At 40.7% G+C, this 55521-nt stretch carries 64 protein-coding genes, 2 tRNA genes, 1 other RNA gene and 1 pseudogene (2 of these 68 running past the window's edge); 38 read left to right on the top strand and 30 right to left on the bottom strand.

The window, feature by feature from the left end; translation table 11 throughout:
• Nucleotides 1–446, bottom strand: the 5' end (the start) of a protein-coding gene (argG, locus tag JWQ54_RS28530; RefSeq protein ID WP_299591424.1) for an argininosuccinate synthase. It extends 769 nt beyond the left edge of the window; 446 of the gene's 1215 nt are visible here — the first part of the coding sequence; it begins with the start codon at nt 444–446; its stop codon lies beyond the left edge, outside the window.
• A 99-nt stretch (nt 447–545) separates the two neighbouring features.
• Nucleotides 546–1190, bottom strand: coding sequence for a GNAT family N-acetyltransferase (locus tag JWQ54_RS28525; protein WP_299591422.1), 645 nt, complete (start codon nt 1188–1190; stop codon nt 546–548).
• 77 nt (nt 1191–1267) lie between these two features.
• Here JWQ54_RS28525 and JWQ54_RS28520 point away from each other — a divergent pair, with 77 nt between their 5' ends.
• On the top strand, nt 1268–1423 hold the full coding sequence (locus tag JWQ54_RS28520) for a hypothetical protein (RefSeq protein ID WP_299591420.1): 156 nt from the start codon (nt 1268–1270) through the stop codon (nt 1421–1423).
• A 160-nt stretch (nt 1424–1583) separates the two neighbouring features.
• On the opposite strand, the gene JWQ54_RS28515 is transcribed toward JWQ54_RS28520, so the two are convergent.
• The 5 genes from JWQ54_RS28515 to JWQ54_RS28495 all read right to left on the bottom strand — a co-directional run bounded on the left by JWQ54_RS28515 (nt 1584) and on the right by JWQ54_RS28495 (nt 4939).
• Entirely contained in the window at nt 1584–1958 is a 375-nt protein-coding gene (locus JWQ54_RS28515; RefSeq protein WP_299591418.1) for a VOC family protein, read from the bottom strand.
• Between the two features lie 50 nt (nt 1959–2008).
• Nucleotides 2009–2965, bottom strand: coding sequence for a YpdA family putative bacillithiol disulfide reductase (locus JWQ54_RS28510; protein ID WP_299591416.1), 957 nt, complete (start codon nt 2963–2965; stop codon nt 2009–2011).
• 352 nt (nt 2966–3317) lie between these two features.
• An RNA gene (gene ffs / locus JWQ54_RS28505) (signal recognition particle sRNA small type) lies at nt 3318–3416 on the bottom strand.
• Nucleotides 3417–3576: 160 nt separating this feature from the next.
• On the bottom strand, nt 3577–4203 hold the full coding sequence (locus JWQ54_RS28500) for a 2'-5' RNA ligase family protein (RefSeq protein ID WP_299591414.1): 627 nt from the start codon (nt 4201–4203) through the stop codon (nt 3577–3579).
• A 175-nt stretch (nt 4204–4378) separates the two neighbouring features.
• Nucleotides 4379–4939: a 2'-5' RNA ligase family protein gene (locus JWQ54_RS28495; RefSeq protein ID WP_299591412.1), complete on the bottom strand. Its 561-nt coding sequence runs from the start codon at nt 4937–4939 to the stop codon at nt 4379–4381.
• A 497-nt stretch (nt 4940–5436) separates the two neighbouring features.
• Between JWQ54_RS28495 and JWQ54_RS28490 the strand changes: the two genes are divergently transcribed.
• Nucleotides 5437–6321 (top strand): hypothetical protein, encoded by an 885-nt coding sequence (locus JWQ54_RS28490; protein ID WP_299591410.1) that lies wholly within the window; start codon nt 5437–5439, stop codon nt 6319–6321.
• A gap of 226 nt (nt 6322–6547) precedes the next feature.
• On the opposite strand, the gene JWQ54_RS28485 is transcribed toward JWQ54_RS28490, so the two are convergent.
• The gene (locus JWQ54_RS28485) at nt 6548–6922 is read right to left on the bottom strand and encodes a hypothetical protein (protein WP_299591408.1); all 375 of its coding nucleotides are present in this window, start codon (nt 6920–6922) and stop codon (nt 6548–6550) included.
• Between the two features lie 520 nt (nt 6923–7442).
• Between JWQ54_RS28485 and dinB the strand changes: the two genes are divergently transcribed.
• The 3 genes from dinB to JWQ54_RS28470 all read left to right on the top strand — a co-directional run bounded on the left by dinB (nt 7443) and on the right by JWQ54_RS28470 (nt 10339).
• A complete protein-coding gene (gene dinB, locus JWQ54_RS28480; protein ID WP_299591406.1) occupies nt 7443–8627 on the top strand; it encodes a DNA polymerase IV in 1185 nt (394 codons plus the stop codon).
• A 66-nt stretch (nt 8628–8693) separates the two neighbouring features.
• Complete coding sequence (locus JWQ54_RS28475) at nt 8694–9866, top strand: XRE family transcriptional regulator (RefSeq protein WP_299591404.1); 1173 nt, start codon at nt 8694–8696, stop codon at nt 9864–9866.
• Complete coding sequence (locus tag JWQ54_RS28470; protein ID WP_299591402.1) at nt 9863–10339, top strand: DUF4411 family protein; 477 nt, start codon at nt 9863–9865, stop codon at nt 10337–10339. The genes JWQ54_RS28475 and JWQ54_RS28470 overlap by 4 nt, the downstream gene beginning before the upstream one ends.
• Nucleotides 10340–10355: 16 nt before the next feature.
• On the opposite strand, the gene JWQ54_RS28465 is transcribed toward JWQ54_RS28470, so the two are convergent.
• From JWQ54_RS28465 to JWQ54_RS28450, 4 genes are all read right to left on the bottom strand, one after another.
• Nucleotides 10356–10880: a GNAT family N-acetyltransferase gene (locus JWQ54_RS28465; RefSeq protein WP_299591400.1), complete on the bottom strand. Its 525-nt coding sequence runs from the start codon at nt 10878–10880 to the stop codon at nt 10356–10358.
• Between the two features lie 122 nt (nt 10881–11002).
• Nucleotides 11003–11593 (bottom strand): hypothetical protein, encoded by a 591-nt coding sequence (locus JWQ54_RS28460; RefSeq protein WP_299591398.1) that lies wholly within the window; start codon nt 11591–11593, stop codon nt 11003–11005.
• Nucleotides 11580–12077: an RNA polymerase sigma factor gene (locus JWQ54_RS28455; RefSeq protein WP_299591396.1), complete on the bottom strand. Its 498-nt coding sequence runs from the start codon at nt 12075–12077 to the stop codon at nt 11580–11582. Before JWQ54_RS28455 ends, JWQ54_RS28460 begins: the two co-directional genes overlap by 14 nt.
• A 43-nt stretch (nt 12078–12120) precedes the next feature.
• Nucleotides 12121–12648: a hypothetical protein gene (locus tag JWQ54_RS28450; RefSeq protein WP_299591394.1), complete on the bottom strand. Its 528-nt coding sequence runs from the start codon at nt 12646–12648 to the stop codon at nt 12121–12123.
• A 196-nt stretch (nt 12649–12844) separates the two neighbouring features.
• On the opposite strand from JWQ54_RS28450, the gene JWQ54_RS28445 reads away from it, so the two are divergent.
• From JWQ54_RS28445 to JWQ54_RS28425, 5 genes are all read left to right on the top strand, one after another.
• Nucleotides 12845–13564, top strand: coding sequence for a ThuA domain-containing protein (locus JWQ54_RS28445; RefSeq protein WP_299591392.1), 720 nt, complete (start codon nt 12845–12847; stop codon nt 13562–13564).
• A gap of 54 nt (nt 13565–13618) precedes the next feature.
• Entirely contained in the window at nt 13619–14614 is a 996-nt protein-coding gene (locus JWQ54_RS28440; RefSeq protein WP_299591390.1) for a phosphotransferase, read from the top strand.
• A gap of 16 nt (nt 14615–14630) precedes the next feature.
• Nucleotides 14631–14975: a winged helix-turn-helix domain-containing protein gene (locus JWQ54_RS28435; RefSeq protein ID WP_299591388.1), complete on the top strand. Its 345-nt coding sequence runs from the start codon at nt 14631–14633 to the stop codon at nt 14973–14975.
• A gap of 93 nt (nt 14976–15068) precedes the next feature.
• Complete coding sequence (locus JWQ54_RS28430; RefSeq protein ID WP_299591386.1) at nt 15069–15575, top strand: molybdopterin-dependent oxidoreductase; 507 nt, start codon at nt 15069–15071, stop codon at nt 15573–15575.
• Between the two features lie 12 nt (nt 15576–15587).
• Complete coding sequence (locus JWQ54_RS28425; RefSeq protein ID WP_299591384.1) at nt 15588–16016, top strand: VOC family protein; 429 nt, start codon at nt 15588–15590, stop codon at nt 16014–16016.
• 200 nt (nt 16017–16216) lie between these two features.
• On the opposite strand, the gene JWQ54_RS28420 is transcribed toward JWQ54_RS28425, so the two are convergent.
• A complete protein-coding gene (locus JWQ54_RS28420; RefSeq protein ID WP_299591382.1) occupies nt 16217–16996 on the bottom strand; it encodes a sensor histidine kinase KdpD in 780 nt (259 codons plus the stop codon).
• A 415-nt stretch (nt 16997–17411) separates the two neighbouring features.
• Here JWQ54_RS28420 and JWQ54_RS28415 point away from each other — a divergent pair.
• Nucleotides 17412–18407, top strand: a pseudogene (locus tag JWQ54_RS28415) (glycosyl hydrolase family 18 protein).
• Between the two features lie 224 nt (nt 18408–18631).
• Nucleotides 18632–19828 carry a DUF3179 domain-containing (seleno)protein gene (locus tag JWQ54_RS28410; protein WP_299591355.1) on the top strand — a complete coding sequence of 399 codons (1197 nt, stop codon included), beginning with the start codon at nt 18632–18634 and terminating at the stop codon, nt 19826–19828.
• An 88-nt stretch (nt 19829–19916) separates the two neighbouring features.
• Here the strand turns inward: JWQ54_RS28410 and JWQ54_RS28405 are convergent, their stop codons facing one another.
• Nucleotides 19917–20258 carry a helix-turn-helix domain-containing protein gene (locus tag JWQ54_RS28405; RefSeq protein WP_299591354.1) on the bottom strand — a complete coding sequence of 114 codons (342 nt, stop codon included), beginning with the start codon at nt 20256–20258 and terminating at the stop codon, nt 19917–19919.
• 97 nt (nt 20259–20355) lie between these two features.
• Here JWQ54_RS28405 and JWQ54_RS28400 point away from each other — a divergent pair, with 97 nt between their 5' ends.
• The 4 genes from JWQ54_RS28400 (at nt 20356) to JWQ54_RS28385 (ending at nt 23945) form a co-directional block, all read left to right on the top strand.
• Entirely contained in the window at nt 20356–21099 is a 744-nt protein-coding gene (locus JWQ54_RS28400) for an SDR family oxidoreductase (protein WP_299591352.1), read from the top strand.
• Between the two features lie 175 nt (nt 21100–21274).
• Nucleotides 21275–21850, top strand: a complete 576-nt coding sequence (locus JWQ54_RS28395) for a dihydrofolate reductase family protein (RefSeq protein ID WP_299591350.1) — start codon at nt 21275–21277, stop codon at nt 21848–21850.
• Nucleotides 21851–22052: 202 nt separating this feature from the next.
• Nucleotides 22053–22961, top strand: a complete 909-nt coding sequence (locus tag JWQ54_RS28390; protein ID WP_299591348.1) for an AraC family transcriptional regulator — start codon at nt 22053–22055, stop codon at nt 22959–22961.
• A 78-nt stretch (nt 22962–23039) separates the two neighbouring features.
• Nucleotides 23040–23945 (top strand): oxidoreductase, encoded by a 906-nt coding sequence (locus tag JWQ54_RS28385; protein WP_299591346.1) that lies wholly within the window; start codon nt 23040–23042, stop codon nt 23943–23945.
• A gap of 79 nt (nt 23946–24024) precedes the next feature.
• Here JWQ54_RS28385 and JWQ54_RS28380 read toward each other — a convergent pair whose 3' ends face one another.
• Complete coding sequence (locus JWQ54_RS28380; protein WP_299591344.1) at nt 24025–24810, bottom strand: DUF1080 domain-containing protein; 786 nt, start codon at nt 24808–24810, stop codon at nt 24025–24027.
• A 244-nt stretch (nt 24811–25054) separates the two neighbouring features.
• Here JWQ54_RS28380 and JWQ54_RS28375 point away from each other — a divergent pair, with 244 nt between their 5' ends.
• Complete coding sequence (locus tag JWQ54_RS28375) at nt 25055–25456, top strand: DoxX family protein (protein ID WP_299591342.1); 402 nt, start codon at nt 25055–25057, stop codon at nt 25454–25456.
• A 162-nt stretch (nt 25457–25618) separates the two neighbouring features.
• Entirely contained in the window at nt 25619–26605 is a 987-nt protein-coding gene (locus tag JWQ54_RS28370; protein WP_299591341.1) for a DUF1080 domain-containing protein, read from the top strand.
• Between the two features lie 64 nt (nt 26606–26669).
• Here the strand turns inward: JWQ54_RS28370 and JWQ54_RS28365 are convergent, their stop codons facing one another.
• Complete coding sequence (locus JWQ54_RS28365) at nt 26670–27047, bottom strand: response regulator (protein WP_299591339.1); 378 nt, start codon at nt 27045–27047, stop codon at nt 26670–26672.
• Nucleotides 27048–27620: 573 nt separating this feature from the next.
• Between JWQ54_RS28365 and JWQ54_RS28360 the strand changes: the two genes are divergently transcribed.
• The 3 genes from JWQ54_RS28360 (at nt 27621) to JWQ54_RS29280 (ending at nt 30295) form a co-directional block, all read left to right on the top strand.
• Nucleotides 27621–29135 carry a hypothetical protein gene (locus tag JWQ54_RS28360; RefSeq protein ID WP_299591338.1) on the top strand — a complete coding sequence of 505 codons (1515 nt, stop codon included), beginning with the start codon at nt 27621–27623 and terminating at the stop codon, nt 29133–29135.
• Nucleotides 29136–29542: 407 nt separating this feature from the next.
• Nucleotides 29543–29908 (top strand): glyoxalase, encoded by a 366-nt coding sequence (locus tag JWQ54_RS28355; protein ID WP_299591336.1) that lies wholly within the window; start codon nt 29543–29545, stop codon nt 29906–29908.
• 84 nt (nt 29909–29992) lie between these two features.
• Entirely contained in the window at nt 29993–30295 is a 303-nt protein-coding gene (locus tag JWQ54_RS29280; protein ID WP_367187152.1) for a MarC family protein, read from the top strand.
• Here the strand turns inward: JWQ54_RS29280 and JWQ54_RS28350 are convergent.
• On the bottom strand, nt 30251–30499 hold the full coding sequence (locus tag JWQ54_RS28350; RefSeq protein WP_299591335.1) for a hypothetical protein: 249 nt from the start codon (nt 30497–30499) through the stop codon (nt 30251–30253). The two genes, JWQ54_RS29280 and JWQ54_RS28350, sit on opposite strands and share 45 nt — an antisense overlap.
• A 175-nt stretch (nt 30500–30674) precedes the next feature.
• Here JWQ54_RS28350 and JWQ54_RS28345 point away from each other — a divergent pair, with 175 nt between their 5' ends.
• From JWQ54_RS28345 to JWQ54_RS28315, 7 genes are all read left to right on the top strand, one after another.
• Nucleotides 30675–31946, top strand: a complete 1272-nt coding sequence (locus JWQ54_RS28345; RefSeq protein ID WP_299591334.1) for an MFS transporter — start codon at nt 30675–30677, stop codon at nt 31944–31946.
• Between the two features lie 16 nt (nt 31947–31962).
• Nucleotides 31963–32952 (top strand): 2-dehydro-3-deoxygalactonokinase, encoded by a 990-nt coding sequence (locus JWQ54_RS28340; RefSeq protein ID WP_299591332.1) that lies wholly within the window; start codon nt 31963–31965, stop codon nt 32950–32952.
• Nucleotides 32945–33589 carry a bifunctional 4-hydroxy-2-oxoglutarate aldolase/2-dehydro-3-deoxy-phosphogluconate aldolase gene (locus JWQ54_RS28335; protein WP_299591331.1) on the top strand — a complete coding sequence of 215 codons (645 nt, stop codon included), beginning with the start codon at nt 32945–32947 and terminating at the stop codon, nt 33587–33589. Before JWQ54_RS28340 ends, JWQ54_RS28335 begins: the two co-directional genes overlap by 8 nt.
• A 6-nt stretch (nt 33590–33595) precedes the next feature.
• Nucleotides 33596–34603 carry an SMP-30/gluconolactonase/LRE family protein gene (locus tag JWQ54_RS28330; RefSeq protein WP_299591329.1) on the top strand — a complete coding sequence of 336 codons (1008 nt, stop codon included), beginning with the start codon at nt 33596–33598 and terminating at the stop codon, nt 34601–34603.
• A gap of 262 nt (nt 34604–34865) precedes the next feature.
• On the top strand, nt 34866–35453 hold the full coding sequence (locus tag JWQ54_RS28325) for a TetR/AcrR family transcriptional regulator (protein WP_299591327.1): 588 nt from the start codon (nt 34866–34868) through the stop codon (nt 35451–35453).
• Between the two features lie 117 nt (nt 35454–35570).
• Nucleotides 35571–36023 (top strand): organic hydroperoxide resistance protein, encoded by a 453-nt coding sequence (locus JWQ54_RS28320; RefSeq protein ID WP_299591325.1) that lies wholly within the window; start codon nt 35571–35573, stop codon nt 36021–36023.
• Nucleotides 36024–36126: 103 nt separating this feature from the next.
• On the top strand, nt 36127–37086 hold the full coding sequence (locus JWQ54_RS28315) for an alpha/beta hydrolase (RefSeq protein WP_299591323.1): 960 nt from the start codon (nt 36127–36129) through the stop codon (nt 37084–37086).
• Nucleotides 37087–37740: 654 nt separating this feature from the next.
• On the opposite strand, the gene JWQ54_RS28310 is transcribed toward JWQ54_RS28315, so the two are convergent.
• The 3 genes from JWQ54_RS28310 to hscB all read right to left on the bottom strand — a co-directional run bounded on the left by JWQ54_RS28310 (nt 37741) and on the right by hscB (nt 40811).
• Complete coding sequence (locus JWQ54_RS28310; RefSeq protein ID WP_299591322.1) at nt 37741–39549, bottom strand: hypothetical protein; 1809 nt, start codon at nt 39547–39549, stop codon at nt 37741–37743.
• Nucleotides 39550–40172: 623 nt separating this feature from the next.
• Nucleotides 40173–40256 (bottom strand) — tRNA-Leu (locus JWQ54_RS28305).
• Between the two features lie 30 nt (nt 40257–40286).
• On the bottom strand, nt 40287–40811 hold the full coding sequence (gene hscB, locus JWQ54_RS28300) for a Fe-S protein assembly co-chaperone HscB (protein ID WP_299591320.1): 525 nt from the start codon (nt 40809–40811) through the stop codon (nt 40287–40289).
• 202 nt (nt 40812–41013) lie between these two features.
• Here hscB and kdsA point away from each other — a divergent pair, with 202 nt between their 5' ends.
• The 4 genes from kdsA to JWQ54_RS28280 all read left to right on the top strand — a co-directional run bounded on the left by kdsA (nt 41014) and on the right by JWQ54_RS28280 (nt 44375).
• A complete protein-coding gene (kdsA, locus tag JWQ54_RS28295; RefSeq protein ID WP_299591319.1) occupies nt 41014–41787 on the top strand; it encodes a 3-deoxy-8-phosphooctulonate synthase in 774 nt (257 codons plus the stop codon).
• Nucleotides 41788–41901: 114 nt separating this feature from the next.
• Nucleotides 41902–42837 carry a KpsF/GutQ family sugar-phosphate isomerase gene (locus tag JWQ54_RS28290; RefSeq protein ID WP_299591317.1) on the top strand — a complete coding sequence of 312 codons (936 nt, stop codon included), beginning with the start codon at nt 41902–41904 and terminating at the stop codon, nt 42835–42837.
• Between the two features lie 114 nt (nt 42838–42951).
• On the top strand, nt 42952–43743 hold the full coding sequence (locus JWQ54_RS28285) for a helical backbone metal receptor (RefSeq protein ID WP_299591316.1): 792 nt from the start codon (nt 42952–42954) through the stop codon (nt 43741–43743).
• Nucleotides 43744–43778: 35 nt separating this feature from the next.
• Nucleotides 43779–44375, top strand: a complete 597-nt coding sequence (locus JWQ54_RS28280; RefSeq protein ID WP_299591315.1) for a short chain dehydrogenase — start codon at nt 43779–43781, stop codon at nt 44373–44375.
• Between the two features lie 14 nt (nt 44376–44389).
• On the opposite strand, the gene JWQ54_RS28275 is transcribed toward JWQ54_RS28280, so the two are convergent.
• The 3 genes from JWQ54_RS28275 to JWQ54_RS28265 form a co-directional block, all read right to left on the bottom strand.
• Entirely contained in the window at nt 44390–44854 is a 465-nt protein-coding gene (locus JWQ54_RS28275) for a DinB family protein (protein ID WP_299591313.1), read from the bottom strand.
• The gene (locus tag JWQ54_RS28270; RefSeq protein WP_299591311.1) at nt 44851–45399 is read right to left on the bottom strand and encodes an RNA 2'-phosphotransferase; all 549 of its coding nucleotides are present in this window, start codon (nt 45397–45399) and stop codon (nt 44851–44853) included. Before JWQ54_RS28270 ends, JWQ54_RS28275 begins: the two co-directional genes overlap by 4 nt.
• A 194-nt stretch (nt 45400–45593) precedes the next feature.
• Nucleotides 45594–46118 carry a DinB family protein gene (locus tag JWQ54_RS28265; RefSeq protein ID WP_299591309.1) on the bottom strand — a complete coding sequence of 175 codons (525 nt, stop codon included), beginning with the start codon at nt 46116–46118 and terminating at the stop codon, nt 45594–45596.
• A 216-nt stretch (nt 46119–46334) separates the two neighbouring features.
• Between JWQ54_RS28265 and JWQ54_RS28260 the strand changes: the two genes are divergently transcribed.
• The gene (locus tag JWQ54_RS28260) at nt 46335–46751 is read left to right on the top strand and encodes a nuclear transport factor 2 family protein (protein WP_299591307.1); all 417 of its coding nucleotides are present in this window, start codon (nt 46335–46337) and stop codon (nt 46749–46751) included.
• 83 nt (nt 46752–46834) lie between these two features.
• Here JWQ54_RS28260 and JWQ54_RS28255 read toward each other — a convergent pair.
• Nucleotides 46835–46916: transfer RNA gene (locus JWQ54_RS28255), tRNA-Leu, on the bottom strand.
• Nucleotides 46917–47036: 120 nt separating this feature from the next.
• Between JWQ54_RS28255 and JWQ54_RS28250 the strand changes: the two genes are divergently transcribed.
• Both JWQ54_RS28250 and JWQ54_RS28245 read left to right on the top strand, forming a co-directional pair.
• Nucleotides 47037–47408: a glyoxalase superfamily protein gene (locus tag JWQ54_RS28250; protein WP_367187151.1), complete on the top strand. Its 372-nt coding sequence runs from the start codon at nt 47037–47039 to the stop codon at nt 47406–47408.
• A gap of 72 nt (nt 47409–47480) precedes the next feature.
• Nucleotides 47481–48149 (top strand): FISUMP domain-containing protein, encoded by a 669-nt coding sequence (locus JWQ54_RS28245; protein WP_299591305.1) that lies wholly within the window; start codon nt 47481–47483, stop codon nt 48147–48149.
• An 87-nt stretch (nt 48150–48236) separates the two neighbouring features.
• Here JWQ54_RS28245 and JWQ54_RS28240 read toward each other — a convergent pair whose 3' ends face one another.
• From JWQ54_RS28240 to JWQ54_RS28230, 3 genes are all read right to left on the bottom strand, one after another.
• Entirely contained in the window at nt 48237–48587 is a 351-nt protein-coding gene (locus JWQ54_RS28240; RefSeq protein ID WP_299591303.1) for a nuclear transport factor 2 family protein, read from the bottom strand.
• A gap of 93 nt (nt 48588–48680) precedes the next feature.
• Nucleotides 48681–49121, bottom strand: coding sequence for a carboxymuconolactone decarboxylase family protein (locus JWQ54_RS28235; RefSeq protein WP_299591301.1), 441 nt, complete (start codon nt 49119–49121; stop codon nt 48681–48683).
• Between the two features lie 70 nt (nt 49122–49191).
• Nucleotides 49192–49764, bottom strand: coding sequence for a Crp/Fnr family transcriptional regulator (locus tag JWQ54_RS28230; protein WP_299591299.1), 573 nt, complete (start codon nt 49762–49764; stop codon nt 49192–49194).
• Nucleotides 49765–49929: 165 nt separating this feature from the next.
• Here JWQ54_RS28230 and JWQ54_RS28225 point away from each other — a divergent pair, with 165 nt between their 5' ends.
• The 3 genes from JWQ54_RS28225 (at nt 49930) to JWQ54_RS28215 (ending at nt 53331) form a co-directional block, all read left to right on the top strand.
• On the top strand, nt 49930–50934 hold the full coding sequence (locus JWQ54_RS28225) for a Gfo/Idh/MocA family oxidoreductase (RefSeq protein ID WP_299591297.1): 1005 nt from the start codon (nt 49930–49932) through the stop codon (nt 50932–50934).
• Between the two features lie 104 nt (nt 50935–51038).
• Nucleotides 51039–51797: a hypothetical protein gene (locus JWQ54_RS28220; protein ID WP_299591295.1), complete on the top strand. Its 759-nt coding sequence runs from the start codon at nt 51039–51041 to the stop codon at nt 51795–51797.
• 118 nt (nt 51798–51915) lie between these two features.
• On the top strand, nt 51916–53331 hold the full coding sequence (locus JWQ54_RS28215) for a serine hydrolase (RefSeq protein ID WP_299591293.1): 1416 nt from the start codon (nt 51916–51918) through the stop codon (nt 53329–53331).
• A 10-nt stretch (nt 53332–53341) separates the two neighbouring features.
• Here JWQ54_RS28215 and JWQ54_RS28210 read toward each other — a convergent pair whose 3' ends face one another.
• The 3 genes in view from JWQ54_RS28210 to JWQ54_RS28200 are tightly spaced (at most 17 nt apart) and all read right to left on the bottom strand, a layout consistent with a single transcriptional unit that may run on beyond the window.
• Nucleotides 53342–53740, bottom strand: coding sequence for a type II toxin-antitoxin system VapC family toxin (locus JWQ54_RS28210; RefSeq protein WP_299591291.1), 399 nt, complete (start codon nt 53738–53740; stop codon nt 53342–53344).
• The gene (locus JWQ54_RS28205; protein ID WP_299591289.1) at nt 53737–54039 is read right to left on the bottom strand and encodes a prevent-host-death protein; all 303 of its coding nucleotides are present in this window, start codon (nt 54037–54039) and stop codon (nt 53737–53739) included. The genes JWQ54_RS28210 and JWQ54_RS28205 overlap by 4 nt, the downstream gene beginning before the upstream one ends.
• A 17-nt stretch (nt 54040–54056) precedes the next feature.
• A protein-coding gene (locus JWQ54_RS28200) for a carboxylesterase family protein (protein ID WP_299591287.1) crosses the window boundary here: on the bottom strand, nt 54057–55521 show its 3' portion. Its footprint extends 122 nt past the window's final position; 1465 of the gene's 1587 nt are visible here — the last part of the coding sequence; its start codon lies off the right edge, out of view — the gene reads right to left on this strand; its stop codon occupies nt 54057–54059.

Below are 55521 nucleotides of genomic sequence, written 5' to 3'. Positions count from 1 at the left end.
AAATCGCGGATTGGGGTGATGATCTGTACTTCGGGAACCAGGATATTGAAGATCATATCAAAACGTACCTGGTCGTTACCGGCACCGGTGCTGCCATGGGCAACAAATTCGGCGCCTATTTCTTTAGCGTAGTTTGCTATGGCAGTTGCCTGGCTAACCCGCTCGGCACTTACCGAAAGAGGATAGGTGTTATTTTTTAAAACATTACCATAGATCAAAAAGCGGACACAGGTATTATAGAAGTTTTCTGTTTCATCAACCACATGGTGTGAGGTAACGCCCATTTTATAGGCGCGTTCTTCAACACCCTTAAGCTCTTCTTCGCTAAAGCCACCCGTGTTTACAATTACCGAGTGAACTTCATAACCCAAATCCTGTGTTAAATATATGCAGCAAAAGGATGTATCTAATCCGCCACTGTATGCAAGTACTACTTTTTTCTTCATGGAGTGTATGTTTGTGTAGAGACGCAATACTTTGCGTCTTTGTAATATTCATTATTTAATGGCAAGTGGCGTATGCGATACGCCCGTACAATTGTTTAATTAATCGTGATCAGCGCCAATTCGTTTCTTAATGGCATTCTCGATGCGCTCAAGCAATGTCGCTTTGTGCGTGATCTTTTTCATTTTGTCTTCGTATTCCTTTTGCTTTTCAGCCGGATCGAAGAGCATGGCGGTGCACATACAGTTTTTACGGCCCTTGCTCATCAGGATATCATAGTTTACGCAGCTCTTGCAGCCTGCCCAAAAATCTTCGTCCTGTGTAAGCTCCGAGTAGGTTACAGGTTCGTAACCCAAATCAGAATTGATCTTCATTACGGCCAAACCTGTCGTTAAGCCAAAGATCTTTGCATTAGGGTACTTTGAACGCGACAATTTAAAAATGCTTTCTTTAATGGCTTTTGCAAGTCCCTCTTTTCTGAACTGGGGACTAACAATTAAACCTGAGTTAGCCACAAAATCGCCGTGGCTCCAGGTTTCTATGTAGCAGAAGCCTGCCCAGGTACCATCTTTATGAAAAGCAATTACCGCCTTGCCTTCCAGCATTTTATTGGCCACGTATTCGGGCGAGCGCTGGGCAATACCCGTTCCCCGGGCTTTTGCAGATTCAGCCATCTCATCGCAGATGTGCGGTGCAAAGTCTACATGCTGAGCGGTTGCAACCTGTATATCAAAATCTTTAATCATTTAAATAGAAAATTACCGTTAAATTATTGGCTTTTTAAAGCATTAATAATTAGATGATCTTTTTTTGATGAGGTTTAATGAAACCTCAATGGGGATGTGGAAGAGAAATAAATCAAACCCGAGGCATGTACGGCCTTCGTCGTGAAGGTGAAAATAAAAAAACAGTTGAAACCAAAGCAGCTGCAACCGGAGCAAATATGGCTCTGATCATTGGCTTATTTAAGCTTTGTTGATTCATTTTAATGTTGTTTTTATTGTTTTTTAAATTTTGTGCAAAGTATTGCATTAATTTTTATTTATGCAAGAAAAAAGTGAATTAGTTGCCGAATTAGTTGATTGTGTTGATTAAGTTACATTAGGTTGATTAAGTTGTTCAACTTAAAACTAAATTTATCAATCTATTCCTTCGGCAATACGGATGTAATATCCATTCAGATCTATAATGGCAAACTCGCGCATGCCGTAAGTATAGTTTTTTAAAGAATTTACAATTTCAATTCCCCTTTCCTGGTATTCAGCATACACTTCGTCAATATTATCAACAAACCAGATCAAATTAAAACGTGCTGTTTCGCTGTTAATTAACTGAGCATATGCCGCATCTTCTCCAAAAAGCAATCGCATATCATCCCTGCGGATCCCTCCATCAATCTTGCCTTCGATCCATTCTTCATAGAATCCGAATTTATCACGGTAATAATCAAGTGTTTGCCTTAAATTTATCACCGGCAGATGAGCTCCGCATTTGTGAAATCTTTTATTTTTCATGGCGTTCAAATATTACAACTTTTTCAATTCTTACAACAACTACAACCCTTTCAACCTTTACTAACAATATCTTCCAAAATCATCTCCGCATGCACCCTTGAGTTTTCAATAAACCATAAATGGGTATCCATGCCGCCGCATACTACACCGGCGAGGTATAAGCCGGGCAGATTGGTTTCCATTGTTTCCGGGTTGTAATGAGGGATAAACTTATCATCGGTTAGTGTAATGCCTAACTTTTTCAAAAACTCAAAGTTTGGCCGGTAGCCTGTCATCGCCATCACATAATCGTTAGGGATGGTTACCAAACCTGCCGGGCTTACAATATCAACCTCATGCTCACGCACTGCTTTTAAATGGGAGCTAAAATAAGCCTTTATACTGCCTTCTTTAATCCTGTTGATAATATCGGGCCGCACCCAGTATTTAACCCGGTGACTGACCTCTTCACCTCGAATAACCAGTGTAACATCGGCCCCTTTACGATAGGTTTCAAGCGCTACATCAATAGCAGAGTTGCTTGACCCTACCACAACCACTTTTTGCATGGCGTAATAGTGCGGGTCTTTATAGTAATGTTTTACTTTTGGCAGATCCTCTCCGGGGATATCAAGCTTTACCGCAATGTCATAAAACCCGGTTGAAAGGATAACCTTCTTTGCCTGGTAGGTTGCTTTACTGGTGGTAATGGTAAAAATATCATCCTGATTTATCAAGCCGGTAACTTCTTCAAATAAATTAACAGGCAGATGATTTGATGTGGCTACCCTGCGGTAATATTCCAGCGCTTCAGCGCGGGTTGGTTTGTTGCTGATAGTTACAAAAGGAATGCCGCCAATCTCGAGTTTCTCCGAAGTAGAGAAAAACGTCATGGTTGACGGATAGTTGTATAATGAATTAACCAGGCAGCCTTTTTCAACAATTAAAAAACTTAAACCTGCTTTTTGTGCTTGGAGTCCGCATGCTATTCCGATGGGGCCGCCGCCTATGATGAGTATATCGAGCATTAGTTAGCAAATGTTTTTGCGAAGATAGTTAGTTTGGCTTATAGTTAATGGTTCATAGTTCATAGCCGAAGCAAAAAGGGGTGAAAGGCAAAGGGCTTTTATATGAAAGCATGATGAAATGACCCATAGGGTCTGCCCCTTTGTAGAAATGTATAAGTGGTTTTTTTTTGCCGCGTAGTGGCTACCCACTTTTTACGCCATTTTTGAATATGTGCTTCTTTTACAACATTATACGTGTATTTGTGGAAATAGGTGAAGGCAATAAGAATGATGCGCCTAATTACTACAAAGGGGCGGACCTTATGGGTCATGTGCACCGATATCTTAACAAACCGAAACATAAAGGCACAAAAAGGGGTAAGCTACTTTTATCGCGCCGCTCAACTCTCTACCCTTGCTGCGTTCCCACCCTGGGGGAGTTCAAGAGGAGCTGGCCGTAAAAGACTTACCCCGGCGCAAAGATAGAAAAAGGTTTGTTTTTGGTTAATAAATTGTTAAAAAAGGATCTTTATTGTGATTAGGTCTAAGTTTTTAGTGCTGAAATGTTGTATTACAATGGGTTACCATAAAGTAAAAAAAATCATTTTTTAATAATCAACCAATTAAATGGATCAAAAAAGACTAAACTGCGCTGAGGTTAACGGTTTTTCTGTTGTTGCCGGCGTTTTTAGCTTCGAATTGATGAAGGAATTAAAATCCAGTCGCTTATTAAAAGGTAATTCTTTATAAACGCGGTAACTTTTATCATGGCCGATCATTTCCCTGCGTAGTATGGTCAATTTATCTACCTTAAATTCTTCCTGCCATTCCTGTTTGCTAACATAGGGCCACAGCTTTTTAAATGCAGGCGCCGTTAAGCTGCGTGCTATGGTGATATGCGGTACAAAGCTGCCTCCGCTAAAAAAGCGTTTTAAATGTTTAAACCATAAAGCAGTGGCTGGCGACTGCTCCAGTCGTGCATAAATGGTAGGGTTTTCTTCGTGGTGGAAAAAATCAAAACCATTGATACCGGTTACCAGTGGGGGCAGGGTTAAAAGCTCCCGTTCAAGTTTAGGCATCAGCGTATCTATCCATACAGGCTTTTTACGCGGCCATTGCTGAATGCTGATGTGAGCTTTTGAATACCTGCTGTTATAATCGCCAACTATGGATGCACTGTCTTCCTTAAGTCGTTTTATGCGCTTACAAACACTATCGGATGGGGTAAGCACTAACAAATAATCCTGGTAACCTGTCATAATCATTGATTTAATAAAACAAATATTACTAATATTTTTAGCAATTGCAAGTGATTTTGAGAAAAAATAAATTATCTCTGTGGTACTCCGCGCATTCTTTGTGATCTCTGCGGTTAAATTTTTAACACGGAGGGCGCTAAGGAGGCACAGAGACCACAAAGTGTGCAGATAAAAATTAAAATGCCAGCAGTTTATTGCCAAAGTGCAGCTCGCGGTAAACTTTCCATTCGTGGTGCTCGGCAAAGGTGTCGCGGTGTAATATGGTTAGGTTGCCTACACTAAATGATTGCTTAAACTCCCGGCTCTCAAAATTGGGCCACAGCTTGTTGAATGCCGTGACCGGGATGTTTTTGGCAATGGTGATATGCGGTACAAAATCTTTAACCTTTATGCCCATTTGCATGGTGAGCAGCTTAAACCAGTTTTCGGCACGGTCTGTACACTCAATTTTGGCGCAGATGGTTTTGGTGGTTGGGTCATTGCTAAAATGATCAAAGCCATTAAGGTACAGCTCAACCGGGGGCATAGTGCTGAGCCGTTGCCCCATCCTCTGAATTGCCGGTTGTGCTAAAAAGGGCTTGCAGCGTACCTGGTGGGTTATGGTAATGTAGGCCCTGCTGTGCATGCCCTCAAAATGCCCGATTGCATTTACCGATGCCCGCTTATACCTGCTGATCTCCTTAACCAGGTCGCCTGGCAAGGAAATTATCATCAAATAATCGGCATAAGCAGTCATAAAAGCAATTGAATTATCTGGCGCTAAATTGCTAATTATTTTAGTATCTTCAAGGGGTGTGAAGAAATAATTGCCAGGAGAAAGGTTAAAGGCGAAAGGTGAAAGCTGAAAGGTTTTTGCAGAAATAATTATTCAGGATATGCAAATACTGTCCGTTTGTTTTGGGGGATGAGGGTAGGATGGACGAACGGACAAGATTAAGTTTAATGAATAAATGCAGATCTCCGGGCGTCCCTTGCTGGGTACGAGGCAATCTTTGAGCACCTGGAGAAAGAATATAGCCAGATATTTACTATGCAAGGGAACTGGATTATCCCTGTAGACCATAACATTTTCAATTTGGCATGCGGGGCACTAGGTACGCCACCTCATTTGCCCTGCGCAGCATACTAGCGCGAGAGGAGGGATAAACACTAGATAAAGAATATTATAGTCTTTTAATTGAGGCTTTTATTGTTATTATTTAGTATACCTTTATCGTTTGTAACTAAACCTAAATGAACACTCAAAATAGAAAATCTGAAGAACAATTACATTACGAAAGTCTTACAAGTTATTTAAAATATGGAATTGCAATTGCCGGATCGTTTATTGTGGTTATTTCTTCTGTTGCAATTTATTTTTCGTTTGGAGATAGAAAAGCAATGAGAGATGAATACGAAAATTCAATTACCAACTTGAGAGTTCAAATAGTTGAAATTAAATCAGACGCAAAAGAAACTGTAAAACAGATTAAAGAGGAAGCGCAAGCAGAAATAAAAGCAACAAAAGAATATTCTGAGAAACAAATTTCAGGCATCACAACTGAAACAAATGCGATTGCCTTAACTGAAACTCAAAAACAAATTGATGGTATATTTAAAACAGACAAAATTCAGAACATCATCGATTTTCAAGCCACTAAAGAAATAAAAGGTAAAGTGAAGGCTATGGTAGATTCAGCAACTAAAAGCATAACAAAAATTAATGACGCCGCTTCAAAAATGCGGATTGGCCATATTAAGGGAATGTTACTTTTGAGATCTTATTTTGAAAAACCTAAAAACACACAAGATAGTTTGCTAGCCAAAAACTTATATGATGATATATGTGAAGATTACTTCTTGGTAGACAAGGATACGTTAGCTTATCCAGGCTTGTCATCTTTCGCCACACATCGCGAATATGTCCCATTCAAAATAATAAATAATATGTACCCAACAGATAAAGGTCAAGACAATGACCTTCGTTTTATGATGGACGTAATTAACAATAAAGACAATAGATATGATCTGAATTGGATTGGAATAACCATAATCAATATAGGCAGAATTTCAAATAAAAACTTTAAACTATTTGAAATTGATGAAGTAAATAAATGGTTTAAAGGGTTGAAGAGATAACAACTTAATATAAAATTCACTGATAACATAAAATGATAAAAGTAAAGGCAATAATATAACCTCTCTTGAATTTAGTAATTGCCATTTATAAAAAAAAAATAGCTATTAGATAAAGTAATAAGCTATTTAAATTTGATTAAAACGGCACAAGTATAAATTGATTGTAAATTTAATACCCATGCCTATTTGGATCTTATCTTAATCCTATAAATGAATCTGGCTATCTTCAGTTATCTTGATTAACTGCTCTATCATCAAATACAATTTCCTCATTTATATCAAAATCACCATATCCATTGTATTTCTTATTTATAACAACATTAAATCGTTTAAACAGATTAAAAAAGTTTTCATGAGTAAATTCTGCTTCAAAGCTTATTCCAACAATGTAAGGATTTTGTTCTGTCGATTTTTCTTGATCTAAACAGATAATTGAAGCTGAAAAAAAATCAGAATAGCCATGATAAAAATTAGCCCCAATTGCTTTGTATTTAACCACATCGATACCCCTATCTAATAAAAATTGATCTAAATCGAAGTCGTCTGCTATATCAGCGGCAGCAGTACCTAAAAAGTCATTATATTGAACGGTTGCTTTCATAAGAATTATTGTTTTTGCAAATTACCGTTTAAAATTTTAGAATAAGCTAAAATCATAGCCAAAAAAACTTGATCAAATTTAGATGACAGTAACGTGATATATCTCTAATTTTCAGCGCGATACATTATTATGTCAGTTAAAAAACACACCTTACAGTTTATTTTTATTTTTTTAATTAAATACCCTTTATTGGTTGTAAGCGCCGAGGCCGCTTTCCTGAGAAAAGTCTTGGCAACCCTTCCACATTACCAGTTAGGGTTTCCCGTTCACCTTTATTCTTTCACTTCAACCACCCCATATACTAAGCAGTAAAATACCTTTCAGAAGCATCCACGTTTCCTGCATAGCTATTTTTGCCACACAATAACATCCTGCTCCATTGATTTGCATGTGCAGCGGCTGCTTCGTTCCTCGCAGTGACGGGTTGGAGAGGCTTTTCTAACCATTCACCCCTTACCTTACTTTTTCAACTCCACTAATATTTACTAATTATATTAGCAATATTACTTACATTTGTTGCATGCCAGCCAAACGCACCATAATGCATATCGATCTTGATTCATTTTTTGTTTCGGTTGAGCGCAAGTTTGACCCTTCGCTTATTGGCAAGCCGGTGATTATCGGCGGCTCAGCGGATAGGGGCGTGGTGGCCAGCTGCAGCTATGAGGCGCGCAAATTTGGGGTGCATTCGGCTATGCCTACGCGGCAGGCCGCAAAGCTTTGTCCGCATGCTATTTTTTTACGCGGCTCGCATAGCAGGTATGGCGAGGCCAGCAGGGAGGTTACCGAAATTATTCACAACGCGGTGCCGCTATACATGAAAACATCTATAGATGAGTTTTATATTGACTATACGGGGATGGATCGCTTTCATAACTGTTATAAGCATGCCGGCGAACTGCGTCAAAAGATTATACGGGATACCGGGCTGCCTATCTCGTTCGGCATGTCGTCGGGTAAAACAGTGTCAAAAATGGCTACTAACCAGGCAAAGCCTAACGGGCAGCTGTATATTCCGCATGGCAGGGAGAAAGAGTTTTTAGCGCCTTTGGCGATAGGTAAAATTCCAGGACTGGGCGAAAGTACAGCTAACAAATTACACCAATACGGTATTGAAAGGATCGGCCAACTCCAAAAAATGGATGTGCGTTTCCTGGAGGCTGTTTTTGGCAGGATGGGCAAATATATTTGGGAAAAGGCCAACGGTATTGATGATAGTGAGATTGTGCCACACAGCGACCGTAAATCAATCTCAACAGAGCATACCTTTCACACCAATATAGCCGACAGGCAAGCTATCGAAACTATCCTGGTATCAATGACGGAGGAACTTGCCGGGAAATTGCGCAAGGAAAACAAGGTAGCGTCATGCCTGGCTATAAAGGTGCGCTATGCCAACTTTGAAACCCATACCCAGCAAGAAAAAATAGCCTTAACCGCAGCTGAACATATCCTGATCCCCGGAGTAAAGAATCTGCTTAAAAAAGCATGGAACCAGCACCGGCCAATCAGGTTAATAGGGGTAAGGCTAAGTAACTTATGTACCGGCAGCTACCAGATAAACCTGTTTGAAGATAACGAGGAACGGATTAAGCTTTACCAGGCCATGGACAAGATCAACTTTAAATTCGGTGAAAAAACGGTGTGCCGGGCAGCGGCGATGGAAATTGGGACAAGGAATTTTAACCCGTTTATGCGTGGATAGGAAAATGGTTTCTTTTAAATATATTTACGAACATAAGTTTTCATATAATTGTACTTCAACTTTAATATGGCTACCATTCCCTTTAAAATATCACCCTCTATTTTAAAATGGGCAAGAAACTCAATTGGATATTCAATTGAAGATACTGCTCATAAACTTAGCATTACTCCGCAAAGATTGGAAGAGTGGGAGAAAGGATTGGCTTCACCGACTTATAACCAGCTTGAAAATTTAGCATATAAAATATATAAAAGACCTATTGCCACTTTCTTTAGAAAAGAACCGCCTACTGAAAAGCCTATTGAGAAGGATTTTAGAAATTTATCAAGCTCTGAAATTATGCATTTCTCAAGTGAAATGATTTTAGTTATCAGAAAAGCAAAGCATTTACAAAATCAAATAAAGGAATTAAATCTAAATTTAGAAGAGCCAGATTTTAGAAAATTTAAGGTCTCAATTGCTGACAACCCAATATTGGCTTCCGAAAGGTTTCGCGAATTTATCGGTCTGCCAATTGAAGTACAAAAAAAATGGAATTCTTCAAACGCATACGATAATTTCAAAAAGCACATTGAAAAGATTGGGATTTATGTGTTTCAAATTCAAATGCCATTTGAGGAGGCAAGAGGATTTTCTCTGACGGATGATGTTCCTATAATTGTTTTAAATACGGAAGATGCAAAAAATGGAAGAATATTTAGCCTTTTCCATGAAGTGTGTCACATCTTGTTTAATGTTGGTGGTGTATTTAGAGATAGGGAGACCAATAATTTAAATGCTGAATATAAGGCAATTGAGGATTTTTGCAATTTGTTTGCAGCATCATTTTTAATTCCAGATAAGCTTTTTAAAATTGATATAGACTACAGTCATAAAAAAATACAAGAATGGAGTGAAGTGGATTTAATTGCTTTATCCAAAATATACAATGTTAGTAAAGAGGCTATTTTAAGGAAGCTTGTTGATTTAAATTTAGCGTCTAAAAACTTCTATTTTACAAAAAAAAGGATTTGGAATGCAGAATTAGCCGCACATAAAGAAATTCAGAAACAGAAAAATAAAGATAGCGGCGGTGGTGTTCCACAAGATATTAAAGTAGTAAGTGAGAAAGGCAAATTATTTATTTCCAATGTTTTAGATAGTTATGAGAAAGGCAATATCACTTATGGTCAAATTTCTGAATTCTTAGAAGTAAAACTTGATCATCTTCCACAAATAATCCAAAGAATAAATAGATGACAGGACTATTTGATGATCCATATAAATATGTAATTGACAGTAGTGCCTTATTTGATTTGAAAAGGAATTATCCACCGACTGTTTTTAAAGGTGTTTGGGATAATTTTGAAAAAATGTGTAACTCTCTGGAAATTATTTCGGTTCGCGAAGTTAGAAGAGAAGTTGAGAAGGGAATGGATTGGTTAGTTGATTGGTCGAGAGAGAATTCAAGAATTTTTTTAGAACCCACCCATAATGAATTATTATATATTGGTGAACTTCAAGAAAAATATCCTTATTTGATCGATTATAATAGTGATAGGCCGGCAGCGGATCCATTTGTTATCGCATGTGCCAAAGAATACAAATTAAAGATTATTCAGCATGAAAAACTTCAAAACAACAAACAAAAGCTTCCATTTGTTGCTAAACAAGAAGGCGTGGAGTGTTTGTTATTGACTCAATTATTTGAATTAGAAAATTGGAAATTTTAAATTGATTAAAAATCCGCTATAAAACCCTCTTCATTAACAAATCCGTTTGCTTATCATCGCCCAATAAAAACTCATGGCTGCTGAATACTTCAAAGCCGTTGTGCCGGTAAAAACCTATGGCATTGGCGTTATGTTCCCATACACCAAGCCAAACGTATTCAAATTGCTTTTTAACGGCAGTATCAACAGCGAAATCTAAGAGCTGCTGCCCAATGTGTTTTTTATGATGCTGGCGCGATACGTAAATGCGTTCAACTTCTAAAGCCTTTTCATCCTGAAACTCAGTTTGGGCATCGGCAAAGTTTAACTTTAAGTAGCCAACTACTTCATCATCAAGCATGGCAAAATAAAATTCAGAGTTTGCGTTGATCAGCTCGGTTAGTATTTTTTGTGATGTAAATGCAACTGAAGCATAAGCTTCCATGTTTGCGGCATCATTAAGAGGACCAAAGAAATCAAAAAAGGTTGTTCTGCTGAAATCGAGCAGTACAGCTGCATCCGTCATTTCAGCTTTTTGGATAATTATTTTATTAGGCGACATCGGTATTTTAACTTAGTGATCCGGGTTCTCTGCGGCCGTTTTAACACAGAGAGATGCAGAGACGGTGCAAAGTACACTGAGATTTTTTAATCTTCAAATTATCAAATCAAAAAATCTTCAAATTAGTCAAACTGCTCCTGTAACCTTATCAGCCTATCGATCATCAAATTCAGCTTTTCCTCTTCGTTTTTAAACATGCGGGGCTTAAGGTAAAAGGTGATGAACAAAAACCATAGAATAATGGATCCGTAGGTTATCAGCTTAAAATAAAGAGGCGCCTTTTCCAGTACCTCAATAAAATATAAGGTTAGCCCAATGCTTATCATCAGCATAAATACATAATAAAACCAGCCTATAACTTTGCTGCGGTTTTTTTGATATGCTTTAAGTGTGTTTAAGTAGTCGGTTGGGTTTTGGGTAAGATCGTGCTTGTTTAATATGTGGTAATGACGTACAATAAGGGATAGGTACATCAGCATAGTTACTAAAATAATCAGGATGCCTATAATGGTGGCAGGGGAGCGGAATGCAAAAAAGAAAGTGATGATAAAGGCACACGCTATTAATGCAATCATTGCCACAATACCCCAATATAACCTGCTGGTTATACCGCGGATCCCCTTCTTCACCTGCTTTAGCGCCTCGTCCACCGAAAGCTTGTCGGGTTTTGGCTGTCCCTGCCAAACCGACATTAAATGCTCAAATTCTTTCATAGTGGTTATACAATTCTGTTAATTTCTGTTTAATGCGATATATTTTCACCCTTAGGTTTCCCTCCGAGATTCCCGATACATCTGCAATTTCGGGGTATGGCACTTCATCAAGCACCAGCGTAATTATAATTCTTTCTGATTCTTCCAACTTCGATATACACTTATAAAGCAAAGCCACCTGTTCGTTTTTTTCAGATAGTTCTTCTTTCTTATTCTCAGCAATAAAAGGTGTTAGCTCGTCTTTCGCCTGTCGTTTTTCTGACCGCAGGTAGGTAAGACAGGTATTAACAGCAATACGATAGATCCAGGTTGAGATCATTGCCTGGTTCCGGAATTTATCCAGGTTTTGCCAAACTTTTAAAAATGTTTCTTGTAAAAGGTCGTTCGCAGCATCATCATCACCAGTATAACCATAACATAAATGGTAGATCTTTTTTGAATTGGCTTCATAAATTTTCTTAAAAGCTGCTTCTTTTTCTGCCACTATCAGTTAATTTTTATTGTTAGATTTTAAAACCCCAAAGATGTTACAACAAATAATCATTCTTATAAAACCAGGGGAATTTATTTTCAGCTTCATCAAGCAGCCTGTTGTATTCCTGGCTGTGGTCAAACTGCAGGTCTTCATGTAGTTTTTTAATATTTGTGTTGATCTTTTCCACCTGCCTCATCAATATCATCCGCAATGGTTTATAGGAAGTATTTTTGTTGATGTATTGCAGGTAGTTAAAGCAAAAGTTCAAAAGCAGGTCTATTTCTGCTGGCTTTGAGGCCATAAACTTAACATATTTGCTTATTAGCCTTAAAACCTTACGTACACTTTTTGATGCCAGGTAGCTATGTGATGGCAGTTGGCTAAGCATAAAACCAACCTCGGCCTTTACTTTTTCAACAAAGGCGTGTTCATCATTAGCTTCAAACAGCAGGTAGGCCAGCAGCTCCTTATTTTCTTTTTTATACCTAACCAGGCGCAGGCAAAGCTCAGACAATTGCTCATGCGGCAAATGCTGGATCTCTTTCTTTATATCCTGTAAGCCATAGGTAGGTATGCTCATAAGTTTTAGTATGGGTGCAATTTACTAAATTTTGTAGTAACTGACTAATGCGGATGTTCATCTAACAAAATTACTGAGGAAAGGTTGAGAGAATATATTGTACCGCCAATTTATCTTTGCTATAGTTAGTATAAATGAATATTTTTGAGATACCAATTTATTCACCAGCCCAACGGCTTAATTTAATATTACAAGTATGAAACGTATCTCATTAACCTACATGTTGTTATGTATTGTAACTTTGAGCATCACAGCAAAGCAGAAGGTGCTGATATTCAGTAAAACAGCAGGTTTTCATCATAACTCAATTGCAGTTGGAATCCCGGCTATTATAAAACTGGGCCAGCAGAATAACTTTGATGCGGATACAACCACCGATGCTGCAAAGTTTACGTTTGATAATTTAAAGCAATATGCGGCAGTGATATTTTTAAGCACAACGGGCGATGTTTTGAATGATAAACAACAGGCTGAATTTGAAAAATATATCCGCAACGGCGGTGGTTTTGTCGGCGTACATTCAGCTACTGATACCGAGTACGACTGGCCCTGGTATGGCAACCTGGTTGGTGCTTATTTTAAAATCCACCCTGCACAGCAATTTGCAGTGTTGCATGTAGTCGACCGTAATTTTATAGCAACCAAACACTTGCCTGCTGAATGGCGCAGGTTTGATGAATGGTATAATTTTAAATGGATAGCACCAAACCTGCATGTGCTGATCACCATTGATGAAAAAAGTTATAAAGGGGGTTTAAATGGCGATAATCATCCTATGAGCTGGTATCATGATTATGATGGCGGCCGTGCATTTTATACCGAGCTTGGCCATACTGATGATTCATATGCTGACCCGCTTTATTTAAAACACCTTTTGGGCGGAATTGAATATGCTATGGGTAATGCAGGTAAATAAATTAATTTTTGTAAGTAATCATCTTAAATTTGCAGGCTTTCAATAATTACCTGCATGAATATTTTCCCAACCCAGTATTCTACACTTTCATCAGCTGCTTTAAATGGTTTTTTATCAGAGCGTTATGGGTTTTCAGATACATCCTGCCGTCTGCTCGTCCGTAATGTTAGTGATACCTACCTGCTGGAGAACCGGACGGACAAATATATTTTTAAGATTTACCGGGATGCACACCGCAAGCTTGATGAGATAAAAGGCGAAGCTGAATTGCTTACCATTTTAGAGGAAAGAGGTGCAAAAGTATCCCATCCCATAAAAGACCTAAATGGCGATATTATCCAGGCCTTTAATGCTGCTGAAGGCACCCGTTATGGTATTTTATTCACGTACGCCAAAGGCAGGGTTGTAAGTGCAATGAATGATGAGCAACTAGCCGTACTTGGCCGTGAAATGGCAGCTATACATAATATAACTGCCAATATTGAGCTGAACCACAAACGGATAGTATTTAATCCGGATACAACTATTACCGAACCCATTAAAACCATAAAACCCGCATTTGATGAGTTGCCTGATGAATATGCTTATTTAACTGATACTGCAAAATCAGTAATTGTAAAGCTTGAGCAGTTCAATTTTACCAACTTTAGCTATGGCTATTGTCACTATGATTTTTTGCCGAAGAATTTTCATTTTGACAGGGATAATAACATCACCTTTTTCGATTTTGATTTTGCAGGAAAGGGCTACCTGGCAAATGATATTACTTCACTGTATATCCATTACTTTTTAGAAGCAAGCTCGGGCAAAATAACACGCGACGAAGCCGACACATCATTTGCCATTTTTGTTGAGAATTACCGTAAAGTAAGGCTTTTGCATTATGATGAGCTTAAAGCCACCCCATACCTTGGTTTTGCATTTTGGGTATTTTATCTTGGGTTTCAGTATGATAACTTTGATGATTGGTCGAGCATATTTTTTGGCCCAAAGTTTTTAAGGGATAGGGTAGCTTTGATAAAAAAGTGGATGGAATGGTTTGAAATATAAGCTACCTTTATTTTTTATGAAAGATTCGAAATTTAATCTTGATGGCCGCATTTGGATAGAAACAGCAGGAGAGAAAATACTGGGGCATGGCCGTGTTGAATTATTGGAAAGGATCAAGGAGTCGGGCTCTATCCGCCAGGCTGCTTTACAGATGAAGATGTCGTACAAACAGGCCTGGGATCTGATCAATCATATGAATACACATTTTACATCACCCATTGTAATATCACACAGGGGCGGCAAAGGCGGCGGGAACGCTGTAGTAACAGACTATGGACTTAATGTGATCAGCCAGTTTCATTCCTTTCAAGCTAAGCTTAAAACCTTTTTAGCTGAAAACAGCAACGAAATAAACCTGTAAATTTTTAATGTTACTTTATTATAAATAAAAGAAAACATATTCTCATTTTTACGTTATGTAAAATTTAATATATCGATCCTATATAAAAAAACTATGAAGAAACATACATTTACCCTGATTGCGCTGATCGCGTTTTTTATCAGCCCATATTTAACAAAAGCACAGCCAACTGTTAAAGAGGCATCGGTAAAGGTAACTGGCGAGGTAGCTTCAGCGCTCGACTTAAAATTAGCTGATCTGCAGCAGTTTAAACAAACTGAACTTACACGAAAAGACAGGGATGGTAAAGATCATATTTACTCAGGTGTTATACTTTCGGAGATCCTGCAAAAGGCAGGCGCTACGTTAGGAAAGGATCTGCGCGGCGAAAACCTTACTAAATTTGTACAGGTAGAAGCCAGCGATGGTTATCAGGTTGTTTTTGCACTTGCTGAGCTCGATAAAGATTTTACAGACCGTATGATCATATTGGCAGATAAGGTCGATGGCAAACCTTTATTGCCTGCTGACGGCCCTTTTCGTATTATTGTACAGGATGAAAAAAAGCCGGCCAGATGTATTAAGCAGGTAATCGGTATTAAAATTCAGTTTGCTAAATAGAGTTTAGATTAAATGAAAACAGGATTTCCTACCGCAGAAATTAGGATACAAGGTATGGCCCCGCTTATACAGGTGTTTGATATGGCGGTATCGTTAAAATTTTACAGAGACCTGTTAGGCTTTTCAGTTACAATGTCATCAGGCGAAGGCGACAATGTAGATTGGGTACTATTAAAACTTAATGATATAGACCTGATGTTAAACACAGCGTACGAAAGGGAATTAAGGCCTTTAAAACCCGATGCTGACCGGACTGCAGCGCATGAGGACCTGACCTTATACTTTGGCTGCCCGGATACGGATGCTTTATGCGAATACCTTCAGGCTAATAATGTAACCGTTAATAAACCCGAAATTACCAAATACAACTGGAAGGCCCTGAATTTTAAAGATCCTGACGGATACGGGCTTTGTTTTCACTGGCCCTTGCCAAACTCCTGATTGCTTATTGAAATTTGACGTATTCTCAATGCGCTTTATTTTGAAAAACCTGGCTATTACTGCAGAACCCGGTTATCTTACTCTAAATGGTTATTATAAACATTTTGACAATGTAAACAGCCGTTATCCGTACTTCAGGAGTTCGTTACGGTATTCCGTTGATTTTGAGTAGAGGTCACGCCAGTCACAATGTTTTTAATCTAATCCAACCCTGGCAGTTCTATATAAAAAATGGTTCCTTTACCTGTATTATTTTCAAACCAGATATTTCCGTTATGTAACTCGATGATCCTTTTTGAAATGGATAAGCCAAGCCCGAATGGCTGCTCGCCATTAGTGCCATTTTTTTTTGCAGGAGTAAACATTTCAAAAATAGTATCTTTCTGATCAGCCGGAATGCCGATACCGTTATCCGCAACTGAAATAAGTACTCGCCCACTAGCTGTCTTAATACCTACTTTAATAATTTCACCTGAATAACTAAATTTTATAGCGTTTACAATTAAGTTATTGATAACCCTCCATATTTTTTCGTGATTTACATGGGCCATTACAGGTTCGTTATTATGCTCAAAAAGTATTTGCTGCTGTTTGTCTCTTGCCTTAAATTGAAGCAGTTCAACAGAATCATACAAAAGCGATTTTAAATCCAGCGTTTGTTTTACTACCTGCTCATTCTCATCAGCCAAACCGGTTTTAAGCAGTTCGTTTATCATTTCCATTGAATGTAAACCGGTTGTTTCAATCAGCTTAAGCATGCTTTTGCAGTCTTCAGAGAGTTCATCTTCAACCATAAGCATAGTTGCAAGCCCTGTTATACCCGAAAGCGGATTTCGAAGGTCATGGGCCATTACCCGCATAATACGGAGGTAGTTTTTATTAACACGTTCCATTTCGTCCAGGGAATTTTGTAGCTGCCTGTTCTGCAGGGTTAGTTCCTGGTGGCTTTTTCTTGTTCTTTTAAAGGTTCGGCTTATCATTAAAATAGTTATTATAAAAAAAAATGTGAATATGACAAAAGCAATCAGGAAACTTGAAGATACTATTATACCTCCTGTAATTAAGCTTAAATACATATATTCATTATCAGGTATGATGTAATTGCAGCATTAATTGGGTTAAAACAAATGCTTGTTATTATTGGTGAATTAGTTTAAAACGATTTTGGGTAAACAGTGATAAATAAGATTGATTGTTGTTATACGCATTTAAGTTTAAATTAATCATGTTAAACGGCAGACTTTATAAAAGTGTTGTGAATATTTTAATTAACTAATTAACTAATAATGGATAACAAAATATAAAACCGGCTAATATCTATTATTTGAGCGGCTAATTATTGTAATTTAATACAGACATTGTATATTACAGGGGCAAGCAATAATAGCTTTATTTATGAAAAATATATATAGACTCTCTGTAACAATATTGTTTGTTACGTTTATAACGGGGTGCAAAAAAGCTGATGTCCAAATAAATGGAAAAGACACAGCGACGCACAGATCAAATTTCAGGGTTATTGGATACCTGCCATTACACAGCATTGAAAATGGACTGGGCGTCAATTTTGATTTTAGCAGGATAAACTACCTGAATATTGCCTTTATTAACCCCAACCAAAATGCAAATTTTACTGTAACATCTGCTTTAAGCAATGTTGTATTTGCCGCCCATGCAAAAAATACAAAAGTTTTGATATCCATAGGTGGTGGTTCAGCCCCGGCGTATTATTCATCACTTTTGTCAGATACTTTGCGCAGTACATTAATAAATAACCTGGTAAAGCTTGTTGCAGATAATAATTTGGATGGTATTGATGTAGACCTTGAGGGTGAACGGATTGATAATAATTATGAAGCCTTTGTTACCGGATTATCAACGGCTCTAAAGTCAAAAAATAAACTACTCACATCAGCCGTTGCCACTGCGTATATGTCAAAATACACAGATAGTGCCCTCGCGGTTTATGATTTTATAAATATTATGTCTTATGATAAAACCGGCCAATAGAGACCCAGTAACCCGGGACCGCATTCGCCATACGATATGGCTGTTTCTGATTTGGATTACTGGACAAATACAAGAGCTATAGCAAAAGAAAAACTTAGTCTTGGCGTACCCTTTTATGGTTATGGCTTTGGAACAGGTGCACCCGCAGATATCAATTTCAAGGAACTTGTTGCACAATACCCAGGCTCGGAAAATACCGATCAGGTAACCGTTGCAGGTGGTGGAATAATTTATTATAATGGGATCCCGACTATTAAAAGCAAAACAACTCTTGCCCTGCAAAATGCAGGCGGAATAATGATCTGGCAGTTGATGGGAGATGATTCCGGGAGTAAATCATTATTAAATACTATTAATGATACTATAAACCCTGCCAGGTAAAATACCCGTCTGTATTTTAAATCCGATCTTTAAACAGACCTTTAAAAACCTTTAAGTAACCCGATAAATATTGAAAAGACTTATTGCCATAACTTTGCTGTCGTTTCACCTGTTTAATATGGGTGATTATCTGGTACAAACTTTAATTAGCAATTAATAAATTATTTATTTGATAAAAACTTATAAATATCTATATTCAATTCACCAATTAACCTAATGTTTAAATGAAAGAGAATAAAACGAGTCCCTGGATCTTTTGGACAGGCTTTTGTATATTGCTGATCCCCGGACTGGTACATGCTTACTTGTTAATGCCTTTTCCGGGCAGCCAGGACCTTAATGCTATAACCATTTCCTATTACCTCGAAAAAATTGTAACCCCGTTACGCATAGCCGGAGCTGTATTAGTGCTTTTTTATATTGTAAAATATTTTACAACAAACTCACTAAAAAACCAGGTAATAAAGATTGCGGCATTAGTGTTTTACCTGGGAACTTTTTATGTAAGTGATGTTTTGTATAAAGCCGAAACCATGTTTGAAGAACCCAAAACAGTAAGTTTCACTAATGCGATACATAACCATGTGCCTGAGAGCCTTGTAATATTGGGTGTTGTTAATAATGGCGTTGCAAAAGCTTATCCGCTGGTTTACTTGGGATATCACCACAAAGTACAAGACAATGTTGGCGGCGAACCTGTACTGGTTACTTATTGTACCATGTGCCGTACCGGGCGCGTATTTAGCCCTGTTGTTAATGGCAAAAGGCAGAATTTTCGTTTGGTGGGAGCAAGACATTATAACGCTGTAATTGAAGACTCCGCAACTAAAAGCTGGTGGTACCAGGCTACAGGTATTGCTGCTGCAGGTCCGTTAAAAGGAAGTCGTTTGAAAGAATTATATTATGAACAATCAACTCTGGGTGCATGGCTGGCTAAATATCCCGGCTCGCTTATCCTGCAACCCGACAAACATTATATGGCTGATTATAACGACCTCAAAAATTATGATAGAATCCAGGCTATTGACAAAGACAGCACCATTAAAAATAAAGATACAATGGTGAGAAAAAGCTGGGTTGTTGGCGTAATTGTTGACAAGCAGGCTAAAGCCTATAACTGGCGCAAACTGGTAAAAACAAGGTTACTGAATGATAAACTGGCAAATACACCGCTTATGGTTAGCCTTGAAAAGGATAGCCTTACCTACCATGTTTGGAACAGGATGGTAAATGGGAAGGAACTGCACTTTAGCCTTGATCCAGCCGGGCTGTTAACCGACCAGGAAACAGTATCAACCTGGAATTGGGATGGCTTATGTACTGCCGGGGTTAATAAAGGGGCACAATTAAGTAAGATCCAGGCTTACCAGGAGTATATGCATTCGTGGAAACACTTTCACCCCGGGTCATCGTTTCAATAACTGATGAATTTTAATATTCAACATAAGCCCGGATGATATTCAGACCGGGCTTTGTTTTTTAAATCAACCATAAATATTATAGTTAGTATTATATCTCTTTTATCTTTTCCCGGTGTGCAATACCCCAGTCTATCATGGCCATAATAACCGGGCCGAATGTTTTACAATAATCAGTTGATTCATACTCCACTAAAACGGGCGTATCAGGTGTAACCGTTCTTGTTATCAGTTTGTTGATCTCCATTTCCTTTAGCTCACGCGAAAGCATACGGGTAGTTATCCCGGGAATGCTCCTTTCAATTTCCCTGAAACGTTTATTACCATTACATATGGAATTGATGATGGGCAGCTTCCATTTGCCGCCAATTACGTATATCGTATCCTGTAACGCTTGTCGCTCTTTTGCCTGATCTCTGTTTGTTACATCCATGGTATTATATTAAGTAAAGTTGGTATACTCTGTTATACTGGTTACAAAGTTATATCATTTACATTTTATATTTGCATCCTAATAAAAAAATATAAAAATGAATTATTTAAAAAATAAAATAGCAGTTATAACAGGCGGGAATAGCGGTATTGGTTATGCTGCGGCAAAGGAATTAAAAGCACAGGGCGCAACTGTAATTATTACCGGGCGCAGAAAAGAAGCCATTGAAAGAGCATCAGCTGAGTTAGGTGTAACGGCAATTGTTGCCGATCAATCAAATGTTGAAGCTACTGAAAGTTTGGCTGCGCAGGTAAGCAAAGATTTTGGTAAGATTGATATTCTGTTTATTAATGCGGGTATAACTGGTATCTCGAAAATTGAGCATGCAACTGAAGCAATGTTTGATGAAGTGATGGCGGTTAACTTTAGGGGCGCTTATTTTACCTTGAGCAAGTTTATCCCCTTGTTGAATGATGGCGCTTCGGTTGTTTTTCTTTCATCAAATGTTGCCAGTATGAATTACGCCGGGTCATCAATTTACTCGTCAAGCAAGGCCGCCCTTAATTCTGTTATGAAAATAGCCGCGCTGGAACTGGCGCCACGAAAAATAAGGGTGAATGCGGTTAGTCCGGGCCCTACAGAAACGGAGTTACTAAACAAAGTGGGGTTTGATGAGGATACTTTAAAAACTATTAAATCTTCAATTTTAGGCAGGATCCCTTTAAACCAAATGGGCACGGCAGAAGATGTAGCCGGTATGGTAGCTTATTTTTGCGGTGATGCAGCTAAATTTATCACCGGGGCAGAGATCCTGATGGATGGCGGAATGTCTTTAGCTTAAACAAAGTTTTCTTTTTTTTCAGGATGTTTAATATCCAGGGCAGGGTATGCGCTATAACAAATCAATGGCCAAACATCCCCGTTGAATTGGCATGTTCTGCCCCTTATTAAATAAGTTTATGAGTTTATATTTGCTTATCTGATAAGCAGATCAATTTAAACTACAAATTAAAGAAATGAGAAAATTAGTTTTATTTATGCACGCAACGCTTGACGGCTTTGCGGCAGGACCCAACGGTGAGATGAACTGGATCCACGTTGACGATGAGATTTTTGATTATGCAGGCAGCAGAACAGATAACGCCGATACTGGCTTATACGGACGGGTTACTTATGAAATGATGGATGCCTATTGGCCAATTGCAGGCGATAGTCCCAATGCATCTAAACACGATAAGCAACATTCCGAATGGTATAACAGGGTAGATAAAGTGATTATATCAAAAACTATGCGTGGCCAGGATTCGGATAAAAGAAAAGTAATCAGCGATAATATTCCGGCACAGGTAACAGCATTAAAGCAACAGGAGGGCAAGGAAATTGTAATGTTTGGCAGCCCCGGTACAGCGCATTCATTAATGCAATACGACCTGATTGACGAATACTGGCTGTTTATAAATCCGGTATTGTTAGGACAGGGGATCCCGTTATTTAAAGATCTTAAAGAAACGATCAACCTAAAGCTGATTGAAGCCAGGGCTTTTACATCAGGTGTGGTTTGCCTGCATTATGAGAAGGAACAATTATTGTAAATATCCACTTACAAATATCGGATCCGCAATTATAAAGGAGTAAATTTATTTCTATTGAACTTTTTAAGGTTCCGGCATTTACTTTATAATCCACAACATGCAGCTGCCGTAATCCAATTTAACTTCCTTTACTCATTCCTTCATGGATTGGAATGGTTCATTAAAGCTGTCCCCAATTATTTGATTTTTGTATCTTTGATCTATGGCAACATTTGTTGAGCTTCAAACATTTTATAAAAACTTTCCTAGTCAGTCATCAGAACCAGTTAAGAATGAAACTGGCCATTTTAATATTTTTAAAATAGAGGATATCCTTTTGCCGAAGAGTAAACAGGCCAGCTATAGCCGGCGCAGCTTTTATAAGGTTAGCCTCATAACGGGTCACAATAAACTGCATTATGCCGATAAATGTATTGAGATTACCGCAAGCGCACTGGTGTTTACAAATCCCACTATCCCCTATAAATGGGAAAGGATCAGCGAAAAGCAAACCGGTTATTTCTGCATCTTCACCGAGCCTTTTTTTAACAGGTTTGAGAATATAAAAGATTATCCTGTTTTTCAGTTTATTGATGCCGCCATTATACCTTTAGCCGCACATGAGGTGCCTGAATATAATGAGCTGTTTTTAAAGATATTTAACGAGTTGCAAAGTGATTATATTTACAAATACGATCTGCTGCGCAACCTTTTAATGGAGATTGTACACTCTGCGCAAAAAAGACAGCCGGTTTATGGCAGAATGCTTGCCGGCTCCAACGCGTCTGAACGGATCACTGCCTTATTTGCTGAATTATTGGAACGGCAATTCCCTATAGAATTAAATTACCAGGTATTAAAATTAAATTCTCCGTCTGCATTTGCCCGGCAGTTAAATCTGCATGTAAATCATTTAAACAAGGCACTTAAAGAAATATCCGGAAAAACCACATCGCAGTTAATTAATGAAAGGATATTGCAGGAAGCGAAAATTCTGTTAAGAAGCACCAATTGGACAATTAACGAAATAGCCTGGAGCCTGGGTTTTGAGGAACCTAATCATTTTTCGGCCTTTTTTAAGAGTAAGGCTATGATTAGTCCCAATAAATTCAGACAATCGGCAATTGATTGATTTTTATAGTTTTTGATTTCGTTTTGATATCTCCGGTACTTAGTAATTGGTGAAATTTGCATAATAAATAAGTTTATTATGTGGACAAAAAATAATATGCCGGACCAAACCGGTAAAACAGCCATAGTAACCGGCGCCAATGCCGGGATTGGTTTTGAAACAGCGTTTGCTTTATACCAAGCAGGTGCACATGTTATACTGGCCTGCCGAAGCCAGGAGAACGCAGATGAGGCGTTTAGCAAAATACAGGCGAAAAAGGGAAGTGGCACACTTGAAACGGCACTGCTCGATCTGTCGAGCCTGGCTGCCGTAAAACAATTTGCTGAAACTTTTATACAAAAGCACCGTCAGCTTCATTTATTAATAAATAATGCAGGGGTGATGATCCCTCCAGCATCAAAAACGGCCGACGGATACGAACTGCAATTCGGGGTTAACTTTTTAGGGCATTTTGCGCTTACAGGTTACTTATACCTATTACTAAATGCAACCCCAGGTTCGCGCATAGTTACTGTAAGCAGCCTGGCTTACCTTAACGGAGTTATTGATTTTGATAATCTAAAATCGGAAAAGGATTATAATGCAATGCGGGAGTATTGTCAAAGCAAACTGGGCAATCTTATTTTCTCAATAGAACTGCAGCGCAGGATAACCGCTGCAAACGATCAAACGGTTTCAATAGCAGCGCAGCCGGGAGCAAACAAAACGGAACTGACAAGACACATGAGTGAAGAGGCCTTTAATACAGCTGTAGCGCGCGTAGGGGAGTTAATGGATCCCTGGCAAGGGGCGTTGCCATCGCTGTATGCTGCTACATCTGCCGATGCAAAAGCAGGAGAACTCTATGGGCCGGATAAAGACGGAGGTTATAGAGGTTACCCGGCAAGGGCAACTATTACGCCAAACGCTTTGGATGAACAGATTGCTAAGAAACTGTGGGAATGGGCAGAAAAAGTTACCGGTCTAAATTATCCAAAGTTATAAATATTTAAAACAACAAAGCTTGATCTGCTTGCCAAATCAGGCTTTGTTGTTTTAAACAGACCATATGTGTTTCAGTACATTATTCCCTTATCCAGATATTCCGGTAGCTTATTGGTAAACTCTTATCACCATGTGCCTGCAACTTAAGCGGGGCAGGGCCATGTTTAACGTATACGTGTTTAGTACCAGTTGAGGTAAAGCCTTGTATAGCCTGGTTGTTTTGTACTAACACGCCATTAAAAAAGATAGTAACACGCGCGGGTGTTTTTACTGAACCATCTTCGTTAAATTCCGGGTCGGTGTAAGCAATATCGTATACGTTCCATTCGCCGGGTTTTTTCTCAGGGTTTGCTAAAGGAATAGATTCCCTGTAGACGCTGCCTGCCATCCCGTTAACATAGGTTTTATTATCGTTGTTAGAGTTGTCTAACACCTGGATCTCATATCTTCCGGATAAAAAAACACCGCTATTGCCTCGTTCTTGTCCTTCGCCTTTAATATCTGCGGGGATTCTCCATTCAATATGTAACTGGTAGCTCGTAAATTTTCTTTTAGTTTCTATATCGCCTGATGTTTTGTTTACCGTAATAATATCATCAGCAACTGTCCATTTTGCCGGTGACTGATCTTTTGCCGATACCCACTCATCCAGGTTTTTGCCATCAAATAATATAATAGCATCAGAAGGAGCGCTACTAAATGTTTTTCCAGGAACAACCACATTGGGCAAGGGTGTATAAATCTCGGCATTATTTGGATTCGCCGAACTGATATTTGCTTGTTTAATGGCAATTGTCTGCGTTTGCCCGTGTACAATAGCTGTTGCACATAGCAATGCTGTTGTTAAAATCAGGTTGTTTTTCATAAGTTTAGTTTTTACAGATACTTTATAATGGTGTTGGGGTCACAATATAAGAATTATGAAATTTGTACACTATCAGTAATGAAAATTATACAAAAGCCGTATCTTGTTGACTGAAGGTAAAAAAAACTTTGTTAGAAAGAATTTTGTCGTAATCTCCCCCTCAAATTGGCTTCTTCTCCATCTTTAATAATAACTTAATTGAAATACATTTACACTATAAATTTAACCCTTAAAACATTAAATCATGGAAACAGTAAAATCAACAAGTACACTTTCAAAAACTTCATTATGGATCGGCTGGATAATTAGCGGCCTTTGCATACTTTTCCTCCTGTTTGACGCCATTATGAAAATTATCAAAGAAGAACATTCGATCAAAGGGTCTGTTCAATTGGGATGGCCGGAACATTCAATCCAGGGTATTGGAATAGTATTACTGATCTGTACTATTCTTTATTTAATTCCCCGGACCTCCATCCTTGGTGCAGTTTTGCTGACCGGTTATCTGGGTGGGGCTATAGCTATAATGATCCGGGCGGAGCAACAATTGTATTTTGCACTTGTTTTTGGTTTGCTGGTATGGTTGGGGTTATACCTTCGTGATAAAAAATTACATGTGATTCTTCCGCTACGAAAGGAAGATTAATCCGATAAAATTTGCAATATTTTTCTATTGACTGATCAAATAAATTAAAAGTGTTTACTGATCTAACTTATTTACTTAATTTGGGAACTTAAACCGGAATTGGGTAATTGTATCCAATTCACCATAATTCACCAATTATTAAAAAATAAGTAAAAAGAGAATATGAAAAACTTATCAATGTCCGATACTAAGTCGATTCCATTTTTTTTCAAGATGCAAATTATTTTGTTGCTATTTGTTTTTTCAGCAATCAAAGTATCAGCTAACGGTATAGAACCAACCAAGGACCCTGATGTAATTGGAAGATGGGACATTACTATTGACAAGGGAGGTAAAAGCCTGCCTTCGTGGTTAGAGGTACAGAAATCCGGAACACATACGCTGATTGGTCGTTTTGTATACGCTTTCGGAAGTGCGCGCCCAATTTCGGAAGTTAAAGTGAATGATAGTAAATATAGCTTTTCTATTCCCCCGCAATGGGAAGAAGGAAATAGGAATATGGATTTTCAATTTGAGGTGAGCGGCGATAAGCTGAAAGGCTCCATGGTTTATACCGATGGCGCTACCTATAATTTTACAGGTGTTCGTGCGCCTTTGTTGATCAGAGCTAAAAACCCGGTTTGGGGTGCGCCAGTTAAATTGTTCAACGGAAAAAATGTTAAGGGCTGGCATACTGATGGTACCAACCAATGGATAGCGGAGGCCGGTATATTGAGAAGCCCGCATTCAGGAGCTAACCTGATAACTGATAAAACCTTTACCGATTTTAAATTACATATTGAATTCAGGTATCCGCAAGGCAGCAACAGCGGCGTTTACCTGAGGGGCAGGTACGAATTGCAGATAATTGATACGAAAAGCGGCGACCCGGAGCCTATCAACAACCAGTTCAGTTCGATCTATGGCTTCCTGCCTCCTAACAAAATGACTGCAAAAAACCCAGGCGAATGGCAATCTTATGATATCACCCTGGTTGGCCGAATGGTAACTATAGTAGCCAACGGAATAACCGTTATAAGTAACCAGGTAATTCCTGGGATAACCGGCGGAGCAATCAACAGCAAAGAAGGCGAACCAGGCCCTATACTGATCCAGGGTGATCATGGGCCGATTGATTACAGGAATATTGTGATTACGCCTGTGAAATAAGGAATAAAAAAACAAGGCCCCTGATTTATTGAGGGGCTTTGAAAACATGGTTTTAATCTGTGGCTTAAGCTAATTCAGCGTTGTTTGATAAACAGCCCTCCACCATATGGATCACAGCATCTACATTAAATGGTTTTGCTATAAAGCCATCCGAACCATAGCTACCAAAGGATTCAAGGAAATGCGGGTATCCGGAAAACAGGATAACCGGGAGACTGTTGGTCATAATGTTGCTTTTAAGCTCATGGCAAAGCTCTCCGCCATTGATGCCGGGGACAAGGAAATCCAGCATTACAAGATCAGGCTTGTGGGTTAATACACTTTCAATAATTGAGTGGGTGAAATTCAGGCCAACAGCTTCATAACCTTCCTCGTTCAGAAGATCGGTTAACAGGCAGAGGATGTCATAGTCATCTTCTACGATCAGTATTCTTTTTGACATAACATCTATAATTGGTGAATATATAACGATCAAACAGGTATTATAGTTTGATAATTATTATAATAAAGATAGGGTGCTTTTCCTACTTTAAGGTTATTGGAATATTATATAATTATATCAGCGTGCCTGTATAATTATAAAGACCCACCTTAACTGCGTCGAAGCCATTATTAATAGCAGGTATTTGATCTGTTTGAAGCCTGATAACTGATTCACAATGATTAAGCAATAATTAATCTTTTATTAATCGCCCCCAACTTACTTTATAATTAACCAATTATAAAGGTGAAAATTTCACAAATCCACTAAATAAATTAATCTGTATCTATGAAAAGGGAACTCTTTGTACCTCCGTAGTTGGACGCAACTCCATTGTTTAACCAATTATTAAATTTTTAACGCCAATATTTATGAATTTTAAGAAACCTAATCTTATCTTGATGATGGCTTATGCAGCCCTCATAATTAGCTGCTCCAAAAATAAACTTATCACTCCTTCTCAAACTTCGGATGAAAAGACACCTAAGTTTAGAACTATGGCTTCTGCAACCGGCGATGTTGTCGGTAAAGTAATTGTCGGCTATCAGGGCTGGTTCGCGGCGCCTGGCGATGCTTCGCCCCTCAATACCTGGTGGCATTACGCTTCCGGCGACCCCTTCGGTTGTCCCCACGCCAGGCAATGCCAGTATCATATCCTGGCCGGATGTTCGCGAGTATACCAACACCTACCAGGCATCCAACTTTGGCAACCTGGGCAATGGTCAGCCAGCCAGGTTGTTCTCTTCGTTTAATGATCAAACAATAAATACCCATTTTTTATGGATGCAACAAAATAATATAGACGGAGCGGCCTTACAACGATTTAATCCCAACGGACAGGAAGGGCCGATCCGTGACGCGATCTCTGCTAAAGTTAAGACGGCGGCCGAAACCTACGGGCGTAAATTTTACATTATGTATGATGTGGGCGGCTGGACCAACATGCAATCGGAAATTAAAACAGACTGGACTAACAAAATGTCAGCCTATGCATCATCGACTGCTTACGCTAAACAAAATGGCAAGCCTGTCGTATGCATCTGGGGATTTGGCTTTAATGATACCAATCACCCCTGGTCGGCGGCCGTATGTCTTGATGTTATTAACTGGTTCAAAGCCCAGGGCTGTTATATAATTGGCCGTGTACCTGCTTATTGGCGCGACACGAATAGTACCGAGGTGAGAACAGGCTTTTTGGCGACTTATAATGCGTTGAATATGATTTCGCCCTGGATGATTGGAAAGATCTCCGATATTTCCGGTGCCGACGGTTTTTACAATGACCATAATGTTGGCGATCAGGCTTACTGTAACACTAATGGTATTGATTACCAGCCATGTGTTTTGCCTGGAGATTTGCAAAAGCATCAAAGAGTTCATGGTGATTTTATGTGGAGGCAATTTTATAACATGGTAAGGCTGGGCGCCCAGGGCATTTACATTTCCATGTTCGACGAATATAACGAGGGCAACCAAATCGCCAAAACCACCGAGACTTCTGCCTTTACGCCCACGGGTTTGGGGTTTTTCTCTTTGGATGAAGATGGCACGGCCTGCTCTGCAGATTATTATTTACGCCTTACGGGTGATGGCGGTAGGATGCTGAAAGGCCAGCTTGGGCTTACGGCTACACGCCCTACACAGCCGGTGATATCCGGCAGTGTTCCTGCACCAATCGGGCAAACAATTACCATCAAGGGAAACAATAATCTTTATGTTAGCAGCGAAAACGGTACCCAGGCTATGAATTGTAACCGGGCTACCGCCCATGGCTGGGAGCAATTTACGATTGTTGATGCCGGGGGAGGTAAGGTCGCCCTGATGAGCCAGGGCAAATATGTATCTTCTGAAAATGGAACTCAGGCTATAAATTGCAACCGGACATCGATCGGGCCATGGGAACAATTTGATTGGGTAAACAATGGGAATGGCACATTTTCGCTAAAAGGAAACAACGCGAAATTTATTTCCAGCGAAAACGGTACACAGGCTATGACCTGTAATCGTGCCGTTGCCCAGTCTTACGAATCATTCCGGGCAAATCAATAAATAACCTGACTGGGAATAAGCTTTTAAGCTTCTTTTTTTGAATGGCCGGTTTATCAATGGCCGGCCATTCTTATCCCGCCGTATTTGATCATTCCGGAAAGAATGACAAAAGGGGTAAGCCAGTAGGTGGGAGGGGCCATGACGAATTTGTTATTTTAATTAATACACAAGCATGGACAAGATGGTTTTGTAATATTTATAACTGAACTTGTTTTTGATGAGGTGCCGGCCAATATATCAGCTAAACCAACCCGCTAACCACGGTATTTAAGCAATGGCGTAATTGGCAACAGAAATAATCATAAACTTTTTATCTTTACTTATATTCAGTTAGCAAATGATGTCTTATTTTCGATCATTATACTCGTCAGCCCCGGGCGCTTAGCAACAATAAAAAAACCAAAGCAATGGAACATAAAACTAAATCAATCCGGCCATTCATCGGAGCCGAAAATTTTGAAATATCCCGAAGTTTTTACCGCGACCTGGGGTTTGAGGAAACAGTGCTGAGCTACAATATGTCGGTTTTTAAATCAGGGCAATTGGCTTTTTACTTGCAGGATGGTTACGTAAAAGATTGGGTTGACAACACCATGGTCTTTATGGAGGTGGATGATGTTGACAAATTTTGGGAAGACCTGGTGGCTTTAAATCTTACCAATAAGTATAATGGGGTAAAACTAACGCCAGTCCGGGGGTTTCCCTGGGGCAGGGAATGTTATTTGCATGATCCATCGGGGATTTTGTGGCATTTTGGGGAGTTTAGTAAGTAGGAAAACCAGTCACGGTCATCAATGACATTAACTAATTGCTGAACCTCTTATAAATGGTGGATAATTTCTTTAGCATCCAACGGTGTGCACATATCAATTTCCGTATTATTTACCTTAAGCGCGCACAGCGCCGCCGCCGATACGAAGCAGTATTTGTTCAATACTGGCGCCGTATTTATTTCGATTGTTTGCGTGTGTGTCCTCATCTATGTATTTTATCTCAATACCAAAACTATCATCGGCTACCTTGGCTCACATGGAGAAAAAATTGTTAACCGCATTACGGCGTTCCTGATATTTTGTGTCGGCCTGCAAATCGCCGTCACTGGCATCAAAAGCCTTTTAATCTATAGCACTTACCCAAACAGGCGTCCCTGCCCGGCCTGATTGCAGCGACGCCAGCTTTACCCGTGCTGCATTTAAATTTGCGGTGGCCTCATTTAACTCCCGGCTGATCGTGCCATATGCTTTATTCATTTGCACATAGTAAACATCAATGCTGCTGTAAGCCCGGCAGGGCGATGAACAAAGTGAAGGGGCGCTTTCATACAGGATGCCGTCCCGGTTGTATCCGAATGCAATAAAATGCATTATAACAATCTTTTTCTGAATGCAATTGTAAATTATTAATTTAGAATTTCTTATAAACCTTCTTTGCATAATTTACCGACTTACAATTGATTTTCAATGGCAGCATATATTTTACATCACTTTGGCGGCACGGGGATGGCAGCGTTGCTGAATGGTAACCTATAACGCTATTTAAATGCCTGTTATTAACATCAGCCAAAAACCATCCCGTGTCCGGTTCAGGATCCTCGCTTTCCTGTTTATTAACGTGGTGATCAATTACATGGACCGGACAAATATATCCGTAGCTGCAACCGCAATAAGCAACGAGCTAAAATTGAGCACGTTTCAGTTAGGGTTGGTATTTTCAGCCTTTGGCTGGACGTATGTCGCCTCGCAGGTACCCGGAGGGATCATGACCGACCGGCTAAAACCGCGGGTCTTATATACTTTTACGCTGATCTTATGGTCATTGGTAACGCTTTGCCAGGGTTTTATAAAAGGGTTCGCCGCTTTGCTTGGTTTGCGCCTTGCAATTGGTGTGTTCGAAGCGCCATCGTACCCCGTAAACAACCGGATTGTTACCAGCTGGTTCCCGGTTCATGAAAGGGCATCGGCAATAGCTGTATATACCAGCGGGCAATTTATCGGCCTGGCCTTTCTGACGCCATTACTAGTGCTCATCCAGCAATTTTCAGGCTGGCGGGGACTGTTTATCATCACCGGGCTGACCGGCGTTCTATGGGGGATAATATGGTACAATGTCTACCGCGAGCCTGCTGATCACCCGGAAGTTAACCAGGCGGAATTGGGGCTCAATACAAATGATAACCCGGTCAAACATTCTTCCCCGGCGCTAACCCGGGACGACTTTAAACAGGTGTTTATGCGCCGCCAGCTTTGGGGAATATACATCGGGCAGTTTGCAGTAACCTCAACCCTTTGGTTCTTTTTAACCTGGTTCCCCACTTACCTTGTAAAATACCGGGGGATGGATTTTTTGAAAACGGGACTGCTGACCCCTATACCATTTATGGCCGCATTTGCGGGCGTGCTGCTGGCCGGTTTTTGCTCCGACCGGCTCATAAAAAAGGGTTATTCATTTGGTGTTGCCCGTAAAACGCCTGTTATCGCGGGTTTGCTGCTGTCAATAACTATCATTGGCGCCAATTATGTCAGCAGCACACCGTTGATCATTTGCTTTATGTCGATCGCTTTTTTTGGCAACGGGCTGGCTTCTATTACCTGGGTATTTGTATCGGCATTAGCGCCACAAAATTTGATAGGCCTTACCGGGGGCGTTTTTAATTTTACCGGCGGGCTATCGTCGGTTGTCGTGCCCCTGGTTATCGGCCTGCTTGCCGGTGGCGGTGATTTTCAGCCGGCGCTGGTATTTATTGGCATGCTGGCGTTTTTAGGGGCGTTATCCTATATATTTTTGGTCGGAAAGGTTAAGTCAATTAAATAAATGGCAATAATATAAAATGAATGATTTTTTAAGCTGCGACTGGGGGACAAGCACACTGCGGATAAGCCTGGTAAACGGTAGTAACGGCGGAATAATTTGCACCGAATCAGCTGACCAGGGGATGGCGGGGGTATACAACTTATGGCTGTTAACAGGCGATGCGGGCATAGTCAACCGCATCCTTTTTTACCTTGGCGTTTTACAGCAGCATATAAAAAGTATCTCCTCAAAGACCGGCAGGCCGTTAAATGGCCACAGGTTAATTATTTCCGGAATGGCATCGTCATCAATAGGTTTTATAGAGCTGCCTTATAGCGAACTTCCGTTTTCATTAACGGGAGAAGGCCTGCAAATGAAACACCTGCCTGCACAGGAAGGTTTCGGATATGAGGTAACGGTTATTTCGGGCGTAAAAAGCAACGATGATGTAATGCGTGGCGAAGAAACGCAATTGATGGGTTGTGTAAACATCAACCATGGCAATATAAATAACCAGGTATTCCTGCTACCCGGCACACATTCCAAACACATCTGCATCAATAATAACCAGGTGACCGGTTTTAAAACCTATATGACGGGCGATTTCTTCGGACTGCTGTCCCAAAAAAGCATCCTCAGCAATTCGGTTGAAAAAGAGGACAATATGGAGAACGCGGACTGTTTAAAGGCCTTTTTGAAAGGAGTCACTGACTCCGCAAATTTAAACCTGCTGAATGCGGCTTTTAAAGTGCGGACGAACAGTTTGTTCGATGTATATACCAAAAAGCAAAATTTCAACTACCTGAGCGGACTTTTAATCGGAAGTGAATTACAAGATCTTAATAATTTTTACACAGCGCAGATCCATTTGTTATGCGGCGGCAAGTTGGAACATTATTACAGCATCGCGCTAAAAGCGCTGGGGTTTGCTGACAAGCTTCAAACCTACCCAGCGCAATGGGTTGACGAAGCGGTGGCCAGGGCGCATTATCATATCAACAAACAACTGGAGGCTAACCATGGATAATAAATTTTACCCCGGACTTTTTGACACCGCACCTATCATTGGCATCATGCGGAATTTACCGCAGGAGCATTTAGAAATCATTGCAGAAAATTATTTTCAGTCCGGCCTGACCTGCCTAGAGATAACGATGAATTCGGCAGGCGCGGCAGAAAATATTGCGAAACTCAGCAAGGCGTATGCAGGCAGGCTGAATATTGGCGCAGGTACGGTTTGCACCATGCATGACCTGGATAAAGCCCTAAAGGCCGGCGCCCAGTTTATTGTCTCCCCCATAGTGAACAAAGAAGTAATCAGCACCTGCGTATCGGAAAACGTGCCGGTGTATCCCGGCGCCTATACGCCGACGGAAATATATCAGGCCTGGCATTCAGGGGCGACCATGGTAAAAGTTTTCCCGGCAAGTAATTTGGGCCCGGGCTACATCAAAGAAATGCTGGCCCCGCTGGATTATCTCAAGCTTTTGCCAACCGGGGGCATCGGGCTTACTAATTTCAGCAGCTATTTGTCAGCTGGTGCCAAGGGGGTTGGTATTGGCAGCCACCTTTTTCCAAAGGACCTTATTCAAAACCAGGACTGGATAGCAATTAAACAAATCTTTACCCTGTTTAAGGAAAAATATACTGCACAAAATATATAAATAACGATGAAAAAAAACAAATGTTTAACTGCGGTCATCATCCTTTTATTCCCGGCGGTTGCCGCAAGCTATGGTCAGGTCCAAAAACCCCTGATAAGCTTAGAACGGATCAGTCACGAATTTAATACCATAGTCAGTAAAAACGCAAAAGCGCAGTTATTGGCAGATGGCTTTTTGTGGAGCGAAGGTCCGTTATGGGTAGAAAGCCACAGGATGTTCCTTTTCTCGGATGTTAAAAAAAATGTCATTTACAAATGGACCAGGGAAAAAGGCAGGGAAGTTTACCTGTCACCTGCCGGCTACACCGGCAGCGTACCACGTGGCGGGGAGCTGGGCTCGAACGGTTTGTGCCTGAATTTGAAAGGTCAATTGGTGATTTGCCAGGATGGCGACAGGGTAGTATCTGTAATGGATGCACCGCTGGACAAACCCCGGCCAAAATTTATAAAAATAGCATCCACCTATAAGGGCAAAAAGTTTGACAGCCCCAATGACCTTGCCGTTTTTAATAATGGCGATATCTATTTTACCGATCCGCCCTATGGGCTCGAAAAAAACGTAAAGGACCCCTTAAAAGGGGCACCCTACCAGGGCGTTTACCGGATTGCAAAAAACGGCAAAATAACTTTACTTACTGATACGCTGACCCGGCCAAACGGCATCGCATTTTTCCCGGGCGGCAAAACAATATTAATTTCAAACTCAGACAAAGGAAAAGCTTATTGGTACGCATACGACCTTGATAAGAATGGATTATTTACACATGGCCGCATATTTTACAGCGCAAACACAGCTGCCAAAACAGCAGCAGGGATGCCCGATGGCTTAAAAATAGATAAAAACGGGACCGTATTTGCTTCCGGTCCCGGTGGGATCTGGATATTTAACCGGCAGGGTAAATTACTTGGCAAAATATTAGTTAATGATCTGGCTTCAAATTGCAGTCTGTCAGGTGATGAAAAAGCGCTTTACGTTACGTCAAATCACCGGGTATTGAAAGTGACTTTACGATAAGGTCACCATCAATAAATTAAAAAACGATCATTAATGGCGCCGTTGCCGGCTTGGATGAACAGCAAAAAGACCGGAGCCCCGAGAATGCCTTCGAATAATGAAAATTTAGGGGTCGTCCCGGGATATTTACCTAAGTAGAAGGAAACATAGCCACTGATTGTCATCACCTTGTAAAGATGCCTTGTTTTATGAAAATATTTCTAAGAAGATATCGTAAATGACCGAAAGGTCATTTATATTTGTCCTGCTATTCAGAAAGAAAATGACAAAGGCAGAAAGAACCAAGCAATTTATCATTGAAAAATCGGCACCGATCTTTAACACAAAAGGTGTAGCCGGAACAGCAATGAGTGATATCATGGAAGCGACAAAACTGGCCAAGGGCAGTTTGTATGTGCATTTTGAAAACAAGGAAGAACTATCCTACGCAGCAGTTGACTATAACCTGGATAGTTTGGCTGAAAGAATTGAGGCTGCTGTTAACAAACGACAAACAGCTAAAAGTAAACTATTCGCATTTGTTGATTTGTATGATGATCCGCTTAATCCCCCTCTTATTGGAGGTTGTCCTATGTTAAATTTTGGTATGGAAGCTGACGACACCAGTCCTGTTATCAGACAAAAAGTGAACAAGCATGTGCAAGCTTCACCACAACTACTTGCAAGAATTATTGAGCAGGGGATTATTGATGGCGAGTTTAAAAAAAACTGGAACTCAAAAGAATTTGGTATAAAAGTGTTTGCAATGATTGAAGGAGGCATATTGATCTCGCGCGTTTCAGGGAATAACGAACAGATGGGTATCTTAATAAAGATGATAAAAAAAGAAATCCAAGAAAATAGCATATGATTTTTTTTGTCTAATGAACGACCGATCGGTCATTTATTAGCTGTGCATATAGTTGCAAAACCAATCATATATAAAGTCAAATCATAAAAGTCTACAATCAATTTTAAAATTAAAATAATGGAAACGAACAAAACAGGGAATCCACAAGTGGATACCCAAATCGAAAAAGTACTATACACAGGCAAGACCCACACTACCGGTGGCCGCGATGGCGGCTCGTCCCGGAGCTCTGATGGGAATCTGGACATTAAACTTTCAGTTCCCGGCACCCCCGGTACCGGTACCAATCCCGAGCAATTGTTTGCTGCAGGCTGGTCGGCCTGTTTCATCGGTGCGATGAAACTCGCTGCTGCCCAAATGAAGGTAAGGTTTCCTACTGACGGAGCTGTTGATGCTGAAGTGGACCTGGGCTTAACCGGCGAAGCCTTCGCTTTGAAGGCCCGCCTCAATATAAGTTTGCCAGGGTTGGACCGCGAAGTCGCCCAGGCACTGGTTGATGCAGCCCACCAAACATGTCCTTATTCAAAAGCTACACGCGGCAATATAAATGTCGGGATCAACCTGATCTAGGCTGGATAGTTTACGGAACTGACCTGTTCGCATTTATAGGACAGATCAATCTCTCAATACTGATGAAATTAAATAAAAATTACTACTGCAAAAAAATAAAAACATGAAAAATAGAAGGTTAATTCAACTAATGAAAAGCGCTGTTGCAGTGCTACTGCTCGGGCTAGGTATTGTATTTGTATCCTGCAAAAAGGATAGCATACCTGTTAAAACTCCTGTTGGAGTAACTACAGATCACCATCAAACAGCCGTTACGCAATTTGTTACGGCAGGTGGAACTAAATTTGCTTATCGTGTTCTGGGAGACAAACCCGGCATTCCCCTGGTGATGCTGTCCCCTTTGGGCAGCTCAATGGATGACTGGGACCCGGCTATCACCAATGGCCTCGCCCAAAAATACAAGGTGATCATCTTTGACATCCAGGGCGTGGGGACATCTGGCGGAACAACTCCTGATAATATCCCGGATATGGCGAAAGGTATAGCCTCCTTTATAAAAGCTCTGGGTTACAGCAAAGTTAATTTAATGGGCTTCTCTATGGGCTCCTTTATCAGTCAGCAAATAGTGCTGACCGAACCTGGACTGGTCAATAAGATCATCCTGACAGGCACCGGTCCAAAGGGAAGCCAAGGGCTTTCCAATCTTCCCAATATATTGGCGTCCGCAGCTGGCCTGAGCCCCGAACAAGTCTTTTTGGCTTCCTTCTTCGCCTCCTCTGCAGCCAGCCAAAGTGCCGGCAAAAGCGCTTACGAAAGGGTCCAGGAACGCCAGGTGGACCGGGATACCCCGCTAAGTGGTGAAAGCTTCACCGCCGAGGTAAAAGCAGTATTAGGTTGGGCACAGCCATACCCTGACGCCCTGAAGGAACTGCAATCAGTAACGCAACCGGTGCTGATCGCTCAAGGCCAGGAAGATATTCTGGTACCTGTGGTCAATGCTATCAACATGTCTAAGAGCCTGCCGAATGCCCGGCTGACCGTCTACCCTGATGCCGGTCATGCTGCCTTTTTTCAATATCATGATGACTTCGTTCAGAAAGCTATTGAATTTTTAGGAAAATAACGATTATCTCATCAGTTGGAGGCAGCTTTCTTTGATTTTTTAAAAAGGAGTGTTAATAGCTTATAGATCAGGAACTCCGCCCATTCAGCGTCCATGCTTGAACGGGCTGGAGTATATAAGTCCTCTATCGCATTTATTTGAAAAAATCTGGTTCATTACAGGAGCTTCAAAAGGTTTCCGCCCAGTTTGAGGAAAAAAAGAAGACCGCTTTGCTGATAACGCAAAGCAGTTTCCTTTTTTAATAAAATCAAGGTTAATTTGTATACGATTTGAGCGCTTTTTTGATCGACGTGTTCGTTGGCTCAACCATCGGGCGTCTTTTTATTCCACCAGCGCTATCCAGATTGAATTTTTATAATATAATAAAAAGCCATTATGTTATGAATGGCCCTTGCTCTCACTTTCGAACGTTTCCTCACGGCCATAAATAAAGCAGCACAGGCCAGGTCACCCAAAAATAGCGTTACCGACGATGATGAGACGACCGTTCTCCTCCAATTGTGTTTTTAAGCTTAAAAAGCAAGGCACAAAATAAGGCCGAAGGCGATTCGGTGATGATTAAGATCTTTCTGAAGCACCAAGCATGGTTAATAAAGACGTAGCAGACAAATTAGATCAGGCGGTTTGTTGTTGGCCGAAGACTTTGGCCGGGTTTTAAAAAATAGATGCAACAGGCTGAACATCAGCGGCTGCAAATGCTTGCTGGTAAAGTATCTTGTACTTTGCAGCTGCTGTTATTTGATGCCGGGCTTTCAGACTGTTGTACAAACCCAATAGCGACCAGCCGTTTCCCGGGTTAGCGACTAAATCATCCCTGTAAACTTTTTCAGCTGCAGCAGCTTGATTCATTTTTAGCAAGCAGTTACCCAGGTACTGCCGCGCGGGCAGGAACCATTCCTGTGGTTCGCGGTAGATCAATTGTTCCTCGGCGCTAACCGCACTTTTAAATGCGCCGATAGCTGCTGCAGTTTTTCCTTCAGCAAACAATAGCTCGCCGGAGAGTATACCCGCTGCAACCTCAGCGCTTTGCTTCGGTTTATTATAAGGCATGCGGCGGATAGCCAGCAGACTGTCGTTAAGGTTGGCTTTCAGGTCACTGAGGCATTGCCGGGCAGCTGTGAGGTCATGTGCGCGGACATGCGCCAGGCCCTTGGCAAAATCGTCCATGATCAGGGCATATTTCCATTTGGCATCGGGACGGGGTTCTTTCAATATCTCCTGCCATTTACCCAGGCGCACCAGCGCGATCTCGGGTAACGCATAGACAAACTGTGCGTACGGGTCATTTTTATAAGCCGGTTTAAGCGCTGCCATCTGCTCCCTGGCGCGCAGGTAAAGTGGCATACCTTTGGCATACATCCCTGCATTCATCGCGCAATAAGACTGCACGGCAAAAAAGTGGATCGGGGTATATTTGCTAAGGTGAAGATAGGGCGCCGCCGAATCCATTTTGCTGAAGACCGTATTCGCCTGCTCGTTAACCAGCACGCCTTTGGCGAAAAGTCCATTGCGCTGATAGGAGTGGGTAGACATGTGCACCATATGCGCTACACCGGGCATCAGGTCCTTTAGTTCATCGGCATAAGGCAGGGCGGTTCCGGGATGGCGCGAAGCCTCGGTCAGGTGAATATAATAGTGCAGCGCGGCGGGTTGCTTAGGCTCCGCTTTCAGGATACTTTCACATAAGCTAACCAGCTCAGGTGTCCAGACCTTGGGGCTGCCATCTGTATTCCAGAAATCCCATTTGTGGCAGAGCATTACGGCGTCGATGTATAATGCTCTGATGTCATTATCGGAAGGGTATTTGATGGCAAGCCCTTTCATGGCCGTTGCATAGCGTTCATCCAGGTGCCTGCGGTCGGCATTGGTGGTATCGGAGGAGTAGCGTTGCAGCATGGCTTGGGCCAGATCGTTTTCCCTGGCGTCTGCCCCGGTATTCGAACGTTGCAAAGCCAGGAGCGCGATTGGCACCGCCCCCGTCATTTTATAGCTGTAACTATTGTAATAAGGGCCCAGGGCAAGTGTTTGTCCCCACCAGGCCATGGTGCAGCCGGGGTCAAACCGGGCAGCTTCTTTGAACGATGCCAGTGCTTCTGTAAAATGATAGCTGTAATAGAAAGACAGCCCCTGGTCGAAATAGATTTGTGCGCTGTCTGATGTGGTGTGGACGGTGTAATGATGATGGCCAGTACCGGCGATAACAGGGATAAATTTCCCGTCTTTACCCGGCGCGATGTCCGAAGGCAAGGCACCGCAGATATTTACATCGTGGGCGTATTCAAGACGCCCGGACCGGCGCAGTGTTGCACCGGCGAACATCAGGATAGTACCCAGCAATAAAATCGGGAAAACGATTTTAACCATGGTCCAATTTACAGTTTTCCCGCTGCAAAATAATGCGTTCCCGGATTTTTTTGCGTTCTTCCGTTCCGGGAAGTTATTTTTTAATTTTTTCGCTTTCAATTTAGCCACCTATTCACATGCAGTTCAACTTTAACCGGAATTTACAGACCGGCTATAGGATCTCTATCCAGGTGCTGGTCGTTGTTGGCTTTATTTCTTACCGGACGCCGGTAAGTTAACTTCGCGCAATGAGACGTTCCCTTGATATTTGCCATTAACGCAACAGCAAGCGATCTGCCCGTGCTTGTGATAAGGTTCAAATTAAAGCTTAAATCACTGATCAAAATGATCGGATAACTAAGTCGAGGGAATTGTTGCATTCTGAAGCAATCGATCCAGACGATTATAGGAACTGAAGAAAGCTTACGAAGAAAGAATAAATAGGGTGGAAGCAGAATTAAAAAATTTGAATAAAAAACTTCCAACTGAAGTGAATATTGAAGAAATTGTAAATAAAGTGTTAAAACAACCTTAAAAAGATAGTTTATCTATACAAAGAATCTATATCGAGGGTAAATGTTTGATAATTGGTCCGACTTTTTCAAAAAAATGGGTTTTTTCTAATGACGAAGGTTGAACCGCTCCGTTCAACAAATTGGTAGAGCTTATTTAGCTGATTAACAATAGGTTAAAAACGACAAAAACCGGAATAAAAGCAAAAAATTGCGATTACTCCGGCTTTGTACCCAGAGCCGGGGTCGAACCGGCACGGCCTTGCGACCACAGGTGTTTGAGACCAGCGCGTCTACCGATTCCGCCATCTGGGCATTTTTAAGACATGAACGTGGATTAGTCGTTCAGAATCGGGATGCAAATATATTTAAACTATCTTTAATACGCAACAGATATTTTTGTCTAAAATAACAATCAGCTATTTTATTTAAACGATCTTCCTTAGCTGTGTCATCCAATTGCCTATAACCGGCAGTAAACCTGGCAATACTTTCGTTAATATCTCCCTCAATAGCAAGTACTTCTGCAGTTATATGTCCCAGCTCATTCGCGTCATCCACTTCCATCAACCTTTCATTAATATCCATCATTTCCATTAAGAAATCTGACGGGAGCTGCGGTTTAGCGCCTTCTTCCAGCAAATTATGGGTTCTTAAAATATATTCAAGCCGTTTATATGGGTCTGAAAGCGTCTGATGAGCCTTATTATTCAGGGTAGAAAGCTCCAGGATCTCCTGCTGTTTGGCGTCATCTTTATTAGCATGAAAGTCGGGATGGTATTTTTTGCTCAGTTCGTAAAACTTTTTCTTTAGTAATGCGGTGTCGGGGTTAAAGGATTCAGGAATGCCGTAAAACTCAAAATAATTCATAACAAATGGAAAAACACGAATTACACGAATTTTTTCGAATTACACGAATTTAAAAACGCAAACGGAATAAAGAGCATGAAATTTTACAGATTAAAGATGTATGTGAAGTATTACCTAACACCGACTTTAATAATTCGTGAAATTCGTACCAATTCGTGTAATTAGTGCTCTTATCTTATCTTTGTCCATTATCCTTGATTTTATGTTATTTGAACAAATGCGGCAGAAGCCGTTCTTTATACTTGGCCCATGTGTAATGGAAAACCAGGAGCTTTTATACACAGTGGCCGAAAAAGTTGCCGAAGCAGGGCAAAAGTACAACGTGCCGGTAGTTTTTAAGTCATCGTTTGATAAGGCCAACCGCACATCCATCCACTCATACCGTGGCCCGGGCCTGGAAAATGGTATGGAAATGCTGCTAAAGGTTAAGGAACGTTTCGGCTTGCCGCTTATAACCGATATTCACGAAAGCTACCAGGCGGCTATTGCTGGCGAGGTGGTTGATATATTACAGATCCCCGCGTTTTTATGCCGCCAGACTGATCTGCTGGTGGCTGCCGCCAAAACAGGAAAGATCGTTAATATAAAAAAGGCACAGTTTCTGTCGGGCCAGGATATGTTTTACCCGGCACAAAAAGTTGTAGAAGCCGGGAACACACAAGTAATATTAACCGAGCGTGGTAACATGTATGGCTATAATAACCTTGCTGTTGATTTCAGGAATATTTATGATATGAAGAAGTTCGGCTACCCTGTTTGTATGGATTGTACGCATTCGGTACAGCGCCCGGGTGGTGCAGGCGGCAAAACGGGCGGCGACCGTACCTTTGTACCTATGATGGCGCTGGCAGCAAAAGCATTTGGCGCTGATGGCTATTTTATGGAGATTCACCCTGATCCGGACAATGCCTTAAGCGATGGGCCTAACATGGTGAAACTACAGGATCTGGATAAGGTAATGGCGCCGTTGGTCTGAATCAGAATTCACAAAATTAAAGAATTAGCAGAATCCTATCAGCGGTATATAAATCAAATGCATTCAATTTAAAATTCAGGAAATTCTAAAATCCTGTAAATTCTGATTCAGATAATGAAAGATATTGCCAAAAGAGTTTTTGATACCGAGATAGCGTCATTGCAATACGTTGCTGATTCCATAGATGATGAGTTTAGCAAGGTGGTTGAGGCGATACTGAACAACGCAGGTAAGCTTATTGTTATCGGCATTGGTAAATCGGGGATCATCGGTAAAAAGATTGCGGCTACTTTTGCCAGCACAGGCACGCCAAGTTTCTTTTTACACCCCGGAGAAGCTTTTCATGGCGATTTAGGAATGGTGGGCGCTGATGATATGGTGATCCTGATCTCTTATTCGGGAGAGACGGATGAAGTGCTTAAGCTGATCCCTTTTTTGGAGTGGAACAAAAATACCATTATTGCTATAACAGGGAACCCAAAATCAACGGTTGCTAAAAACAGCCATTATCATCTCAATATTTGTATAAAGCAGGAGGCTTGCCCGCTTGCTTTGGCGCCAACCTCATCAACCACTGCAGCCCTTGTTATGGGCGATGCGCTGGCTGTAGCTTTAATGGAATCGCGCCAGTTTCAGCAGGAGGACTTTGCCCGTTTCCATCCGGGCGGCAGCCTTGGCCGTAAATTGCTGATCAGGGTTAAAGACCTGATGCGGATTGATAAATTGCCCTTTATAAACTTGGATGCATCATTTACTGAATTATTACTCAAAATGTCAGAAGGTCGTTTGGGGATGGTGATAGTGGGCGATGCCAATAATGTAAAAGGAATAGTTACAGACGGCGACTTAAGGCGTGCGTTATTTAAAAACCCGGACACCTCACAGCTTACTATTGAAGGGATGATGACCAAAACGCCGGTATTTATTGAAGAAGATGAGTTTATTAACCAGGCGGAACAGCTAATGATAGAAAAGAAGATCACAACTGTACTCGTCGGATCATCAGATGACCGGTTTGTGAGTGGAGTTTACCAGATTTATAATCATTAGTTGATTAGGTTTATTAAGTTGAGTGAGTTGTTGTAGGGTTAAATTAGCTAAGCTGTACTGTTTGAACTTAATCTAACTTAATAAACCTAATCTAACTCAATCAACTCAAGAAAAATGCCCATTTACTCCGATCAGTTTAACAGGGAAATTAACCTGCCATCTGTACCTAAAAGAATAATCTCAGTGGTGCCGTCGCAAACGGAGTTGCTGTTTTATTTGGGGCTGAATGAGGAAGTGATCGGCATAACCAAATTCTGTATTCATCCCGCTGATAAATTCAAATCGGCTACAAAAATTGGTGGCACCAAACAGCTGGACATCGCCAAAATAAAATCACTGAACCCGGATCTGATCATTGCTAATAAGGAAGAGAATGAACGCAGCCAGTTAGAAGAGTTGATGGAGCACTTCCCGGTTTGGATAAGCGATATATATAACCTTGAAGGAGCTCTTGAAATGATAGAAAGGGTGGGAGAATTAGTTGACCGGAAAAAGGAGACAGCAGCGCTCAATAATTCTATAAATCAAAACTTTACTAAGCTAAACCTTGCCATATCGGGTATGCGGGCGGCTTATTTTATATGGCGTAAACCGTATATGGTAGCCGGTAAGAATACTTTTATTGACAGCATGCTGCAAAAATGCGGTTTAATAAATGCATTTGAGATGGAAAGGTATCCTGAGGTTGATGCTTTATTATTAAGTGACGCTAACCCTGATGTTATTTTGCTTTCATCAGAGCCTTATCCTTTTAAAGAAAAACATATTGCCGAGCTTAAGGCTATTGTACCAACTGCTATAATTAAACTGGTTGATGGTGAAATGTTTTCGTGGTATGGCAACAGGCTGCTCGGAGCCCCGGAGTATTTTGACGATTTGGTGAAGAATTTGATTAGGTTGCAATGAGTGATTGCAGTAGATTTGATTTTCAAATCGCTACAATGAAAATAATCATCATCGGTGCTACAGGCACCATCGGTAAACATATAACCCGCGCTTTACAAAAAGACCATGAGGTTATAAAGGCGGGTTCAAAAAGCGGCGACTTGCAGGTAGATATTACGTCGCCCGATTCTATTGAGCATTTTTTTGAACAAACCGGCAAGTTTGACGCTGTGGTAAGCGCAGCCGGAAGCGCGCATTTTGGTACTCTAAACACCATGAAGGATGCAGATTTCAGGAAAGGAATAGATAGTAAGCTGATGGGGCAGATCAATTTGGTATTAATCGGTCAGCATTACGTTAACCCTAAAGGTTCTTTTACGTTAACTTCAGGGATCTTGAGCGAAGACCCGATAGTGCTTGGAGCCAATTTAAGCGCTGTTAACGGGGCCATTAATGCCTTTGTTAGATCTGCTGCCATTGAACTTGATAATGGTGTGCGCATAAACGCTATAAGTCCGGGAGTTTTTGAAGAATCGCCAGGCTACTTTCCTTATTTTGCCGGTCATATACCAGTTAAGATGGATAGAGTAACGCAGGCCTATGTGAAAAGTGTTTTAGGGGCGCTTACAGGCGAGGTTATTAAGGTGTTTTGAGGAGATAAGATAAATTATACTAATAAAAATGCTTTCATTTCATCCGGCATCGGGTAATTTTTAAGCTGTCTTCTTATCAATATAATTTCTCCTAAGTGGAACGATAAATGACCGGTTAGATCCTGAACACACTTCAGCTTCAATTGCAGGCTGGGTGTGTTTGGTGTAAGTGCAGAAGTAATATGTTTAATTTCCTTTATTTGATCATTAAACGTTGATACAATACTATCAATAAAGCTTTGCTCATTAACAGGTTTACCAATCCAGGTCTCTGTTTCAATAATATTTTGTAAGGGCGTTTCTCCGTTAAGCAGTGATAGCTGCTGCTGCTGCCAGCTAACTAAATGATTTAAAATCTGCCAAACGGATTTTGGTGCACCGGGCGGTTTTTCATTAGCGATAATAACGGATAAGTCGTCGAATACTTTAAAAGTATTGAATGAATCAAAAAAGATATTTTGAAAATCAGGTGTGCTCATTCTTGCTTCAAATACTTTACAGGTACATTATCTGTTAACCAGACGCCATTTTCTGACAAAAAGAATTCAAATTTGTCATTATGCATTCGGCCGGCAGATACTTTAAATACAAAAGCTTTACCATGTCGCTGGCCTACTTTAATAGCGGTTTCAATATCACTGCTTAAATGTACATGGTGCCTGTCTCTTTTTTTGAGCCCTGATATTAATATCGAATCAATGCTCTTAACAGCAGTGCCGTGATATAGTATTTCGGGCGGAGTTGTTGCGGTATATCCCAAATCAACTTCAACAGAATGTCCCTGGCTTGCTCTTATCTTATCAAACGTTTCATTAAAACTAAACCTCTTTTTGCTGTTGGTATCAACTACATATTTAAGAATTTCCGGGTCAAATTGCACGCGGGCGTTATTTGATTTTTTTATGAGTTCTTCAACATTTGTCCAGCCATTTTCATCCAGATCAATTCCAATAGTTTCAGGCCGATGGCGTAAAACCAAACTGAGGAATTTGCTGATCTTAATATTTTCTTTTTCGGTAATCATTATTGGTAATTATATTACAATAATAACCAATAATAAAACTTGTGACACATGAGATTTAGTGAAGACGTAGTAAATGTTTTGAAAGTAATTTTTAAAAAGCCGTTAACTAAATCCAGTCAACGACTTTTATAATAAAGATAAGCAGAAAACCTGCAGGATCTTCTAAAGATAATCATGAATATTTGCCAATATCTCTAATTCCTGTTCCAAAAGGCCGGTGGTTCAACCCCTAAGCACCGCAGGTAAACATAACCTTGTGCCCTGTGATGGATTTCGTTATCAATCCAATATAGTATAATGTCGGATGTTACCCCTTCATACGCTCCAAAAGCCAGCATCACTTCACGGAAACGCTGCTGCGGGATGAGTGGCCAAAGTGTATCAATTTTATAAGTTACATCATCCCATAAATTTAAAAGCTCTTCTTTTGTGCATGCAAAGCACTTTCCGGAAAGATGGTTAAGTTCTGCTATTGGTGTGGACTTGTCCTGGAAAAGATCCTGGATCCCTGAATCTGCCATACTCATGATCTCATTTACCATCACAGCGAAGGGACGCATTCCGCCTAGCGAATATTTAAATAGTTTGTCTTCCGGAAAAGCTTCAATCACCTGCCTTGTTAAGCGGCGATGACCCTGCCAATAATTTAGTATAGAAGCGGAAGTGGTGAATCCCTCAATCGCATTGTTAATTTGTTGTTTGATTTGATTGTTTTCCATTGTTGTTTTACTTTTAAGATGATTTCACATCAAAGAAAAGCAGGGGTAGTGACAACCCTATGTCAGTAGGGGTTAAGACATTTTTTGGGAGACAGAAGGAATAAACAATAAAAGCCGATTACTGTTCAGTTAACGGCACTGTGCGGAGCATGGGACTGCATTAGAACGCCTTGAAGATATTTTGTTGATTGTCAAATAAGCTAAACAAATAAAAACATGAACGGAAAAACCAAACCAACGGAACTGCCTAGGGAAGAAGAACAAATACGTGAAGTCCTGAATGCGCACTGGCACGCGTCGGCAGTCGGCGATGCAAACGCGGAACATGAGATTTACGATGACGATGCCATCTGTGATTATCCCCAATCAGGCGAACGCATCCTCGGACGGAGCAATTTACAGGCCTTGCGAAGTCATCATCCGGGTAAGCCATCGGGATTCAATGTCAGGCGAATTCTCGGGAAAGGCGACCTCTGGATCACGGAATACACAATTATCTATCAGGGGCAATCAGCATACACAGTGAGCATTATGGAGTTCCGCAACGGTAAGGTTGTGCACGAGACACAGTATTTCGCAGATCCCTTCGACGCGCCGGCCTGGCGAAGTCAATGGGTTCAGCAGATCGTGTGACTCCGCATTTAGCCTATAGTCGGTGTTTTCACCGCAGCATTTTAAATTAAAAAACCCAGCCAAATTGACCAGGTTTAATTTTGTGCGGAAGAAGGGACTCGAACCCCCACGCCGTGAAGCGCCAGATCCTAAGTCTGGTGCGGCTACCAATTACGCCACTTCCGCAGTTAGGATTTTTATGAGGTCGCAAAGATAGCTTAAAATAGTAAATTATAAAATATTTTTTGCTTTTACGTGTATCAACCTATTACACAATGTTTTATTTTTATAATCTAGTTTGTTACTATGAAAATGATACCCATCATCAAATGCAGGGACATGGCTGCATCAGTCAAATTTTATACAACCATTCTTGATTTTGAGCCTAAATGCGCGGATCCGGATACCGATTTCCCGGTCATCAACCTGGTAAATGGCGCCGGTGAGATCCAGTTATCCGTTTTAAGCGGCGACAGTGTATTTGGCTGCGCAATAAATGTTCGTGTTGATGAGGTTGATGAGCTGTTTCAAAAATATGTAAGCAGGGGGCTGGATCAATCATCCAAAAAAAACTCCCCGGTTCACCAGGGCCCTTTAGACCAAACCTGGGGCATGCGGGAGTTTTATGTAACTGACCCGGATGGCAATACGCTCAGGTTTGGGAAAGATATAGGTTAAATTATAGTGACTATGATTTTATAAATAGTTTATTACTTTTGAAGCATTCAAAAACCTAAACAATTTAAATTAGTGAAAAGGAAATACACATCTTTACTTTCTGTTTTATTATTACTTACAACATTTGCGCTTGTTTCATGCAGTAAAAAGAATAGCGATAATACTCCTGTTGAAGATAAAAACAGCGTCAAAATAAATGGTGTAACTTACCCTACGGTAACAATCGGCTCCCAAATCTGGACTAGTGTAAATTATAAAGGACCGGGTGGTTACAATCTGCCTGCAACAGAAGCTTACGGTAATTTTTACAATCATAGCGAGGCAGACTTGATTTCACTGCCGACTGGCTGGCGTGTACCTTCTGTAAAAGATTTTAGTAAACTCTTGAGCAATTTTTCAAAAAATCCTCCTGATTTCAACGGAAATTATTATTTAAACGGTTCGAATGATGCATCGGAATTATGCGTTTCTTCAGGGTGGGGTGGTATATTAACCGGAACTAACACTTCCGGTTTTAGCGTGATAAATGCCGGCTTTTACGAAATGTTACGCGGTGAAAAAATACGTGATAATTCTATGAGCTCAAGATTTCTTACTTCCGATACGCCTAAGTCCGCAACCGAGGGGTTATATATTTATAATATCGAAATATCACCTGAGTCGGCACAGCTCGAACAAATTCTTAATACATATGATGCGGATAATTTATACATATCTGTCAGATTTGTAAAAGACAAATAAGCGGGTTTCTCCCATGCTTGCTCAAGAACATAAATGGCCTGAACCTTGCGAGGTTTTCAAAACTTCGCAAGTCTTAAAAAACATATTTTAAAGCAAAGGCCGGGGATCAAAAATTACTTTAATGGTACTGATCTTGCCGTCTTTCATATGGTACCATCCCGAAGTTAAGATAGGAATACCTCTCATGGCTACGTCAAAAAGCAGGCAGGCATCGTCATCTTCCGCTACAAGTTTTTTTATGTTGTATTTTAGTTTCATCCGTTCCATGTCGCTAAAATACAGGTCGGCCCCCTCGCGTGAGCCCAAAACGCCCTCAAATTTCATATCATCACATACATATTCTCTCGCGGCTTTAAAATCCTCCCTATTAAGGGCATCTACAAAAGCAAGTAATACATCCCTGGTAACACTTGCCGGTGAATGAATTTCTGTTTTCATTTTGCTTCATTGGTTTTGTTAAATAAAGATAAAAGATTTAGGTGACTTCCTAAATCTTTTATCCTGATTATTACACTTTTACACTTGCTTTTTTTATAACAAGGTAGGCTCCAGCTTAGTAGTTACCCCAATCCTGTTCCAGGCGTTAATGGTGATGATGGACATTATTAGCTGGGCAAGGTAAGCCTTATCAAACAGGGCTGCAGCAGCATTATAAGTTTCATCGGATACTTTATTGCTGATCAGCGTAACTTCCTCGGTAAGGGCAAGTATGGCGCGTTCCTGTTCGTCAAAAAACGGGGTTTCACGCCATGAGGTAAGGCCGTAAATGCGCTGTTCTGTTTCGCCTGCTTTGCGTGCATCCCGGGTGTGGATGTCAATACAATAGGTACAGCCGTTTATTTGCGAGGCGCGGATTTTTATTAAGTCGTTATGTTTGGTTGCTAAACCGGTGCTTTCAATGTAATGTTCCAGGGCCAGCATGGCTTTGTATGCTGCCGGATCTGCCACGTTAATTTTTGTTCTGTCGCTCATGATCTTGTTGTTTTGATAAAACAAAGTTGCGCAACAAAAGCCCCTAAAAAAATGAACTACGGTTAAGAAATTAAACCTTTTTTGCCCTTAACCTGCTTAAAAACTGCGGGGTAAAGCCAAGATAGGAGGCCAGCATGTATTGCGGTACCCGCTGCATAAATTCAGGGAACCGACTTGAAAAATGGATGTACCGCTCTTCTTCCGTCTGATTAAAAATGTAACCGATACGGCGTTGAGAAGCTACGTAAGCCTTTTGCATCATTATCCTGAAATAACTTTCCAAACGCGGGATCTGCTCAAAAAGCATTGCCTGGTTCTTTTCATTTAACAGCAATACCTCCGATGCTTCAATCGCCTGGATATAGCAGGTTGACGCCTGTTTGCTCATCAGGCCATCGTAGTCAGTGATCCACCAGTTCTCGATCCCAAATTGGATAATTTGCTCGTTTAGCTTATTGTTTACAAAATACAGCCTTAAACACCCTTTTACAACAAAGTAATTACCGTGGCAATGTTTACCGGCTTCTAATAAAAATTCTTTCTTTTTAAATTTTTTTGGCTCAAGCTTTTCACAAAGTAATTGTTCTTCAGCAGGCGTTAGCTGTACATATCTTTTTATGTGGGCAAGGAGTTCTGGATACATGGTAAATTAGAATCAAGAACCAAGATACGAGAAATAAGAGTCAAGAAGCAAGAGACGAAATACAAGAAATAGATCATCATCATATTTGTTATATTTTTTGATTTATCCCTTTTTTATCTTGACTCTTGCTTCTTAATTCTTACCTCTCAACGCTATCTTAGCAGCATGAAAACTATTAAATGGGGAATTTTAGGCGCCGGGCGCATAGCCGGTAAGTTTGCAAGTGACCTTAAATTGGTTGCCGATGCAAAATTAATAGCCATTGGCTCGCGTACACAGCAATTGGCTGATGAATTTGGGAAGGAATTCAATATAAAAAACCGTCATGCCAGTTATGAAAAACTGGTTACAGACCCCGATATTGACGTAATTTATATTGCAACACCGCATAACCTGCATTATGAAAATACCCTGCTTTGTTTGCAACACAACAAGGCAGTATTGTGCGAAAAGCCCTTTGCCATGAATGCCCGGCAAGCCCAGGCTATGATTGACATGGCCAGGGAAAATAAAGTGTTTTTAATGGAAGCACTGTGGACAAAATTTCACCCGCATTATAAAAAACTGCACGAAATAATAGGGCAGGGGCTGCTTGGCGAAATTCGCTCTGTACTGATAAACTTCGGATTTAAACCTGCACCGCCTATCCCGGCAAGGCTTTTTGACCCTGCACTTGGCGGGGGAACCTTAATGGATATAGGCATTTACAATGTTTTTATGGCGATGAGCGTATTGGGAAAGCCTGATGTTATTGAAGCAACAATGACTCCGGCTTCTACAGGTGTGGATGAGCAATGTGCCATACTATTCAAGTACAAAAATGGAGCAATGGCACAACTGTTCTCAACCTTCTCCTCAAACCTGGCAACGGAAGCTGATATTAGCGGAACCGACGGCCGGATAAGGCTTACCTCACGGTTTTATGAGCCATCAGCAACTATTGAATATTACACCAAATACCCCGACAGCAGGGAGGTTATTTCTGTTGAAAAGGAAACCGGCTTTGGTTACCAGTACGAAGCCCGCCATGTAAATGATTGCTTAAGGAGAGGCCTTACTGAAAGCGATGTTATTCCGTTTGCTGATACTTTGCTGTTGATGAAAACTTTAGATAAGATAAGAAGCATAGCAGGGATTAGGTATGCTGCTGACGAAATTAATATCATTTAAACAACCATGGGGGTTTAAATGCGTAAGTTATTTAAAACAAGAATTATGTTTTTTTATTCTTAGTTAAAAAGAACTTGTTGTAGTACATCTAATCCTATAGTCTTATGAAAAATCTCACTAAAACTTTATTTGTAATCATAACCTTATTCGGTTCAACTGCTGTAATGGCGCAAAATACTGATACGGTTAATACCCATGGCTGGATGAAACACCGGCCCGCCGGGGCAATACAGATCCAGGTTACCTATCGCAAGGGCAACATCGATCAGTTAAACAGCGCACTTAATGCAAATGGCATTCCATCTGTAAAACAATCAAATATATGGATCAATGCCTCCATGAGTCACGTTTTTAATAAATGGATGTTTGAAGACGGGATTGGTTTTACGCCTATAGCCAGCTCGGAAATGAACGATCTGAAAGTTAAATATAATCAATACCAGTTATTCTGGCGGGCGGGATATAATGTATCAACCAATTCAGATTTCAGATTATATCCGTTTGCCGGTATTAACTTTTCTGCCGCGAGGTTGAAGGTAGAGGATAAAGCACGCATCAGAAATACTAATGATTTCACCGATGAACTGTTAAACAGTACATCGAGCAAAACCTTCTGGCAGCCAAATTTTGGCATTGAGCTGGGCGCAGGGTTTGATTATGTTATCAAGTTAAAATCAAAAAAAATGGATTGTTTTGAAATTGAACGGAACATCCCAATCGGCATCCGTGCCGGTTATTACATAAATGCTTATGCAGGCGATTGGAAAGTTGATAGCTACAAACTGCAAAACAGCCCTAATCAAAAGCAAAATGCCGTATTCATATCGTTTAATATCGGGTTGGGCTATAAGATTAAGAAGTAGAACGGTTTAGCCTTTGTTTATGAACAGGGTGGATTAATATAATATTCATCATGTTTTGCAACAAATGATTTATGAAAGGCGTCTATTTCTAAACTTATTATTCGCCATCAAGATCAATATGAAAAAACTAATCCTTATTTACTTATTGCTACCGCTGCTTTTACCTTCTGCGTTTTCGCAGGACAGTAAAAAAGCCGCCCGGTTAATGGAAATTAGCCAGGCCGTTAATGTTCCCGGCATCCAGCTGATCTATACCAAAAACAATAAAACAGAAGAATATGACCTGGGTCTTAGCGGAAACGGATCGGATAAAAAAGTAACCACCAATACTACATTTGAGGCAGCTTCCTTAAGTAAATGCGTGTTTGCTTATGCTGTTTTGCGTTTGTATGATCGCGGACTATTAGACCTGGACAAACCTTTGCTAAGCTATATAGGTAAATATGACAGGTTTGATACTACTGATTCGAGATATAATAAAATTACCGCACGGATAGTGCTTAAGCATAGAACAGGCTTACCAAACTGGGGCAATGAAAAGGGTGCTAAGCTGATGTTTCCGCCTGATAGCTGTTTCTCCTATTCGGGTGAAGGCTTTGTGTTTTTACAAAGGGTAGTTAAAAAGATTACGGGTAAACCTTTAAATCAAGTAGCCAATGAAGAGTTGTTTGGGCCGTTAAATATGACGGGCAGCAGTTATGAATGGACCAATAAATTTGATACGGTATCGGCCTTTGGAAACAGTGCTGAACAAATTAAACGGCACTCCAATCAAAATGCTGCCTATAGCTTGCTGACAAACGCACATGATTATACTGTTTTTTTACAGGCATTAGCAAACGGCACGGGCTTAAAACCGGAAACACAACAGCTAATGCTTGAAAAAGCTACCCCGGGTACCTGGTTCAATCATAAACCGGCTGAAGCCACTGATCATATTTGGTGGGGCCTTGGGGTAGGGATCCAGGAAAATGAAAAAGGAAAGGCCATTTGGCATTGGGGCGACAATGGCGATTTTAAAGCATTTTACATTGTCTTCCCGGCAAGGCATGAAAGCATGGTTTATTTTACCCATAACAATAAAGGACTTTTTATTGCACCGGAGGTGATCGACCTGTTTTTAGGTAAACAAACTACCTGGGCCATAAAATGGATTGGAGAAGGATATGATTCGCCTTACGCAATTAAAAGTTTCAGGGCCGGGTTAATGAAGCACGGGTTTGATCAGGCTGCTGAGATTACTAAGAGTCTGAAACAAAAAGACACGAGCTTTAACTTATCCGAGCACGACCTGAATGAGTTTGGCTTTATTTTGATGCAGCAGGATAAAGCGCATGAAGCCACAGAAATATTTAAGCTTAACATCAGCCTAAATCCAAAAAGCGGAGACCTTTATGACAGCCTTGCCGAAGCGTATGTAAAATTAGGGGATAAAAAACTTGCTGCTGAAAATTTTAAACGCTGCGTGGAGTTAAATCCTAAAAATGATTATGCGGTGGAACAGTTGAAGAAGTTGCTGGATGGGGCTAATTAATAATTTAGATTTACCATAGAATTTTTAGACCCTCATCAATATATTGAGTCATACGCGCATCTTTAGAAATTAAAGTATAACCCCGATTTATTGCCTGCCAAATAAGTATTCTGTCAAAAGGATCTTTATGGGTAGTAAGCGGAAGTTTATAAAAAGAAGCACTTTCATCTGCTGAAAGTTGTATTGTCTGAAAACCTATGCTTGATGATAATTCCGGCAACTCATTAGGGAGTATGCCTTGAATGCCGAGTTTATTTATTGAAAATTTTAAGGCAATTTCCCAAAATGTAACTGCGCTTATGAAAATTGAATTATTGGGGTCGTCAATAATTTGTTTTGCTTTTGCTGATAGTTTTTCCTTTTCCGCTATTGTCCAAATAAATGTATGGGTATCAAGGATATAATTCATAATCCCAGGAATTCTTCTGTGGTCATTTCAAAATCATCACCAAAAGTAAATTTTGCTTTGCCTTCCAGAATCCCTAGTTTACGTTTATCCTGATTAGGAATTTCAGGTAGGAAATAGCCTACAATCTCTTTTTTCTTCCCAAATGTTACGGCAAATTTTTCACCGGCCTTTACTTGTTCAAGCACTTCTGAAAAATGAGTTTTGAACTCACCAACTGACATTGATTTCATAATAAAACAAATATAATTTTTATTTGTCAAGTTGTCAAGCATAAAAATGGATAGCTTAATGCTATCCATTTTGCCTAATTTTTCATTTATTTCACATATAGTTTATCCAAAAACAAATACCGTCCCCGGTCATTCTCAGCTTCCAATTTTGTGTTTACATCAATGTTCATGAACTTAACTTTACTGCCATTGGTATTGGGCTCCCATTTCGGTAAACCTTTGCCATTGGGGTTACCCGTTTTTATAAAGTTGGCAAAGTAGTTTTCCATTAATGAAGATACCTTGTAGTTGTCGGGTGTCCAGGCATAAACCTTATTGGATTCAAGGTTGCCCATCGCAAACTCAATTTCTGACGCATGTGATGCACCAACCAGTGCTTTTGGCATTTTATTGGCATTCGCATTATCAATTGGTTTTACTTCCGGTGGGCGCGGGGTTGAGAATACATAACGGTAAACAGGTTTTTCACCGGTTTTACTTTGCAGGTCCGCCCATTTCCAGGTGCTGTAGGCAATAAACCTGTCGCTGGCCAATGCAGTTGCGGATTTGATCACCTCGTCCTGCGTTGTGCCGGGATAAAGTTTTAAAACCTCATCGGCATTATCGGCAAATTGCTCCTTTACCTTTTTTGCATAGTTTTCGGGCGTTGGCGTATCGCCGCCGGTAAACGACTGGTAAGGGATCTCCGCAGAATTCCATCCAACTAACAGGGGAACATGTGCCTGTTCGCCAGCTTCAAAAATTTCTACAGGTGTTTTTGGTAAGAAATAGCCATCAATAGTAGCAGCCAATTTCCATACCCCGGCTTTTGATGCGGCATCAAGTAGCTGAGCTGCAGGTATGGCACGGAGTTGGCTTAGTGTTTTGGTTCCATTCTTTTCAGCAAAGCTTACGCCGTTCTTTTCTCCTTCGGCAAGCGGGATAGCAGGCAGTGTAGGTTTTATCATAGCGCCGCTCTCACCAATAGCCCCGGCAATAAGATCTTTTGATAACGGCGATACCACTTGCGCACAAACTGAAATAGAGCCTGCAGATTCGCCGGCAATAGTCACTCTTTTTGGATCGCCCCCAAATGCTTCAATATTCGCCTGAACCCATTTTAATGCAGCATTTTGGTCAAGCAGACCGTAATTACCTGAGGCATGATGAGTTGATTCAGCTGTAAGCTCCGGATGTGAGAAAAAGCCGAAGATTCCCAGCCTGTAGTTGATAGTTATTGTAATAATCCCTTTTTGAGCCATGCTTTCGCCGTCGTAACGTGATTCTGACCCATCGCCGCCTACAAATCCTCCGCCATAAAAATATACCAGCACAGGCAGCTTTTCATTTGCCGATTTTGCAGGTGTCCATACGTTTAGATACAGGCAATCCTCGCTCATGGTATCAGCACGAAAAACCATATCAGCAAATACTCTTTTTTGCATAGGCATATGGCTAAAATGATCAGCTTTGCGCACACCATCCCAGTTTGCCGGCGGCTGCGGCTCTTTCCAGCGCAGATCGCCAACCGGGGGCAGGGCATAAGGGACACCTTTAAAGCTCCGGATCTTA

The organism is Mucilaginibacter sp., assembly GCF_028288225.1.
Classification (GTDB): domain Bacteria; phylum Bacteroidota; class Bacteroidia; order Sphingobacteriales; family Sphingobacteriaceae; genus Mucilaginibacter.
Note: the sequence above shows the minus strand (reverse complement) of the source record. Positions and strands in the feature narration are given on the sequence as shown.

Excerpts from the sequence above, each read along its gene's own strand:
- JWQ54_RS28470 (WP_299591402.1), top strand. The coding sequence starts at position 9,863 with ATGACAGGACTATTTGATGATCCATATAAATATGTAATTGACAGTAGT.
- JWQ54_RS28270 (WP_299591311.1), bottom strand. The coding sequence starts at position 45,399 with ATGATTACCGAAAAAGAAAATATTAAGATCAGCAAATTCCTCAGTTTG.
- hscB (WP_299591320.1), bottom strand. The coding sequence starts at position 40,811 with ATGAATTATTTTGAGTTTTACGGCATTCCTGAATCCTTTAACCCCGAC.
- JWQ54_RS28515 (WP_299591418.1), bottom strand. The coding sequence starts at position 1,958 with ATGAAAAATAAAAGATTTCACAAATGCGGAGCTCATCTGCCGGTGATA.
- JWQ54_RS28365 (WP_299591339.1), bottom strand. The coding sequence starts at position 27,047 with ATGTCAAAAAGAATACTGATCGTAGAAGATGACTATGACATCCTCTGC.
- JWQ54_RS28285 (WP_299591316.1), top strand. The coding sequence starts at position 42,952 with ATGCCCATTTACTCCGATCAGTTTAACAGGGAAATTAACCTGCCATCT.
- JWQ54_RS28490 (WP_299591410.1), top strand. The coding sequence starts at position 5,437 with ATGAACACTCAAAATAGAAAATCTGAAGAACAATTACATTACGAAAGT.
- JWQ54_RS28525 (WP_299591422.1), bottom strand. The coding sequence starts at position 1,190 with ATGATTAAAGATTTTGATATACAGGTTGCAACCGCTCAGCATGTAGAC.
- JWQ54_RS28475 (WP_299591404.1), top strand. The coding sequence starts at position 8,694 with ATGGCTACCATTCCCTTTAAAATATCACCCTCTATTTTAAAATGGGCA.
- JWQ54_RS28355 (WP_299591336.1), top strand. The coding sequence starts at position 29,543 with ATGGAACATAAAACTAAATCAATCCGGCCATTCATCGGAGCCGAAAAT.
- JWQ54_RS28210 (WP_299591291.1), bottom strand. The coding sequence starts at position 53,740 with ATGAATTATATCCTTGATACCCATACATTTATTTGGACAATAGCGGAA.
- JWQ54_RS28290 (WP_299591317.1), top strand. The coding sequence starts at position 41,902 with ATGAAAGATATTGCCAAAAGAGTTTTTGATACCGAGATAGCGTCATTG.
- JWQ54_RS28220 (WP_299591295.1), top strand. The coding sequence starts at position 51,039 with ATGAAAAATCTCACTAAAACTTTATTTGTAATCATAACCTTATTCGGT.
- JWQ54_RS28235 (WP_299591301.1), bottom strand. The coding sequence starts at position 49,121 with ATGAGCGACAGAACAAAAATTAACGTGGCAGATCCGGCAGCATACAAA.
- JWQ54_RS28320 (WP_299591325.1), top strand. The coding sequence starts at position 35,571 with ATGGAAACGAACAAAACAGGGAATCCACAAGTGGATACCCAAATCGAA.
- JWQ54_RS28315 (WP_299591323.1), top strand. The coding sequence starts at position 36,127 with ATGAAAAATAGAAGGTTAATTCAACTAATGAAAAGCGCTGTTGCAGTG.
- JWQ54_RS28240 (WP_299591303.1), bottom strand. The coding sequence starts at position 48,587 with ATGAAAACAGAAATTCATTCACCGGCAAGTGTTACCAGGGATGTATTA.
- JWQ54_RS28345 (WP_299591334.1), top strand. The coding sequence starts at position 30,675 with ATGCCTGTTATTAACATCAGCCAAAAACCATCCCGTGTCCGGTTCAGG.
- JWQ54_RS28405 (WP_299591354.1), bottom strand. The coding sequence starts at position 20,258 with ATGGATGTAACAAACAGAGATCAGGCAAAAGAGCGACAAGCGTTACAG.
- JWQ54_RS28375 (WP_299591342.1), top strand. The coding sequence starts at position 25,055 with ATGGAAACAGTAAAATCAACAAGTACACTTTCAAAAACTTCATTATGG.
- kdsA (WP_299591319.1), top strand. The coding sequence starts at position 41,014 with ATGTTATTTGAACAAATGCGGCAGAAGCCGTTCTTTATACTTGGCCCA.
- JWQ54_RS28445 (WP_299591392.1), top strand. The coding sequence starts at position 12,845 with ATGAAACGTATCTCATTAACCTACATGTTGTTATGTATTGTAACTTTG.
- JWQ54_RS28460 (WP_299591398.1), bottom strand. The coding sequence starts at position 11,593 with ATGAAAGAATTTGAGCATTTAATGTCGGTTTGGCAGGGACAGCCAAAA.
- JWQ54_RS28400 (WP_299591352.1), top strand. The coding sequence starts at position 20,356 with ATGAATTATTTAAAAAATAAAATAGCAGTTATAACAGGCGGGAATAGC.
- JWQ54_RS28215 (WP_299591293.1), top strand. The coding sequence starts at position 51,916 with ATGAAAAAACTAATCCTTATTTACTTATTGCTACCGCTGCTTTTACCT.
- JWQ54_RS28410 (WP_299591355.1), top strand. The coding sequence starts at position 18,632 with ATGAAAGAGAATAAAACGAGTCCCTGGATCTTTTGGACAGGCTTTTGT.
- JWQ54_RS28335 (WP_299591331.1), top strand. The coding sequence starts at position 32,945 with ATGGATAATAAATTTTACCCCGGACTTTTTGACACCGCACCTATCATT.
- JWQ54_RS28325 (WP_299591327.1), top strand. The coding sequence starts at position 34,866 with ATGACAAAGGCAGAAAGAACCAAGCAATTTATCATTGAAAAATCGGCA.
- JWQ54_RS28380 (WP_299591344.1), bottom strand. The coding sequence starts at position 24,810 with ATGAAAAACAACCTGATTTTAACAACAGCATTGCTATGTGCAACAGCT.
- JWQ54_RS28340 (WP_299591332.1), top strand. The coding sequence starts at position 31,963 with ATGAATGATTTTTTAAGCTGCGACTGGGGGACAAGCACACTGCGGATA.
- JWQ54_RS28225 (WP_299591297.1), top strand. The coding sequence starts at position 49,930 with ATGAAAACTATTAAATGGGGAATTTTAGGCGCCGGGCGCATAGCCGGT.
- JWQ54_RS28435 (WP_299591388.1), top strand. The coding sequence starts at position 14,631 with ATGAAAGATTCGAAATTTAATCTTGATGGCCGCATTTGGATAGAAACA.
- JWQ54_RS28275 (WP_299591313.1), bottom strand. The coding sequence starts at position 44,854 with ATGAGCACACCTGATTTTCAAAATATCTTTTTTGATTCATTCAATACT.
- JWQ54_RS28510 (WP_299591416.1), bottom strand. The coding sequence starts at position 2,965 with ATGCTCGATATACTCATCATAGGCGGCGGCCCCATCGGAATAGCATGC.
- JWQ54_RS28430 (WP_299591386.1), top strand. The coding sequence starts at position 15,069 with ATGAAGAAACATACATTTACCCTGATTGCGCTGATCGCGTTTTTTATC.
- JWQ54_RS28260 (WP_299591307.1), top strand. The coding sequence starts at position 46,335 with ATGAACGGAAAAACCAAACCAACGGAACTGCCTAGGGAAGAAGAACAA.
- JWQ54_RS28230 (WP_299591299.1), bottom strand. The coding sequence starts at position 49,764 with ATGTATCCAGAACTCCTTGCCCACATAAAAAGATATGTACAGCTAACG.
- JWQ54_RS28205 (WP_299591289.1), bottom strand. The coding sequence starts at position 54,039 with ATGGATAGCATTAAGCTATCCATTTTTATGCTTGACAACTTGACAAAT.
- JWQ54_RS28465 (WP_299591400.1), bottom strand. The coding sequence starts at position 10,880 with ATGTCGCCTAATAAAATAATTATCCAAAAAGCTGAAATGACGGATGCA.
- JWQ54_RS28385 (WP_299591346.1), top strand. The coding sequence starts at position 23,040 with ATGTGGACAAAAAATAATATGCCGGACCAAACCGGTAAAACAGCCATA.
- JWQ54_RS28370 (WP_299591341.1), top strand. The coding sequence starts at position 25,619 with ATGAAAAACTTATCAATGTCCGATACTAAGTCGATTCCATTTTTTTTC.
- JWQ54_RS28390 (WP_299591348.1), top strand. The coding sequence starts at position 22,053 with ATGGCAACATTTGTTGAGCTTCAAACATTTTATAAAAACTTTCCTAGT.
- JWQ54_RS28330 (WP_299591329.1), top strand. The coding sequence starts at position 33,596 with ATGAAAAAAAACAAATGTTTAACTGCGGTCATCATCCTTTTATTCCCG.
- JWQ54_RS28425 (WP_299591384.1), top strand. The coding sequence starts at position 15,588 with ATGAAAACAGGATTTCCTACCGCAGAAATTAGGATACAAGGTATGGCC.
- JWQ54_RS28520 (WP_299591420.1), top strand. The coding sequence starts at position 1,268 with ATGAAACCTCAATGGGGATGTGGAAGAGAAATAAATCAAACCCGAGGC.
- JWQ54_RS28440 (WP_299591390.1), top strand. The coding sequence starts at position 13,619 with ATGAATATTTTCCCAACCCAGTATTCTACACTTTCATCAGCTGCTTTA.
- JWQ54_RS28420 (WP_299591382.1), bottom strand. The coding sequence starts at position 16,996 with ATGATAAGCCGAACCTTTAAAAGAACAAGAAAAAGCCACCAGGAACTA.
- JWQ54_RS28280 (WP_299591315.1), top strand. The coding sequence starts at position 43,779 with ATGAAAATAATCATCATCGGTGCTACAGGCACCATCGGTAAACATATA.
- JWQ54_RS28350 (WP_299591335.1), bottom strand. The coding sequence starts at position 30,499 with ATGCATTTTATTGCATTCGGATACAACCGGGACGGCATCCTGTATGAA.
- JWQ54_RS28265 (WP_299591309.1), bottom strand. The coding sequence starts at position 46,118 with ATGGAAAACAATCAAATCAAACAACAAATTAACAATGCGATTGAGGGA.
- JWQ54_RS28450 (WP_299591394.1), bottom strand. The coding sequence starts at position 12,648 with ATGAGCATACCTACCTATGGCTTACAGGATATAAAGAAAGAGATCCAG.
- JWQ54_RS28395 (WP_299591350.1), top strand. The coding sequence starts at position 21,275 with ATGAGAAAATTAGTTTTATTTATGCACGCAACGCTTGACGGCTTTGCG.
- JWQ54_RS28250 (WP_367187151.1), top strand. The coding sequence starts at position 47,037 with ATGAAAATGATACCCATCATCAAATGCAGGGACATGGCTGCATCAGTC.
- JWQ54_RS28500 (WP_299591414.1), bottom strand. The coding sequence starts at position 4,203 with ATGACAGGTTACCAGGATTATTTGTTAGTGCTTACCCCATCCGATAGT.
- JWQ54_RS28495 (WP_299591412.1), bottom strand. The coding sequence starts at position 4,939 with ATGACTGCTTATGCCGATTATTTGATGATAATTTCCTTGCCAGGCGAC.
- JWQ54_RS28485 (WP_299591408.1), bottom strand. The coding sequence starts at position 6,922 with ATGAAAGCAACCGTTCAATATAATGACTTTTTAGGTACTGCTGCCGCT.
- dinB (WP_299591406.1), top strand. The coding sequence starts at position 7,443 with ATGCCAGCCAAACGCACCATAATGCATATCGATCTTGATTCATTTTTT.